Origin of the sequence: Natrarchaeobius oligotrophus, assembly GCF_003841465.1 — an archaeon.
Taxonomy (GTDB): Archaea; Halobacteriota; Halobacteria; order Halobacteriales; family Natrialbaceae; genus Natrarchaeobius; species Natrarchaeobius oligotrophus.
In genome coordinates this window covers 172,703-230,373 of the sequence record NZ_REFZ01000002.1, presented here as the reverse complement: position 1 = coordinate 230,373, position 57,671 = coordinate 172,703, and the positions used below count along the sequence as shown (strand labels likewise).

Below are 57,671 nucleotides of genomic sequence, written 5' to 3'. Positions count from 1 at the left end.
GCGAGCAAACCAGTACCAAATCATTATTATGAAACCGCTGTGTACTACGCCCCATGGCTGATAAAGTATCGCAACGATTCGAACGTGCTGCGTGGCGCGTAGAAGACGCGCTCATCGCAGCGAAGGAACTGTTACCGAAGGGTCTCTACCGGTCTCCGCCCCCCTGGATGGGATACATTTTCATCCTTCCGGGGCTGCTACTGGTGAGCTTTCTCTTCGTCGGCATGTTCATTCTCGGATTCTACAGCTTTTTGACCCACGATCCGTTCGAGTTCATCATCTACGAGTTCACGCTCGAAAACTGGGAGCGGCTGCTCGGAACGACCGGATACTACAACATCTTCGTCCGGACGATATTCATGGCGCTGTTGATCACGGCCATCTCGGTCGTGCTCGCGCTTCCGTACGCTTACCTCACGATCCGCGTTCGATCGTCGCTCGTACGAAAACTCCTGTTGGTTAGTCTGTTCGTTCCGTTCTTCACCGGCGTGATCGTGCGGGCGTACGGCTGGCTGATCATCCTCGGACGAAACGGGCTCGTCAACTCGTTCCTTGGCCTGTTTGGCATCGAACCCGTCCGATTCATCGGAACGCAACTCGGCGTCGTCATCGGACTGTTACAGATTATGATTCCGTTCGCAATCATCATGATCGCTCCGGCGATCCAGAACATCGATCGATCGCTCGAACGCGCAGCCAGCAATCTCGGCGCAAATCGGGTGAGCACGTTCCGACACATCATCATTCCGCTGTCGTTGCCCGGTATCGCCGGTGCGACCATCGTCGTGTTCACGATCACGTCCGCGACGTACGCGATCCCGGCGCTGATCGGCGGCGGTCAGGTCGACTTCGTGGCTAACCTCATCTACCGGACGCTGTTCGACATCGCTAACTGGCCGCTCGCTGCGACGTTCAGTATCACACTCGTGCTCGTCAGTTCGATCGTCGTCCTGTTCGTCTTCCAGGTGATCGGAACCGGAACACTCGGCGTCGATACGGGTGAGAACGATGAGTAACTCCACAAGCCGCATGAACCGGCTGTTCAGGTTCACGCGACAGCTCCCCGGTGAGTATCCGCTGTTGTCGATACTGATCGCCTTCCAGGTCGTGTTCCTGATGCTGCCGACGTTGATCGTCCTCGTGGTTTCGTTCCAGGCGGGCGATCTGGTCCGGTTCCCGCCGGACGACTTCTCGCTGCAGTGGTACGCACAGATCCCCGGCGAGGACCGGTTCATCTCGGCGTTCTATCGGAGCATCGCCGTCGCGCTGTTCTGTACGCTGTTGGCGATTCCGATCGGAATCCTCACCGGCCTCGGACTGATTCGCTACGACATTCGCTTCGAAAAGCCCCTGCAAATTTACTTCCTGCTTCCGTTTACCGTTCCACTCGTCGTCTCGGGCGTGATCCTGCTGATCATCCTCGGCGAACTCGGCTACATCGGCTCGCTCTGGACGGTCGGGCTCGCGTTGACCATCATCAACATCCCGTTCATGATCTGGAGCGTCACCTCCCGAGTCAACGCGCTCGATCCGGAGCTCGAGAACGCCGCGAAGAACCTGGGTGCCGACGAGATTCAGACGTTCATCAACGTCACGTTACCCTCGCTGATGCCGGGCGTCATCACGGGCTCGCTCATCATGTTCGTCCTCGGACTCAACGAGTTCATCGTGAGTCTGATCATCACCACGCCGGACATCGTGACGCTGCCCGTGTTGATCTACACCGCCATCCGATCGAACATCAGTCCGCTCATCGCGGCGATCGCGAGCGTCTACGTCTTCGTGGCGTTCGCCGCCGTGCTCGTCGCCGATCGACTGGTCGGCTTAGAACAGTTCCTCAAATCCTGACCCGCGCCCGATCCGAATCGGGTTACGGGTTTTCGGGGGTCGGCTCGTCCGCCGACGTGATTCGATTTTTCATGTTGAGATTGAGTTCGATGATGTTCGCCGTGCTCATCACCGTCTCGGGCAGTTCCTCGCGGAATCGCTTTCCTTTCAGTCGGGACGTCGGTCCGGAGACGCTGACCGCACCGAGGACGTTTCCGGCGTTGTCCCGGATCGGCGCGCCGACGGCACGAAGCCGTTCGATCTCCTCCTCGTCGTTGATCGCGTAGCCGCGCTCTCTGGTCTCCTCGAGATCCTCGAGAAGTTCGTCGCGGTCGACGATCGTGTTGTACGTCTTTCGCGGGAGCCCTCCCTGCTTGTCGATGATCGCTTCGACCCGCTCGGGCGGCAGAAACGCGAGAATCGCCTTTCCGCTCGCGGTGTCGTGGTGATAGCTCACCTTCTGAAGTTTCTCCGTATGGTACTCGTCCGCGACGGCGGGTTTATCGGTTACTTTCAACAGGTTGATCTGGTAACCGTGCTGTTCCGTCGCCAGGTGGGCCGTTTCTCCCGTCTCTTCTGCGAGTTTTTGAACCTCCGGTTTCGCCGTGGAAAACAGCGTGCTCTTGTTGCGGACGAAGATTCCGAACTGATGAAATTTGAGACTGAGGCGGTACTCGTTGTCGCAGTTGACGATCCACTCGTGTTCTTTGAGCGTCGTCAGATGATTGTAGACGGCGCTTCGTGAGAGATCGAGCGCTTGGGCTATCTCCGTCGCCTTCGCCCCGTCGTTCTCCATGAGGACGTTGAGCACCTCGAACGTCGTGCTCACCGTCTCGAGTGTTCGACCGTGGGGATCGGATGTAGTGTCGATAGCCATAGTACACGTGTGAACACGCACCGACGTAATTCTTTCTCCCGAGCACAGGGTCAGTACACTCTCACCGCCAGACGGAGATGGGACAGGGACGACTGTGTACGACCCACCGCTCAATCGGCGTACTGAATCGAACGTGGCCGGGTTTTGACGTCTGATCGCATTCCACGAGAAGTGCACATATCTACAACCGTGATGTCAACGCGGTCGAAACTGAATCTAGTAGGCAATCGGGTGTTATAGGGCTTACGCCGCCCGTAGTATCATCTTGATATTCCGTCTGAATGTATATTTACCAGTATGATGAAATTAGAAATTATATTTCGGGAACTGATTTGCTATTTATCGGAATGTACTGTAGTTAGATCGGATACTTTCGATTACTTTGTGATATTTGTCTATGTCTCTACCGTGCACAGCTGAGCTCCTCCAGAATGCGTAATACGGAATGAGATCGGGCAAATCGTGGACTATAGATCTCATCTCTCCGGATATCGAGTTCCACTAGAGAGACACAGTGGCAGTGTGGGGCGGAGACGTGAACCGCGAGGCCGCGGCCAACGTACACTACACCCGTCGCTGTGGCCGACGACTCTCGTCGACCGACAGTAGAGGACTCGAGTCGCCATTCGACTGCTGTGCGAGCCCGGGTCCGACCGGCGGTCGTTCGGTCGCTAATTACACCTGTACAACTGTAATTGATTGCGATCCCCGATCGTCGTTTCCTCCCGTCGGTCGAGACTGCTTGCGATGCGGTTGTCCTCCCGAGAGGGATAGAACCGTGTATCACGTCTTCTCCCGTTCGAACGGGATCGTGGACGGGAAGACGTCGTGTCCACCGATCGGACAGATTGTGACGAACGACTGGCACGTCATCTGTGCACGTCTCACAACTGGTCAACTCCATCACGATATCCGTCGGCGTGATTTTCGTCATTTCGTTCGAAACGACACTTGGGTCGGCAATTATGTGTTCCAGATAATAGACTAGAGTCTTTTGATTGCTAAATTACTATTCTCTTTCCCGAAATTGACAAAATCAGATCTTTTAGCCAATTCTAAACTTTTATTCTCTATTATCGCCAATAGCTACCTATTAAACGCCTATTTAGGGTATAATTATGTGAATATAACTATAGTATGTCTGAGCAACTGAATTCGATCGGAGTAACTCCGTCTGAGACGAAATTTCGTATCGATGACGTCTAATATCGGCGCTTTAGCCGGTCAAATTGGTGTCTGAATGTTCTCGGTCGATGCCATTCTGATTCGGAAACCTCACCGTAGCTATCCAAAATATTACATATTATATTAGATGATTCAGAAATAATAACAGTGTACTGAACAATAATTCCCGACTGCTGTTCCGACTCTACGGTCGTGTCACCTCGTTTCGTCTGATCGCGTCGCTCTCACGCGGAGAGACCGCTCGACTGATCGAGTATCGTCGGCTCTTACTCCAGCCGAGCGTTCTCGCACGCTTGGCACACGGCGAACAATAGCTTTACCAGCCGTGGGTCGTACTATCGCATAATGGCTGATTACGACGTCGCGATCGTCGGCGGTGGCTGTATCGGGTGTTCGACCGCCAAGCACCTCGCGGAACGGTCGGAGCTCGAGATCTGCTTGCTCGAGAAGGAGTACCACCTGGCAACCCATCAAAGCGGCCGCAACTCCGGCGTTCTCCATCCTGGATTCAACTATCCACCCGGATCGCTGAAAGCGCGCTTCAGCACGGAGGGGACGCGCCGGATGAAGGCGTACTTCGACGAACACGACCTCCCGCTCGAGCACACCGGCGTCCTCGTGGTCGCGACGACCGACCGCGAGGAGCGTCGACTCAGCGATCTCCAGGCGCAGGCGACCGAAAACGGCGTCGAGACGGAGATCGTGACCGGGGAGTCGGCCGTCAGGGAGTACGAACCGCACGCCCGCGGCCAGGCGGCGCTGTACTGTCCGGAGGCGGCGTCGGTCGACTCACAGCAGTACGTCTACCAGCTCGCCGCGGACGCGAAAGCGAGCGGCGTCGACTTCTACGTCGGCCACCGGGTGGACGGAATCGACTTCGACGGCGAACACGCCATCACGACGTCGAAGGGAACGGTGACCGCGTCGTACCTGATCAACGCCGCGGGCTTGCACGCGGATCGGATCGCCGCCGAGGTCGGCGTCGGACGCGGCTACCAGATCGTCCCGTTCCGCGGTGAGTACTACGAACTCGTTCCCGGCACGGAGGACGTCTGTCAGTCGATGATCTACCCCACGCCCGATCCGGATCTCCCGTTTCTCGGCGTTCACTACACCCGCCGGACCGACGGGAAGGTCATCGTCGGACCCAACGCCGTGCTGGCGTTCGGCCGCGAATCCTATCGCAACACCGAGGTGAACCTCCGGGATCTGGCCGAAACCCTCTCTTACGGCGGATTCTGGAAGCTCATGGCCTCGCGAGAGATGGCGAGCGTCGCGTGGGACGAACTCAACAAGTCCTACCGAAAGCAGCGATTCGTCGAGGCCGCTCGCCGACTCGTTCCGTCCGTCCGCGAGGAGGACTTCGCGCGGAGCTACGCCGGCGTTCGGGCGCAACTGCTCGACGCCGACGGGAACCTGATCAAAGATCCCATGCTCACCGACGGCCCGCGGTCGCTGCACGTGCTCAACGCCGTCTCTCCCGGCCTCACGTCCTCGCTTCCGTTCGGCGACCACGTCGCCGAGACGGCGCTCGAGGCGCTCGAGTGACCAGCCAACGCCGTCGACGCCCGTCGATGCTGGCTCACTCGAGGGCGTCGGCGAGGAGTTCGATCGGCGTCGGCGGCTGGTCGGCACCGCGCGAGCGGTTCTCGAGTTGGGTGCGACAGGAGGCTCCGGGTGCGACGACGCGCTCGCCGTCGCTGTCGTCGACCTGGTCGTAGAGGATCGACGCGATGGCGTCGCTCATCGAGGCGTGTTCGGCCTCGTAGCCGAAACTCCCTGCCATGCCACAACACCCCGAATCGAGCGGATCGACCTCGTACCCCGCGCGTCGCAACACGCTGACGGCGTGGTGATCCGTCAGCGTCGCCTTCTGGTGACAGTGACCGTGGTACGCGATCGGCTCGGGAGACGGCTCTTCGTCGAACTCGAGCGCCGCCTCGAGACCGGCGGCGTCGACGTACTCGCACGGTCCGTACGTGACTTCTGCGAGTCGGTCGGTCGCGTCGCCCGGAATCAGATCGCGATAATCGGACTGGAGCATCACCGCGTCCGAGGGCTCGGCGACGACGACGTCCCAGCCCACCTCGACGCGAGGCGCGAGGGTCGCCAGGTTCTCCTCGGCGGTATCGCGGGCCCGGTCGAGAAATCCCTTGGAGAACGCCGGCCGTCCGGTGTCGCCGAGGCCGTCCGGGACGGCGACGTGGACGTTGGCGGCTTCGAGCACCCGTACCGTCGCTTTCCCGACCGCTGGCGAGTTGTAGTTGGTGTACGTGTCCGGGTAGACGATCGCCTTCCGAACCGCGTCGTCTTCGTCGATCCGGGCACCGCCACGTGCCTCGAACCAGTCGCGAAACGTCACCCGGTGAAACGTCGGGAGCGGGCGGTCGGCGTCGACGCCGATCGTGGCCTCGAGCGCGCGGCGCGCGCCGGGAAGTTTCGGGAGTACGTTCGACAGCGGCGCGAGCCGCGACCCCCACCGCGAGAGCGTCGCAACGTTGGCAAACAGGTGGTCGCGGAGGCTGGCTCCGTTTTGCTCGTGATATTCGTGGGTGATTTCGGCTTTGAGTTTGGCCATGTCGACCTCGCTCGGGCAGTCGACGGCACAACCCTTGCAACCGATACAGAGGTCGAGCACTTCCTCGACGAACTCGTCGGAAACGGCCTCGCCCTGCTCCAGATCGCCGCTCATCGCCTGTCGAAGTGCGTTCGCCCGCCCTCGAGTCGCAGTGATCTCCTCGCGGCTCGCGCGGTAGGTCGGACACATCACGCCGCCGGTCGTCGACTGCTCGCCGCGACAGCCGCCACAGCCGTGACAGAGTTCGACCATCCCCTGGAAGCCGTTGTCGTTGGCCCACTCGAGTTCGGGTTCGAAGCCGGCGTCGAACTCGTAGTCGGGGTCGAACCGCAGGTGCTCTCGCAGGTCGGTCGGGTCGTCCTCGCGGAAGACGACCTGGCCAGGGTTGAGGATCCAGTCGGGATCGAACGCCGTCTTGAGTCCTTTGAACGTCTCCCAGAGCTCCTCGCCGTATAGTTTGCGGTTCCACTGGGTTCGCGCGCGGCCGTCGCCGTGTTCGCCCGACACCGAGCCGCCGAGGTCGATTACCAGGTCGGTCACCTCGTCAGCGATGCCGTGTAACTGCTCGAGGCCGACGTCGGTCTTCGTGTTGACGAGCGGCCGGACGTGGAGGACGCCGGGGCCGGCGTGGGCGTAGAAGCTGGCGTAGGTGTCGTAAGACTCGAGGATCGCCTCGAAGCGCTCGACGAACTCCGGCAGTTTCGCGGGCGGAACGGCGGTGTCCTCGATGAACGAGACGTGTTTCTCGTCGGTCGTCCGCGAGAGCAGGATCGGCAATCCGGACTTTCTGAGTTTCCAGAACGCGTTCCGTTCGTCTTCCGTGTTCGCCCAGAGTGCGTCGATCGCACGTTCCGTCGGTCGAGCTGTCGAACCGTGGACCGATCCGATACTCGAGTCGGCTGCCGGGGATTCGCGTTGGGTTAGCACCCCCGGACAGCGATCCGCGAGCAACGCCGACACCTGTACGTCGCCGTGGTCGCCGTCGTCGGCGTAGAACTCCACGAAGAGAACGGCGTTCGTCCCGTCGGGGAGACGCTCCGCGACGGGACCGAACTCCGCCGAGTCACGTGCCCGTTCGAGTAGGACGCCGTCGAGCACCTCCACGGCCGCCGGCTCGTACTCGAGGATGGGCTGGACGTCGCACATCGCGTCGTGGAGACTCCGGTAACACAGCAGGGATACCGCTTTGGTCTCCGGCACCGGTTCGAGCGACAGCGTCGCTTCGGTGACGATCGCGAGCGTGCCCTCGCTGCCGGCCAGCAGTCGGGCGAGGTTGACCGTCCCCGCCTCGCCGGTGTCCTCGCCGCCGGGAAGGGGGTCGCCGCGGGCTTCCGCGACCAATCGGTCGAGATTGTAACCGGAGACGTTTCGCTCGAGGTCGGGATAGGCCTCCTCGATCCGATCGCTCTCTTCCTCGAGGATGCGGCGAACTTCGGCGTAGATCCGATTCTCGAGGTCGCCGTCGGGATCCGCGCGCTCGTCGATCTCCGCGAGCGTCACCTCGCCGAACTCGGTGACGGTGCCGTCGGCGAGGACAACCTCCGCGGACTCGACGTAGGCGTCGGTCTTGCCGTACGCCAGCGAGTGCGAGCCGGTCGAATTGTTGCCGATCGCGCCGCCGATGGCGCTCTTGTCCCCCCAGGCCGGATCGGGTGCGAACTTGAGATCGTGGGGCGAGAGCGTCTCGTTGAGCGTCCCGAGGATCGTCCCCGGCTGGACCGTCGCCGTCCGACCGTCCGGGTCGACCTCGAGGACGTCGTTCATGTGCCGGGTGAAATCCAGCACGACGGCTCGGTTGACCGTCTGACCGGCCAGACTGGTCCCGCCACCGCGGGGGAGAACTGGCATGCCGCGTTCGGACGCGTACTCGAGGATCTCGCTCACGTCGGCCGTCGACTCCGGAAGCGCCACCGCGATCGGTAACACCTCGTACGCGCTCGCGTCGGTCGCGTACAGATGGCGTGAGTACGAGTCTGCGCGCACTTCGCAGTCGACGCGACGCTCGAGTTCGGTAATCGGTTCGGTCCAGTCAGTGCCGTTGCTCTCTTCGACGTCGTTCGTGCTGTACTGCTGCATTGATTGGCTCTCCCTCGGGTTGTCGCCCTACCAAACAGAGCCGCCGAGTATAAAAGTCCCGGAACCGACACGCCACGCATTTCGATCCCCCATCGATGATCGTCGGTGAGAAACGACCCCGGGGCCGAACCGGAGAACGATCGCGCGAAAGGGATGAGGGGACGAACTGCTTCTCACATCCCCCTCGAGTGGCGCTTCTCGACGGCGCTTTTGACCTTGCTCATCACTCCGCCGGGGAGGTAGATGACGAGCGCGACGAGTGCGACGCCGAAGATGAGGACGTGCAGATCCGGGAACTCGAGTCGAAGCCCCTCTTGCAGCGGAATCAGCAAGAGCGCGCCGATCACCGGTCCCCAGACGGTGCTGATGCCGCCGAGGATGACGATGAGGAGGATGGTGATCGTCAGGTCGATCGAGAAGAACGTGTCGGGAAAGAGGAACCCGAGCGAGAGCGCGTACACTGCGCCCGCGAGCGAGGTGATCACCGCGTGGATTACGAACGCGGGAAGCTTGTACCGTAGCGGGTTCACGCCGAGCGTGCGAAGCGCCTGCTCGTCCTCGCGGATCGCCATCAGCCGAAGTCCGAACTCCGAGGTCGCCGTCTCGTAGGCGATGATGGTGCTCGCGAGTGCGAGCACGCCGAAGAGCGCGTACACCTCGATCGAGGACAGTCTGACGATCGTCAGCCCGATCGAACCCTGCATGTACGTCGTCTCCGCGAGGAAACCGAGTCGCATTCCCTCGGCGACGAGCAGCGTCGCGATCGCGAAGTAGATGCCGGAGATTCGAAGCAGTATCACACCTAGCACGGCACCGACGACGACGGCGACGATCGCAACGCCGACGAGAGCGACCGGCCACGAGACGTCCAGGTAGACGACCTGTGCCCCGAGGGCGTACGCCCCGAGTCCGATGAACGCGTGCGGGCCGAACGTTCCGTACCCGGTGTAGCCGCTGATGTAGTTCCACGCCTGGGCCAGCGCGACGTACATGAAGATGAAGTACAGCGTCGTAACGACCAACCCGGACGCAAAGGGCTGGACGATCGCGGCGAGTACCGTCGCGGACGCGAGCAGCCCGTAGAACATCCGACGGTCGTCGATTTCGGCCGCGAATCGACCGATCAGTTCGGACGCGGTACCGACGCCGGCTTTACCCATGCAATCTCCCCTCCGGTTCCCCGAACAGTCCGTGGGGCCTGATCAGCAACAGGACGGCGATGCCGATGAACATCGTGAACAGCGCCTCCGTGCTGCCGAACTGAAACTGAACGAACGTCTGGTAGATACCGACGATGAACGCGGCGGCGACCGTTCCGCGGAGGCTGTTCATTCCGCCGAGCACGACGACGACGAACGCGATCAACAGCAGGTGCCGACCGCCGACGGGGCTGATGCTGTAGGTCAGGAAGTACGCCGTTCCGCCGATTCCGGCGAGTACGCCGCCCAGGCCGAACGTCAGTGCGCGAATTCGTCGCGAGTCGATTCCGCTCGCTTCCGCGAGATTCGGCGCCTGGCTCGTCGCTCGAATCGCTTGCCCCTGTCGGGACCAGTTCAGGAAGGCAAACAGCGCGCCGGCCGCGATCAACCCGATCGCGCCGGTCGCGATCCTGGTCATGGAAATGCTCACCTCACCGAACGTGACCGGTGCGGAGAGGTATTCCATCGTTTGCGACTGCGTTCCGAACTGCAGGCGAAACACCGACTCGAGAACCAGCAGGATTCCGAACGTCAGCAACAGCGTGTAGAGGTCGTCCTGGCCGATCACCTTCTCGAGCAGCGAGAGCTGGATGGCATAACAACCCGCGAAGACGACCGGGATAACGACGACGAGGCTCAGAATCGGATCGACGCCGAAACTGCCCGCGAGCCAGTAGGTTACGTACCCGCCAGCCATGATGAACCCCCCGTGGGCGAAGTTGATCACGTTCATCACTCCGAAGACCAGCGTAAGCCCCAGGCTGATCAGGAGGTAGATACTGGCCAGGAGCACGCCGTTTATGAGTAGCGTGATGAAGATATCACTCATAGATTCGGCTCAGTTCCACGGTTTGGGATGGATGAAATCGCCCGTCGCTTCGTCGTCGGGCCAGACGAGTTCGAGGCTGGAATCGCTGTGCCACTGCTCGAGGCTCCAGAACCCTTCCTGTACGCCCCGGTCGTCGAACGTGGTCGTTCCGATCACCGTGTCGAACTCGTCGTTTCGCAGGGACTCGTTGATGGATTCCGGATCCGGACCGGCGTTTTCGACCGCCTGTTCGAACGTCTGCAACACGCCGTATCCGTTCGCCGCGTTGACGTCGAGTTCGATCTCGTCGCTGCTTCGGACCTCCCGGAATCGATCCGGGAAGTCGTCGTTTTCGTGGGTATCGAACGTTTCGGCGTAACACGTCGGAACGCACAGCCCCTCCACGGTGTCGCCGAGTTGCTCTCCGACGCTCGGCAGGTTTGCCGTGTGGCTGCTGACGAACTCCGGTTCGTACCCCTGCGACGTCATCGAGCGAAGGACGTTGACGACGTCCTCCGGGTAGTTGGTGGTGATGATCGCGTCGGCGTCGCTCTCTTCTGCCTGGAGGATGAACGACGAGAAGTCGTCGATGTCGGTCGCGTGCACGTCTTCGTAGACGACGTCGATCCCGTGTTGGGGCGCGATATCCTCGACGAACCGATCGTGCATTATCCGCGCCCAGCCGAGGTCGACGACGAGCGCCGCGACTTCCGTGACCCCTTCGTTCTCGAGAACGTTGCCTTCCGCGCGGCGGTCGACCGGCGGTTCGAACATGTACATGGTGTCCGACTCCGCGTGAATTTCGTCGTTGTTCGACCCCGTGGTGACGAATGGGATGCCGGCCTGCTCGAGCGGACCTGCCATCGCACGAGCGAGCGGCGACGAGTACGCGCTGACCACGAAGTCGACTTCGTCGTCGACGTACTGGTTCGCGATGCGCGAGGCCTGGTCTTCCTGGCTATCGTTATCGTCGTACCTGAGCTCGACGTCGTGGCCGTCGATGCCGCCCTGTTCTTCGATTTTGTCCTCCCAGGTTTCGAACGCGGCCTGATACTGCGCCCCGTTTCCCGAGAAGTCTCCGGATAACGGAATCGACAGGCCGACCGTCAAGTCGGCGTCGTCGTCCGATCCCGTACACCCTGCGAGTCCCACCGCTGCGGTTCCGGCGGCGGCAGTTAACACTGTGCGTCGGCTCGTATAGTCCACTCTGGAATCGTTCACCATTGTCCAGTACTGGCTTCTGACTAATCCATTATATACGTACCGGACGAAATCGAAGTCGAACGGAGATAATCTATCGGCGTCTGTCGCGTAACGATGGCTGAGCGACCGAACGGCCGGTCGTCTCCGTTCGACGGCGTGTGCCGTTCGAACGAGGAACAGTTTTATGGTCTCGAGAGATAAACGCCACGTGTATGGGAATTCTAGAAGTAGAGGGACTCAAACGGTCCTTCGGTGGCGTTACCGCCGTCGACGGCCTCTCGATGAGCGTCGAGGAGGAATCGATCACCGGACTGATCGGGCCGAACGGCTCGGGAAAGTCCACGACGTTCAACCTCATCAGTGGAACGCTCGAATCGGACGGCGGCACCGTGGTGTTCGACGGTGAGGAGATCACTGACGAGAAGCCGTACACGATCGCACGACGGGGACTCGGACGTACGTTTCAGCAGGCCCGGGTGTTCGACGAGATGACCGTCTACGAAAACCTGCTCGTCGTCCAGACCGACGACGACAAGGACGCCCGGGCGAACGAGTTGCTCGGATTGATCGAAATGCACGACGAGCGAAACAGTTTCGCACAGGACCTTTCGGGCGGTCAGCAGGTGCTGTTGGGGATCGCACGGACGCTGATGCTCGATCCCGACCTCCTGTTGCTCGACGAGCCGTTTGCCGGCGTGAATCCGGGTCTCGTCGCCGACATCCGGCAACTCCTCGTCACGCTCGTCGAGGAGGAAGGAAAGACCGTCCTGATCATCGATCACGAAATGGACGAGCTGAGCAAGATCTGCGACGAAATCGTCGTCCTCGTCGACGGAAAGAAGCTGCTGAAAGGCGATCCGGAGGCCGTACGTGAAGACGAGGACGTTCAGCGTTCCTATCTGGGTGGTCTCCAATGAGTTTGCTCGAACTCGAGGACGTCACCACGGGCTACAACGACGTGTCTGTTTTGCACGACGTGACGCTCGCGGTCGATCGCAACGAAGCGGTCGGCGTCATCGGACCGAACGGTGCGGGCAAGTCCACGGTGTTCAAGACGATCATGGGGTATCTCGAGCCGTGGTCGGGGACGGTGCGGTACGGCGGAGAGGCCATCGACGACGCGAAACCCAGCGAACGGGTGAAACTCGGCATCGGGTACGTGCCCCAGCGCGAGAACGTGTTTCCGAAGATGACCGTCAGGGAAAATCTCCGGATGGGTGCGTACACGCTCGACTCGGAGACGTACGAGGGACGCATTCAGGAGCTTTTCGACCTCTTTCCGCGACTCGAAGAACGGGCCGACCAGAAGGTCCGAACCATGAGCGGCGGCGAACAGAAGATGGTCGCGATCGCCAGAGCGATGGTGACGAATCCCGATCTCGTCCTCTTCGACGAGCCGAGCGCGGGGCTCATGCCCAAGTACATCTCGGAGATCTTCGAGCGAATTGCCGACATTCAGCGCGAACGGGAGACGGCGTTTCTCATCATCGAACAAAACGTTCCCATCGTGCTCGAGCACACGGATCGGACGTACGCGCTCCGAAACGGCTCCGTCGTCGCCGATCGGGAGAGTTCGCAGTTCGTCGAACAGGACGACCTGGGGGAACTGTACCTCGGCGGATCGACGGGCGGCGACTAACTCACGACTCGACGCTATTCGAGAGGAACGCGCGGGCCGCGTCAGCGATCACCTGTCCGCCGGTGAGAACGTCGGACCATCGGACCGACTCGTTGGGGAAGTGCGCCTGATCGATCGTCCCCGCACCGAAGATGACCGACGGTATTCCCGCCTCGACGTAGAACCGCGAGTCGGAACTGTACGTCTGTCCCCGTGGTTCGGTATTGGACAGTCCGTTGTCGATCATCGCACCCTGGACCGCCCGGACGACTTCCTCGTCGGGGTCGATTTCGGACGGCTCGAACTGGATCGCCCGGCGTTCGAACTTCGGCGGGTGATCCCGAAGCCACTCGTTCTCGGAAACGACGTCGGCGAGGCGCTCCTCGAACTGTCGTTCTACCTCGTCGATCGTTTCGCCAGGTGCGACGCCGATTCGAACCTCCGACGTCAGTTCCGCCGGAACGTTCGACGTCCACGACCCGGCCTCTACCGTGCCGAAGTTGACCGGCCAGGCGATGGGCACCCCCTCGTACAGCGGGTGGTGAACGTTCTTGTGGCGCTCCGCCTCGAGCCGACGGAACGCGCCCCTGATCTCCTCGAACAGCGGGAGGACCGACTGTCCACGCCAGCGGGTCGCGGCGTGCGCCGACCGCCCTTGCAGACGCAGCTCCTTCATGAGCACGCCCTCGATCGCGGTCACGACGTTGAGTTCCGTCGGCTCGGCGACGATCGCGGCGTCGCGTTCGAACGGATACGGATTCGACAACATCGCCGCGGGCGCACCGATTCCGCCCTCTTCTTCGCCGGTAACGCTCTCGACGACGATCCGTCCGTCGACGTCCGAGAGCGTTTCGCGGAGGTACTCTGCGACGAAGAGACACGCCGCGAGGTTGCTCTTCATGTCGGCTGCGCCCCGAGCGACGAGTCGATCGCCGTCCCACGTCGGTTCGAACGGATCCGTTTCCCACGACGTCTCGTCGACCGGAACGACGTCGACGTGTCCGTTCAAAATCAGCGTTCTCCCGTTCGACGGATCGCCGAACTCGAGGACGCCGGCGACGCTCGGTCGATCCGCGGTCGGAATGTCCTCGGCGTCGGGGAACGTCGGTATGCTCGCCAGCTCGTCCGGATCGGCCGTCCACTCGTACGTTTCGAATCCCCGCTCCGAAAGCTGTTCGCGAAACCACTGCTGTGCCGCGAGTTCGTTCCCGCGAGTCGACTCGAACGCCAGAAAGGTATCGACGAACTGTCGAAGATCGTCTCCGTAGCGGTCCTCGAAGGTATCCATGTGAATCACGTTGAGCTTTCGAACCGCGCTACATATACCTTGGGGACGGATCGAGGGTGACGTCAGTCCGAGATCTGCACTCGACGCGTGGAACTGACTCCGTTCGCCGAACGGACGTCGAGTGCGATTCCCTCGAACAGGCTTCTCAGTGGGTCACGTACACCGCCTTCTCGTGGGTGTAGAAATCGATAGCCTGGCGGCCCTGCTCTTTGAACGTCTCGGAACTGGACTGCTTTTTCCCGCCGAAGGGCAGCTGTAGCTCGACGCCCGTCGACGTCTGGTTCACTTTGACGACCCCGACGTCGACGTCGGAGGCGAACGACTTCGCGTGATCGAGCCTGTTGGTACAGATCGACGCGGACAGTCCGTACTCGACGTCGTTCGCGACGGCTATCGCTTCTTCGTAGTCTGCGACCGAGAGCACCGAGAGGACGGGTCCGAAGATTTCCTCCTGGGCGACGGTCATCTCGGACGTGACGTCGGCCAGCACCGTCGGTTCGACGTAGTGTCCGCTGGCGAGTTCTGGGTCTTCGATCCGGCGACCGCCGGTGACGACGGTCGCACCCTGATCGCGACCTGCTTGCACGTACGCGAGGTCCTCCTCGAGGTTGTCCGCCGACGCTTTCGGACCCGTGTCGGTCGCGGGATCGAGCGGATCGCCGACCCGAAGCGCTTCGACGGCGTCGACGAGGGCCTCGAGGTATTCGTGGTATATCTCCTCGAAGACGATCGCCCGACTGGTCGCGGTGCACGCTTGTCCCGCGAGGCCGAACGCGCCCCCCACGGTCAGTTCGACCGCGAGTTCGAGGTCGGCGGAGGGATCGACGACGATCGGATTCTTTCCGCCCATCTCACACTGGACGCGTTTGCCCTCCCCGCTCGCCGTCCGCTGGACCGAGCTGCCGACCCCGGTGCTTCCCGTAAACGATATCGCGTCGACGGCGGGATGTTCGGTCAGAACCGATCCCACGTCGCTTCCCGATCCGGGCACGAAATTGAGTACGCCGTCGGGGAGACCGGCATCCGCGAGAGCGCGGGTGATCGCTGCTCCGGTCGCCGGCGTCGAGGACGCGGGTTTGAACGCGACCGCGTTGCCGCTCACCAGCGCGGGAGCGATCTTCCAGGCGGGGATCGCGAACGGAAAGTTCCACGGCGTGATCGCGGCGGCGACGCCAAGCGGTTCGCGCTCCGTGTACGCCAGCGTGTTCGAATCCGCGCTCGGACGCTTGACCCCGTCGTAATCACGGGCGATCTGCGAGTAGTAGTCGAAGAGATCGATGCCCCGCTGAACTTCTCCGCGCGCGGCCGAGATCGTCTTTCCCATCTCGCGGACGATCAACTCGGCGATCTCCTCCGTTCGATCGTCGACGATCGCGGCCGCTTCGCGGAGTACGTCGCCCCGCTCGTGGGGCGTCCGATCGGCCCACGATTCGCTCGCGGACGCGGCCGTTTCGACGGCCCGTTCGGCTTCGGCGCTCGTGGCTCTCGAGACGCGAGCGACGACTTCGTCGGGGCTGGCGGGATTTCGACTCTCGATCCGCGCATCCGATTCGGATTCGATCCACTCACCGTCGATGAACAGACGTACTTCTCTACCCATCGTGTTCTGGCTGTGGTCGGTCTGATACCGTGATAAATCTTTCTCACGAGTGTACGAGGGAGTAGCCGATCCGCGTAACTTCGGAACAGATTTGTAATATACGAATGCCAATATTACGGTGGTACGGGTGTAAATGCAGAATTCGGATGAATTCGCGCTCGGGAACCCGATCCGGAGCGAGCCGAAACCGTGGATATACGGAGGAAACGGCCCTATCGGCGGGGATAGTGGGATGGTGGGACGGCACCGCACACTGGTTTTGTATATTACGAATCCCGATTTCCCCGACGAGTGCTCGCTTCGCGATCGACGATCGAGCGGCCCGATCGGCGGGTGGCATAAGGTTTATATCACGGTTAGCCGAACGTTCGGTCATGGTGGAGACAGACGAGAGCCTTATGCCAGCGGTCTCGCGTTTCGTCGGCGACGAGACGCCGACGATCGTCGAAGGAACCGACGCCGTCCTCGTCGACGAAGACGGAAACGAGTACGTCGACTTCTTCGGACAACACGCGACTATGTCCCATGGGTACTCTCACCCGAAAATCGTGGACGCCGTCGTCGACCAGTTCGAAACCCTCAATTTCAGCGCCTACGACTTTCCCACCGAGCCGAGTCGGAAATTCGCTCGCCGGCTCGCCGAGTTTACGCCCGGCGAGTTAGAGCGGGCGTACTTCGTCAACTCGGGATCCGAAGCTGTCGAAGTCGCGCTCTCGCTCGCGCGTAAGAAGACCGGCAACCACGAGTTCCTCGCGCTCGGCGAGGCGTTTCACGGCCGTACGCTCGGCGCTCGTTCGCTCGTCGGCTGGCACGGCTACCGGAAGAATTTCGGCCCGTTCGTCCCCGACGTCACCCACGTTCCGTCGCACAACTGCGACGACTTCCCCGGCGACGTCGACCCCGAAGACGGAAGCGAGTACGCCGAACTGATCGAGTACGCGCTGAAGTATCAAGCCGGAGACGTCGCGGCGTTCATCGCCGAGCCGATGATGGGAACGGCCGGTAACATTCCGGCCCCCGAAGGCTACTTCGAGCGCGTCCGCGAGATTTGCGACGACCACGACATCCTCTTCATCGCGGACGAGGTCATCACCGGCTTCGGGCGAACCGGAGAGCGATTTGGGATCGAGCACTACGGCGTCGAACCGGACATCATGACGACGGCGAAATCGCTCGGCGGCGGCATGCCCATCGGCGCGACGATCGCCACCGCGGACGTCGCGGACGCCTTCGAGAGCATGGATTACTTCTCGACGTTCGGGGGGAACCCCGTCGCGACCGCCGCCGGGTTGGCGAGCGTCGAGGTGATCGAGGAGGAAGGTCTCGTCGACGCCGCCCGCGAGAAAGGCGAGTACTTCGTGGACCGCCTCCACTCGATTCAGGCCGACTATCCCGAGATCGGCGCCGTTCGCGGCAAGGGGCTGTTCATCGGAGTCGACCTCGTCGACTCGGCGGGAGCGCCCCTCCCCAAAGAACGGAGCATGGAGATCCGCCGCCAGGCGCTCGATCGCGGCGTGATCCTCCCCGCCGGACAGGGCTGGCGCGGGAACACGATCCGAATTTCGCCCCCGCTGACTATCTCGACGGACCAGATCGATCTCGGCATCGACGTCCTCTGTGAGTGTCTCGACGAAATCTGAGAGCGACCCGTTCACCACCGGAGCGACGGACGACTAGTAGTGAAAGTCGTTCGTCTCGATTTTGACTTCGATGATGTTGACGGCCTTTTTCAGCTTTTGCGGTAACTCCTCTCGGAAGTAGTCCTCGGCCATTCGACTCGTCGGCGCGGTCAGGCTGATCGCGCCGAGGACCTCCCCGTCGGCGTCCGTGATCGCGACGCCGACGGCCCGAATGCCGACGACCTCCTCCTCGTCGTTCCAGGCGACCCCGGTTTCCCGGATTCGGTCTAGCTCGTCGAACAACTCCTCCGGATCCGTGATCGTATTGGGCGTCTGTCGCTCGAGCCCTTTCGTTTCGATGATCTCCCACACTTCTTTGTCCGACATTCCCGCGAGGATCGCCTTTCCGGCCGAGATACAGTGCAGGTAACTTTTCGGTTCCTCGCGCCAGTGCGTGTGGTACTTCGTTCCGACCGCTTTCGTGCCGAACTCGTCGTAGAGGGTGATCACCTCCCCGTTGTGTTCGATGATGAGGTGGATGCACTCTCCGGTGTCGGTCGCGAGTTGTTCAACCTCTTTTTTCCCCGCTCTGAACAGCAGATTCTTGTTTCGGTAGTACTCGCCGTGGGTGAGCAGCGTCGGTCCCAGTCGATACTCTGACCCTCGCTGTTCGATGTATCCCTGGGCTTTCAGCGTGCTCAGGTAGGTGTGTACCGTTCCGGGGCTCATCTCGACGCGCTCCGCCAACTCCGTGACCGCGAGGCCGTCCGCGGCCCGGATGTGATCGATCATCTCGGTCGCGTTCTCGAGCGTTTGGAGGCGTCGTGGCGCGGACATATCGGCTACACCGTCTCGCAGCCACTTATCGTTACGCACTCGTCCGTGCCGACGCCGCGCCATCGTCTCCTTACGATGAAGCCGCGAGCGTCGCGATTCGATCGCTCGAATCAGCGAGCGGCGACTGCTGAAGGCCCGTCGAATGATATCGAACTCATATAAAAAACTCATATATGATATAATAATTATATTTCCCTCTTCTCTACTTCCCCCGCTGGTCCCGGTAACCGATTGCAGAATTCGTTCGACTCGGTGCATCAGGCTCAGTGCGTTGTATTGGATCGCTCCTCGCCGATCACGACCGCTCGAGACGTCTCACTGTGACTTTGCAACACACATTGGCTTAGAAAATACCACTACTATACCAACAACATCGAGGAGCTACCCATTAAAATTATGATTTTATATATTAGTGTTATCTCTGTACTGATCCGTGAAATATCGAAAATATACTATATCTGGCTCTTCCATATAATTATATGATTTCTGTTATAAATGCCGATCGACGATCGCGCGCCGTCTTTACATTCATACAGTCGTCTAATTTCGCGGTCGCTGTGCGCAACGAACTGCGTTTGTAATTGACAAACGGACGAATTTGAACGATCGCGGACCGAACTGTACTTCCCCTCTCTGTGGCTGTCGGGCCGTCTCCGCGACCGTTCTGTCGAGGAACGCGACACGTGTGTTTGTCACTAGCAAACCTGAGCGCGTGTGGGAAACGTGGCGAACGGTCAAACGATCCACGAACGCCTTCGTCGCGGTCAGTTCACTCCGAGTCGACCCCTTTCGTTCGACTCCTCGCTCACCGTTTGGTATTCACGAACGACCACGGCGACGTATCGCGGCTATTCTGCGCGGGAGTCCGCGAGAGCGGTGCTGTCCGACTGAACTCGTGATGTGCGACGTATCCAGTCGACGGATTCGACGGTCGCGCGAAAAGTGAATCGGCCGGCAGTCTACAGGTCTTCGGCGTTTCGCCAGACGTTCCAGGTGTCCGGGGACTTCGGCCACTGTCGAGCCGGTCGCCCGCCGTCCTCCGGTGCCTCTTCCATTTTCGCACTCAGTTCGATCGCGTACCCGTCGGGGTCGGGGAAGTACAGGAAGATGTTGTTCCCGGGACCGTGTCGACCCGGTCCGCGGTAGATCGGGTGGTTTCTGTTCTCGAGTTCCTCGGCGGCGGCTTTGATCGACGCGAAGTTCGGAACTTCGAACGCGATGTGGTAGATGGGTCCCGTCGTCGGCAGCATCGGCGGTCCGTCCTCGGGGAGGTCCTCCTCGAAGTCGTGGAGGTCGACCTCGAGTTCGCCCCGCTGTTCGAGGACGTCGAGTTCTTCGTCGGAGTACTGCGTGACGTTCATCTCGTGATGGTCGGCCGTCTCGGAGACGGCCGGCGTGCGCAGAAACGCCACCGAGTCGCCGATCCTGTCGGAGACTGCCATGTTCATCACGTCGGTGTAAAACTCGATCGTCCGCTCGAGATCCCGTACTTTGATCGCAACGTGGTCTAAGCCCATGTTATCAACGACCATGTACTACAGGCGTTACCGAGGGGTATTGAGTTTTCCGATCGGTTCCGCCTCTCGGAAGCCGGTGGCGCATCCGGGAGTCACGTCGACGTCGCGAGCAACGCGACGCCCGCGACGACCAGAACGGTGCCGGCGACGACCTGCGGCGTGAACGGCTCGCGCTCGCGCAGGAACGCGTAGGTCAACGCGAGAGCGAAAAGCGGCGTCGCGTTGAGAATCGGCGTCACGACGACGACCGTTCCCGATCGGAACGCGGCGTACAGACTGATCAGTCCGAGGCTCGAGGCGACGCCCGCGAGGACGAAGTACCGCAGATCGCTCCGCGGAATCGACAGCGCCGACCGGTGGTTCGGCGCGACGGCGAAAAACGCTGCCGCGACGAGCCACGACGTCGTGAGGTTGACCGCGGCCCCGACGGCGGGTTCGGGGACGAGTTCCATCCCGACGTTGCGCAGGAGCTGAACGCTACCGTAGATGACCGCCCCGGCGACCGGAAACAGCAGGTCGCGGTATCGAACGTCGGCGACGCCGTCGTCTCGACCCGCAGTCGCCAGGAGAATCCCGCCGAAGATCGCGGCGAGAGCCCCGACGCCGCCCTGGCGGGTCAGCGACTCCCCGAGCAGAACCATGGCGAGTACGACCGAGATCAGCGGGTTCGAGTTGCTGATCGGAAGCGTCAGGTTCACGCCGACGCGCTCGAGCCCGACGTAGTTACAGAGTCGGCCGAGCACGGGCGCGAACACGCCGGCGAGGATGAAGTAACGCCACGCCCAGAGATCGATCGTCACGTCGTACAGCGCGAGGCTGATCGTCCAGAGCACGACGACGTTGACGCTCACCGTCGCGAACATCGCGGCCATCGGCGTCGAACGCTCTACGCCGAACCTGACGAGGACCGAGGACGTCGCGAAGGCGGCGGCCGTTCCGAGCGCGAGGAGGATCTGAACCGGGAGTTCCATTCGAGTCGTGTACCGAATCGGTTGCTTCGAATCGCGTTTCCGATCGATTCGTCTGAGTCGTCTACGGGTGCCCGTGATCGCATCGAGCGCTCGCGGACGAGACGGTGACGTGGGGTCGAAGCGGTGAGGTTCGTCGAACCGGCTCGATTCCCGTCACGTCCCGATGTCGATCGACGTCTCGAGCCCGCGCAGCGTTTCGATCGCCGAGATGGCCGCGAGATAACTCGTCTTGGGATTCGTCGGCGACGGGACGTTCCGAACGGTGGTCTCGATCCGGCCCATCCCGCCCTCGGCCGTGATCTCGTGGACGTTGTTTTCCTCCTCGGGGTCCGCGACGATGCGCACCGCGGTTTCGTCCGGACCGATACCCGCGAGGCTGAGCGCGACCGCGACGTTGATGTTCGAGGGGAAGGCCGCCGCAGCTTCCGTCGCCGGACCGTCGAAGATCACGGTCGGTTCGTCGATATCCGCGAGATCGATCTCGTTGTCGACGACGTAGGGCGCGCCCTCGAGCCCGGCCGGCGGCTTCGTCGTCGTCAGGGCGACGGACTCGAGGTCGCCGGTGAGCGCGGCGGTTTTGACGGCGTCGAGTCCTGCGATCGCTCCCGACGGAGCGTACAGTCGCCCTTCGCTCGCGCGTGCGGCTTCGAACACCCCCTTGCGAAGGGCCGCGTCTGCGAGCGCCCCGACGCTCAGGATCATGCAGTCGCGGCCGCCAGAGAGCGCGTCGACGGCGATCTGCTCGACGGCCGTCTGTCCCGCCGCCTCGAGGACGAGATCCGCCTCGAGCAGGGCTGACGGATCGTCGGCCTCGTCGGGGGCCGATTCCTGGTCGAACAGCGCCTGAATCCGGTTGACGTTCTCCGGGTGTCGGTCGTACACGGCTGCGAGTTCGGCCGACAGCGTTCCGTCCGAAATCGCGCGTGCGATCTCGGTCGCAATCGTACCGCCGCCAAAGATACCGATCGATCGACTCATACGGCGTCTTCTCTGTGGCAGGCTAATAATTGTAGTGGGATCGGTCGAACGACCGCGCGTCCGATCGTCGTCACAACGACCTGTGCGTCAGACCGGCCGCGTCCGACGGCGACGGCCGCCGACGGAGAGCGCCGGAGTCGGTCGTGCGTCGCGTCGGCACGCAACTTATTTATGCTCTCGACGAAATCATCAACTGTACCATGGAAGCTGCTGGACTATTAGTGCCGATGTTCCGTCGGCAGATGGAACACTGTCAGGTGACCGACGACGAGGCTGTGGCGCTCGTTACCGACGTCAAGAGCAATCGCGAACACGTCGCCGCGAGCTTCGCCGCGGCACAGGACATCGGCGCAGAGGTCTTCGAAGTACAGATTCCGGAGTACGGTCGCAACTCTGTCGGAGCCGAAGTCTCCGCCGGACAGGGTGGCAGCCTTCGACTTCCCCGAGGCCCCGTCGAGGCCTGCAAGAGCGCCGACATGGTCTTCGATTTCACCCTCGAGGGATTCATCCACGTCCCCGAGCGGGGCGAGATCCGGGACGCCGGAACGCGAATTCTGCGCGTCGGTGCCCGCGAGCCGTTCGTGTTGCGCCGCCTGATGCCCTGGGAGCCCGAAGAGGCCGCCGCGGTCAAAGAGAAGGTGCAGGCCCACCGCGAGTTGCTCGAGTCCGCCGACGAGATGCGAATCACCTCGGAGTACGGCACCGACGTGACGATGGAGGTCGAACCCGACACCGCCTTCGACTCCTACGGCTTCGTCGACGAACCGGGCAAGTGGGACGTCTGGGGCCAGAACATGGTCTCGAACTACCCGACGAGCGTCAACGGAACGATCGTCATCGCCGCGGGCGACTACAACGTCGTCCCGTTCAACGACTACGTCGACTCGTCGATCGAGTGCGTCGTCGAGGACGGCTTCATCGAGGCGATCAACGGCGACGGTGGCGACGCCGAGTTGATGCGCGGCCACATGGAGAGCTACGACGACCGCGACGTCTTCGCGACGAGTCACTTCGGCTGGGGACTCAACGAAAACGGCACGTTCTACAACATGGCGATCAAGGATCGAAAACCCGACGAGACCGGCGTGAGCGCGAGCGAAGGCCGCGTCTGGGAGGGGAACATGCTCTGGAGTACGGGCCCGAACACCCACCAGGACCGGTACACGAACTGTCACTACGACATCGCCCAGAAGAACTGCAACGTCTACCTCGACGGCGAACCGGTCGTCGAAGAAGGCGAACTTGTCGACTGAGACGTCCTGCTACACCGATGTTTCGGTGCAACCGCCGGACGTGGTTGGATCGGGCCTGACGGACACCGGTCCGCGTGACCCGCGCGTTCACGTCGGATATCCCGCATCGGACCGATCGATTTTTCGGTTTACGCTCCGTCGAGTCCGTCGGTGACGAACTCGAGCGCCCGTCCCGAGACGGCTCCGATTCCCCGGACGTCTCGTCCGAGATTTGCGCGGACGATCGTCCCCGTCATCGGCCGGGAGTTCTCCTCGGATGCGAGTAGTACGTACGCCCCCGCGTAGTCGTCTGGGGTCGGAACGATTCCGGCGGGGTGAACCGACGGATCGAACTCCGATTCGTCGATGAGACCGCCCTCGTCGCGCTCGAGCGAGTCGATACCCGAGAGGTCCGTTGGGACGTACCCCGGCGCGACGCCGTTGACGCTGACCGTCGGCGAGAGTTCGAACGCGAGCTGACGGATGATACCGGCGACCGCGTGTTTCGACGGGACGTACAGCGAGCCGCCGCCGTCGGGTGCGAAGCTCGCACCCGAGGCGGTAAACACCATTCTCCCGTTCGTCTCCACCAGTTCGGGAAGCGCCGCTTTCGCGCCGAGGAGGTAGCCGAGGACGTTGATATCGAAGAGATCCCGAAAGCTCTTGGCGAGCGCCTCGTCGTCCTCGGGGAGCTCCGCGATCGTGACGTTGTCGTCGAAGACGCCGGCGTTGCCCACGAAGACGTCGAGCCGACCGAACGCGTCGACCGTTCGTTCGACCGCCGTCTCGTTGTCCGAGAGCCGTGTGACGTCACCCGCGATCGTAACCACGGAGTTCCCGAGTTCGTCCTCGAGATCGTCCAGCCCGTCGGCCGACACGTCGAGTACGCCGACGGACGCGCCCTCGTCGACGAATCGTCGGACGACGGCTCGTCCCAGTCCTGATGCGCCGCCGGTAACCAGTGCAACGCGATTATCGAGCCAACCCATGGGCGAGTCATCGCGGGTGGATCGGAAATATCTTCCTGTCGTCCGTTCTCGAGGCGGCCGTCAGGAACACGGCCGTCGAGCGAGGCGTTCGAACAGCTACCTCTAAGTAACGCGGCCGCCACGGTAGGAGTACGATGGTAACGGCTTCGAGGGACGGCGTTCGCGCGACGACGCGGACCGATCGCGCGGGATTCGGGTGGAGACGATGCCGGCGACGATAGACGTCTTCCTGTTTTCGATCGGTGCGGCCGTGCTGTGGGGCCTCAATCCCGTCTTCATGAAAAAGGGGCTTGAACGGGACGGCAACTCCATTCTCGCGTCGGTCGTCGCCGTCATCGTGAGTTTCTCGCTGTTCGTGACGATCGCGACCGTCGTCTACGGGCCGACGGAGTCGTACCTGGGTGTGTCGCGAACCGGGGCGGCGATCTTTCTGTTCGGCGGCGTGATCGGAAGTTCGCTCGGACGGATCGTCGTCTACGTCGGCGTCGATCGGGTGGGCGTCAGCGTCAACACGGCGATCTTGAACACGCGTCCACTGTTCGCCGGGTTGCTCGCGGTCGCGCTGTTGAACGAACCGATCACCGGCTGGCTCGGGCTGGGGATCGTCGTGATCGTCGCCGGCGTCGTGCTCGTCTCGCTGTCTCGGGGCGGCGACATCCGTGGGTGGTCGTGGTACGAACTCGGTTTCCCGCTGTTCGCCGCCATCGCCTACGGTGCGGGCAACGTCGTTCGCCGCTACGGCTTCACCGTAACCCAGACGGACGTCCTCTCGGCGTTCGTGTTGAACGAGTTCGCGGCGATGGGCGTTCTCGTCGGCTACGCGCTGGTCCGACACGGGCCGGGCGTTCTCGTGGCGTCCCGTCGCACGTACGCGCTCTTTGCCGTCGGCGGTCTCCTCTCGAGTCTCGCGCTTCTCTCGCTGTTCACCGCGCTCAGTCGCGGTCCGGTGATCGTCGTCGATCCCCTCGCCGGCACCTCGCCGCTGTTCGCCGCCCTCTTTACCGTGCTCTTTCTCAAGCGCGTCGAACGAGTGACCCGGGGCGTCGTCGTCGGTGCAGCCGTCATTATCCTCGGCGTCGTCTTCGTCGCGCTCGCCTAACCTGGTGTCGTGGCGACAGGACCCATAACTTAGATAACCCTGCGCACGATGAACACCTAGTATGGCACAGAACAGGACTGGGGACGCACGCGGTAGTCGCGCCCCCATCGAGTCGAAACTCGAGCGGATGGGTGACGCCCTCGAGCAGGGCGAGGCTCTCCTCGAGATACTTCACGACGATGACGTGTTCGAACGCGAACTCGAGCGCATTTTCGCGACGAACTGGGTGTACGTCGGCCACGAATCCGAGATACCCGAGGAGGGAGACTACCGCCAGCGGTACATCGGCAAGGATCCGTTCATCTTCGTCCGGGACGAAAACGGCGAGGTGCAGGTCCTCTGGGACAGTTGCCGACACCGGGGCGCGAAAGTGTGTCGCGCCGAAAAAGGGAACACGACTCACTTCCGTTGTCCGTACCACGGCTGGACGTACCGAAACACCGGCGAACTCATCGGCGTGCCGCGAAAGGGGGACGGATTCCCGGAACTCGACGTGGAGGAGAAAGGGCTCCACGCGGCGCCGAACGTCGACAGCTACAACGGGCTCGTGTTCGCGTCGCTCGACCCCGACGCGCCCGACCTCGAGACGTACCTCGGACCGTCGAAGTGGTACCTCGACCTGTACTTCGAGCTCGCGGACATGGAGGTCATCGGGGACCCCCATCGCTGGGAGATCGACACGGACTGGAAGACGCCCGCCGAGAACTTCTACGGCGACAACTACCACGTGCCGATGGGCCACAAGTCCGCGATCGACGTCGGCATCGGGAGCGAAACGGCCAAAGGCGAGAAGGAATCGGAGCTGTACGCCATCTCGGAGGTCGGAGGCCATGCGTTCAGCATCTACCAGATTCCCGACGAGGACTTCTTCTGGGGCCATCCCCCCGAAGTGATCGAGACGTTCCACCCCGATCGTCTCACCGACGACCAGTACCGCGTCGCCAGACAGTCGGGCGTCTCGCTCGGAACCATTTTCCCGAACCTCTCGTTCATCTACCTCGGCGGCTCCGACGATCCGGACAAAGACACCGTCGGAACGTTCTGTCTCCGTCAGTGGCAGCCCATCGAGCCGGGGAAGATGGAGGCCTGGAACTGGATCATGGTTCCGAAAGACGCCCCACAGGAGTACAAGGACCGGGTGTACGAGGTCGGCGTGGGTACGTTCAGCCTCTCGGGCAACTTCGAGGTCGACGACATCGGCATCTGGGACGGCATCCCGGAGGCGGCCGACAGCGTCTTCGCCGAACGGGTAAACGCCACCACCGTCTTCTCGATGGGACGAGGCGAAGGGACGGTTGCCGAAGTCGACGAGTCCTGGCCCGGCCCGGGAACGGTCTACCGGGAGGGCGGCATGACCGACGAAAACCAACTCGAGTTCTATCGAAAGTGGCACCGGACCATGACGGAGGATCGATAGCATGTGGGAACTCGAGGCCAACTCGCTGCGCGAATCCTGCGAGAACTTCCTCTACCGCGAGGCACAGTTACTGGACGACCGGGACCTGCTCGAGTGGCACGAGACGCTCATCACCGACGACGTCGAGTACCGGGTTCCGGTGCGGACGACCAAAGAGCGCTCCGCCGAGACGGAGTTCAGCGAGGAGTCGTTTCACATGATCGAAGACTGGGGCTCGCTCAAGGTGCGCGTCGAGCGCATGGAGAACGACTTCGCCTGGTCGGAGGATCCCCCGTCGCGAAACCGGCGGTTCGTCTCGAACGTCCGGGTCGCGGACGAAGATCCGGACGCGGGAGAGGTTTCCATCCGGAGTAACCTTCTCGTCCACCGACTTCGAGCCAACGACACGGAGCCGGACCTGCTCTCCGCGGAACGGCGGGATACGCTCAGGCGGGTGGACGGCTCCTGGCGACTCGCCGATCGCACCGTGTTGCTCGACCACACCGTCGTGGGAACGCCCTCGCTTTCGATCATCCTATGACCGACGGATACTACCCCACCGCGGACGTCGACCGCATCGACGTGGAGACCGACGGGACGCGCGTCGTGCTAACGAAAGTGCGGACGCCCACCGGCGCGCGGATCCAGGTCGAGCACGACGAGCTCGGTCGAACTTGTCTCGACGCGATCGAACTGGAGGCGCTGACGTGGCAGGACGCGGACTTCTTCGAGGAGTTGATCGACGACGAGTACGAGTTTCGGGAGGTCGATCCCGCTCCGAAGTCGGTCGCCGACCTGCAGATCACGAACGAGTACGCCATCGCCCGGCTCCGCCGGAGCGACGACGGCAAAAGCGTATGGCTCACCGCGCCGAAGATGGGGTACGGAACCGTCGTCGACGCTCGCGTTCTCGCCGCGTTGATCGACGAACCGAAGACGTTCTTTTCGGAGCTGCTGCGAACGCCGTACGGGCCGGACGACGACGACGACGTTCACGTCTTCTAGGTCGTCGACGGCCGATTCGAATCGCCGGTTTCGGACGGCGACGACACCTTTAATAGGACGGGATATCGTTCGAGTAGTATGACAACTGGAGGCGACGCCGTCGCGAGTGTCCTCGCCGAAAACGGCGTCTCGGAGGCGTACGTACTGCTGGGCAACCAGACGGTGACGATCGCGGACGGACTCGATCGGCGCGGAGCAGACGTGATCACCGCACGCCACGAGTACAACGCGGCCGTGATGGCCGACACCTACGGTCGACTCACCGGAGACCCCGGAATCGCCGTCACCGTCGCCGGACCGGGCGGCACGAACGCGCTGACCGGCGTCGCACAGGCCTACACCGCCGCCTCTCCGATGATCCTCATCAGCGCCGTGCTCCCGGAGGACGAGCACACGGAGGCGCTTCACGGCGTCGACGACCAGCACTTCCTCCGGAAAGCGTTCGAACCGGCCACGAAGTGGAGCACGCAGGTCCACGACGCCGATCGCCTCCCCGAGGTCGTCGCTCGGGCGTTCGACGTCGCGACCAGCGGCCGCCCCGGCCCGGTGTTCGTCGGCGTCGACGAGGACGTCCTGCAGAACGAAGTCGACGTTCCCGACGAGGCGTTCGAACACGAGTCCCACGACGAACCGGCGGTGTCGTCGGCCGCCGTCGACGACGCGCTCGAGCCGATCCGCGCGGCCGAGCAGCGCTGTCTGTACGTCGGAAAGGGCGTCCTGCGCGCGTTCGCGACCGACGAAGTCGTCGCGATCGCCGAGGCGCTCGACGCACCCGTCGTCTGCCCGCGACACTACCCCGATTCGTTCCCGAACGACCACCGGCTGTTCGCCGGCACCGTTGGCATGTCCGACCACCCGGCAGCGACGACCGCGCTGGCGAACGCCGACGCCGTTCTCTCGCTCGGCGTTCGAACGAACTCCCACGAGGCCGCGGTGCTGGGCGACCGGACGCCCGACGACGTCTCGATCGTCTACCTCGACGATCCGCCGTACGAGTTCCCGGCCTCGAGCGCCGCGGAGGTCGTCTCCGGCGACCTCGGTCCTGCCCTCGCGGACGCCGCCGCGGCGCTGGAGGGCAACGCCGGCGCGACCGACGCGGCCTACGCCCAGGCGGTTCGGGAGGAAGCCGACCGCGTCGCGGACGACGTCGAGGCCTACCTCGAGGAGGTTCGAGATCGGACGCCGATCCACCCGCTCGTGATCATGACGGCGCTTCGCGAGGTGGCCGACGACGACGTCCTGCTGACCGGCGACGCGGGGGCCGCCGGCGGCGCGTGGCCGAACGACGCCTTCGAGTACCGGGAGACGAACAGCTTCCAGCACTCTCGACTCTACGACTCGATGGGCTTTCCGGTCCCGGCCGGCAACGCGGCGAAGCTGGTCGATCCGGACCGACAGGTCGTCAACCTCATCGGCGACGGCGGCTTCCTGATGTGTAACATGGAACTCGCGACCGCCGTCGAGACCGGCACCGACGCGGTGACGGTCGTCTTCAACGACGGCAAGTACGGGATGATCTGGAACTACCAGCGCAAGGCCGGATACTCCGAGGTCGCGACCGACATTCCGACGGTCGACGTGGCGACGATGGCCGAATCGTTCGGCGTCCGCGGAATCCGCGTCACCGAACCGGACGAGGTTCGCCCGGCGCTCGAGGAGGCTCTCGAGGCCGACGAACACGTGGTGCTCGACGTCCGCATCGATCCGACCGCGGAGTACGTCTCGCGGCGGATCTGGTGAGGTCTCGGATGCTTTCATCCGGGTACGTTCGCGGTGACGAGAACTGTCGACCAGTCACGGGTTCGTTCGAACCAGTTACCCGTACGACGCGCGACCGTTATGCCTCACAGCCGCCGAGACGATCGGTTGTCGAGGGTCGTCATCGCTAGACCGAGTGAACGACGCGGTTGCAACCGAACGAACCGCCAAAAGGTCGTCGCGATCGTCGTTTTCGAGGTGTTCGCTACGATTAGTCCGGGAGATACGAGAGGTCCCAGAGGTGATCGATCGACACTTCCTCGTCGAGCCAGCCGATCTCGACCGCGAGCGAGTTGATCTCCTCGAGGCTCTCGGTCATCGGACTCACCGAGTACGTGTAGTAGGGTAAGTCGACGTACAGTTCGGTCGGCGTCTCGACGTAGCCGGCTTCGGCGATCATCTCGAGGGACGACTCGGGATCGTCGTTGAACTGTTCGACCGCCGTGGCGTAGTCGTCGAGGAACAACTCGACGACCTCGCCGTTGTTCTCGAGGAACTGCGTCGAGAACCACAGCTCCATCAGGTCGTGTTCGAACCCGGTCGCGTCGATGACGTCGAAAACCGGTTCGAGACCGGTTTCGTTGATTCCGGTGTGGTGGAACGGCTGGGGGAACATCGCCGTGTCGACCTCGCCGCCGTTGACGGCTTCGGGCATCGAGGGGAACGGCGTAACGACCACTTCGACGTCCGATCCGACCTCGAGGCCGGCCTGGAGTGCGGCCGACTGGGCCCACATGTCACAGGACGACCGGGGTGCACAGATGCCGATCCGGGTATCCTGGAGCGATTCCGCGTTGAGCCCGTCGATGTCGGAGTCCGGAGTGACCAGGAACTCCTCGGTGAACGTCTCTTCTCGCGACTGGGAAACGTTCGCGACGACGGTCATCGGCAGACCGCTTTCGGTCGCGAAGATCGTCGTAATCGCCGCCGCGGTTCCGGCCTGAAGTTCCCCCGCCTGAAACGCCTGGAGACGCTCGTCGTTCGCGCTGAACGGAATGAACTCCGCCTCGTACGCTTCGCCCCAGTGATCGAGTTCGTCCGAGATGATCTCCATCAACCAGAGGGGCTCTTCCGCGGCGATTCCGTGACCGAGCGTGATCGTCGGTACGTCGCCGTTCCCGTTGCCAGTACCGTTACCGTTGCCGTTTCCGGTGCCGTTACCGTTGCCGTTCGAATCGAGACAGCCGGCGAATCCGCCCGTCAGCGCGACACCAGAGGCCGCTATCGCTGCTCGCCGTGAAATACCACTCTCAGCACCACTCTCGGGACGTGTTGGCATAACGTATGTTATAAAATTGGCCCATAATAAGTGTTTCCCCGCGTCGATCCGGACGGGTTTCGATGTCCGCCAGCGGGGCGAAACTGACCGCCACCGCGCGTGTCGTTCGATTACGTGTCGGCCGGCGGCTCCATGAGTTCGACGTAGTTTCCGTCGGGATCCCGGAGGTAGGCGATCTGTGCGCCGTTCCCGACCGTCTGCGGTTCGTTGATGAACTCGACCTCGTCCTCGAGTGTCTCGTAGCGTTTCCAGACGTCGTCAACTTCGAGACAGAGGTGAGCAACGCCGACGTCGTGACCGTCCGCCTCGTCGTGGACGTTCTCGTTCGCCGGTTCATCGTAGGCGATTAACTCGATCGAAAAGCCGCCCGCGTCGAGAAACGCGATGTCGCCGTCGACGCCGTCGACGCCGACGATGTCGCTCTGTACGTCGCTGATCGGAAACCGACGGTCGACTTCGAGCCCGAGGGTTCCCTCGTAGAACGCGAGCGCGTCGTCCATGTCCGATACGTTCAGTCCGTAGTGTACCGCGCTACCAACCATAGGGTATCGACCGACGGTTGAAAACCCACTCACATAACAGTTGTGTCGTCGCAATCCACCCACCCGTACCTGACAACCGTCCAGGAGATATCCGCCGAGTAGTTAGATTTTTATTGGTCACCGGGCATGAGTACAGCAGGACCACATGACAGAAACGACTTCAACGGACAGTGATCGTACCCCGCGTTTCGGGCCCACTGGACGTGCGGCTGGCGTGGGTTCGAGAGTCCGAGATAGCCTCGTCAACTACGCGCCGGTGTTGGCGTTGTTCGTCGTCTGGCAACTCGGGGGTGCTGTGAACGTCTTGCCGTACTACCTACCAGCGCCGTCCGTGATCGTTCTCGAGATCGTCGAACTGGTACAGGAGGGGGTTCTCGTTCCGAACGCGTCCGCCTCGCTCCAGCTCGTTTACGTTGGATTTTTCGGCGGTGCGACGCTCGGCATCGCTTCGGGTCTCGTCAACGGGCGCGTCGACGTCCTCGGGAAAATGTTCGACCCGCTCATTTCGATCACGTATCCGATCCCTAAAATCGCGCTCTTTCCGATCTTTCTCATCTGGTTCGGGCTCGGATTCACGTCCAAGGTCATCGTCGTCTTTCTGGCGGCCTTCTATCCGACGTACATTTACACGTACGACGGGGCGAAAAATATCAACGGACTCTACATCTGGTCGGCGCGCAACTTCAACGCCTCCAGGCTGCTGATCTTTCTCAAGGTCATCCTGCCGAGCTGTCTTCCACAGATTCTCTCGGGCCTCCGCATCAGCTTGGCGCTCGCGTTCGTCGTCATCTTCTCCGTCGAACTCATCGCGGCCCAGATCGGACTCGGAAGCCTCATCGTTTCGGCCCAACAGGGGAACAATTTCGAGCTCATGTTCGCCGCGATCGCGGTGATCGGCGCGCTCGGATTCGTTCACGATCGAGCCTTGCTTGCCGTTCGAAACCGGATTCTCTCGTGGACACACGGGGGTGATGCGTGATGGCGTCGCGAACCACCACCACCGGAACCAGCATCGAACAGATCCTCTCGCGGTTCAAGGAGTCCTCTCGGATCCTCGGATTCGTTTCGGTACTGTTAGTGGTGGTCCTGTGGCAGTTCACCGCGATGTACGTCGACAACCCGCTGTTGCTCCCCGACGTCCCCGCCGTCGCCGAGCGGCTGTGGGAGATGTTCTTCGTCGACCGCTCGGTGTATCCGCACATCTGGGCGAGCCTCTATCGCGTCATGGTCGGCTTCGTTGCCGCCGTGCTGGTCGGCGTCCCGCTCGGCCTGATGATGGGTTCGTCCAGCAAGGTCGAGTATCTCCTCGAGCCGTACATCAGCTCGCTGTATCCGGTGCCGCGGATCGCGTTCTACCCACTGTTGCTGGTTATCCTCGGTTTCGGTCACTCCTCGAAAATCGCGATCATCTTCGTCGAGGCGTTGATTCCGATCATCCTGGGTGCGTACTACGGCGTCGGTGGCGTACAAGAACGGTACATCTGGTCCGCCCGGAACTTCGGTGCGTCTCAGTATCAACTGTTCAAGGAGGTGGTTCTGCCCGGCAGCCTGCCGTACATCTTCTCGGGAATCCGGATGGCGATGCCGATTGCGATCATCGTCACCGTCGTCACCGAAATGATCTCCGCGTCCCGGGGGATCGGCTACCTCATTATCTACTCACAGGCGTCGTTCGAACCCGAGACCGTGTTCGCGGCCGTCGTCGTAATCTCGCTTATCGGCGTGTTGTTCGATCGACTGCTCGCCGTGCTTCGTCAGCGACTCCTGTTCTGGGCGAACGACGTCAGCATGGACCTCTAACCGCCCGTCTTGGGGTTCGCTTCCGACACATTCAAGGGGTGTGAACCACCACCATACAGTATGGATTCCGACGGCCTCTCACCGACAGCCTGCTGTCTCCACTGTCCACACCGCAAGCCGGTCGCCGGCGGATGCAACCACACGATTCGACAGGCGTTGATCAAGCAGCTCGTCACCGACCAACGCGCCGTCTGTCCCGTCTATCAGCAAGAGCGCGCTCGAGCGATGAGCGAGCTCTCGCAGTCGCTTCACCGGTGACCGTCGGACAGAGCGTCGGGCGATGACCAGCGCATCGGTACTCGCCGCCTCCCGTCCGTACTGCCGTTGCCGAAATGACCGTATCGCGCGCGAAAAGACCGACAGTATCTTTGTCCTTCCCGTACAGCTACCGAACGTCACGATGCCAGTCATGCAACCGACGCCGGAGGACATCACCCTCCGCGGGATCAACTACGAAAGCGACGACGGTATCGAATTCGACGGATTCGAACTCACGAGCGACGTCCCTTCCTTCGACGGACGGGACGTCGGCGTCCTCTTTTTGCACGGACTCAGGGGGTTCGCCCTCGGCGCCGGCATCTCTCCCGTCGCCCACCCGCTGGCACGGGCCGGCGTCCGGTGTCTCACGATCAACAAGCGAAACAGCGGCAAAGGATACGTCACGTCCGACTTCGGCGAGATCGATCACGACGTCCGTGGGGGCGTCGAGTGGCTGCTCGAGCGTGGTTGTGACGACGTCGTCATCTGGGGTCGGAGTCTCGGCGCGACGGAGGCGGCGTACTATCAGGGAAAGCGAAACGACGACGACGTCGACGGGCTGGTTTTGGCCGCTCCTTTCGCGGACATTCGCGAGCGATCGACGCGGGGATACTTCGAAGCGGTTTCCGACGATCCGGACGAAGCCTACGAATCGTTCGTCGCCAGAGCGCGCGATCTCGTCGACGACGGACGCGGAACCGAGATCGTCGCGCTGCCGCGACCGGTGGGCGACGGGATCGAGTACATTCCGATGACTGCCGAGGCGTTCCTCTCGTATCGCTCCCCGGATAGCGCGTGCGCGACGATCGACTGGACGCCGGAGATCGACGTACCGAGCCTGCTGTTGCCCCACGCCTCGGACCGGAACGTGACCCCCGAAGAAGCGACCGAGATCGCCGAGACGTACCCCGATTCTACGACCGTCGACGTCCACCCCGTCGAAGCCGACCACTTCTTTACGGGAGCCGAATCGGAGGTCGCTGGCGTCACCGCCGACTTCCTGCGGAGCCTCTGAACGCCTCTTCTCGCACCACGACCGGGTCTCGTACGGTCTTTCGTATCGATGTACCGGAGCGACTGACGGACGGCTGGCGGCCAGTTCGAAAGCGACGGACAGCGGTCGGTATCACGGGACTGCGGGTCCGGAGACGCGTGTAATCGACGGATAGAACGCGCAATCGGCGGGTCGCGAGGAATAGACGGACGGCGGCTCACGAGAGGACGACGACGAAGACGCAACGATGTCCCCGGCTGAGACCGGCCGGGCGATCTCGAGTCAGGGTTGAGCGATCGAGACCTCTTCCTGGAGGGTCTGCCAGACCTCTTCTCGACGCTGTCGGAACGCTTCGGATTGTTTGAGCGACGAATCCCGCGGTCGTTCGAACTCCGTGAGATCCACCTCGAGTTTGATCGAGGCCGGTCGAGCGGTCAGGACGAGGACGCGGTCGCTCAGAAACAGCGCCTCGTCGATGCTGTGTGTCACGAACACGCAGGTCTGGCCGGTTCGCTGCCAGATGTCCAGCAGTTCGTCCTGCATCACTTCGCGGGTCTGTGCGTCGAGCGCGCCGAAGGGTTCGTCCATCAGGAGGACGTTCGGATTGCTCACGAGGACGCGGGCCATCGCCGCACGCTGTTGCATTCCGCCGGAGAGTTCGGAGGGATAGGCGTCTTCGAATCCCTCGAGTCCGATCATCGAGATGAACTCCTGGACCGATTCGCGGCGTTCGACCTCCGGAACGCCCTGAATTTTCAGTCCCCAGCCGATGTTGTCTTCGACCGTGAGCCAGGGGTAGAGGACGCTCTCCTGGAACACCATCCCTCTATTCGGTCCGGGCTCGGTTACGGACTCGCCGTCGACCGTGATCTCCCCGTTCGTCCGCTCGATAAAGCCGCCGATCATAAACAGGAGGGTACTCTTTCCACAGCCGGAGGGACCGAGGATGCTGACGAATTCGCCGGATTCGATCGTCGAGTTCACGCCATCGACCGCCACGACCTCGGAGTTGTACACCTTTTCGACGTCCCGTATCTCGATCTGACTCATAGTATTGCGGCGATGGTAATCCGTACTAACTCGATTCATATGATTCTATCTATCCGTACGGACGTCGGCCACGAGCGAACCGCGAGATCGTCGGTCGCCGACGGAGTACCATCAGGAGTTCCGGTTCATCTGGATGTTGATCTCGACGATGTTCGCCGCGTTCCTGACGATGTCCGGAATCTCTTCGGTGAACCGATCCCCCTGCAACCGACTCATGGGCCCACAGACGCCGATCGCAGCCACGACACTCCCGTCTGGCGCGTGAACGGGCGAAGCCACACAGCGCATCCCGCGCGTCGACTCACTTCGGCTGAACGCGACGCCCCGCTCGCGGATCTCCTCTAACTCGTCGAGGAGTTCGTCGATGTCGGTGATCGTATCTTCCGTCCGCGCTGGAAGTCCACGTTCGTCGACGATCTCTCGAACCTCGGATTCGGATAGGTGCGCCAGAATCGCTTTGCCCTGGGAAGTGCAGTGGAGATACTCCCGCTGGCCCGGCTGGATCGTCGTCTCGATAGCGTTATCGCCTTCCGCTTTATAGAGATAGACGCCGTACCCCTGCTCTTTGACGACGAGACGGGCGAGTTCTCCCGTTCGCGTCGCGATTTCGTCGACCGGATCCTGTGCGCACTGATAGACGAGATTCTGTCGTTTCGCGTACTCGCCGAGCTCGAGGAGTTGGAGCCCGAGTCGGTAGCGCCCGTTCTGTTCCGTCACTACGCCGTGTTGTTTGAGCGTGTTCAGATACGTGTGGGCGGACCCCTTGGACATTCCCACCGCGTCTGCGACCGTCGTGACTCCGGCTCCGGCGTTCCCCTGTTCCCGAAGCGCCTGAATGATCAGAAACGCCTTGTCGACGGACTTGATACGCCGTCGACCGTCGTCCGAGTTCGCGCTCATACCTGTTACTGTTCGCTCAGTCATAAATAAGTTTGGCAATAGCAAACGCGGTTGCGATACGATCAGATTGGGTGGCTTTTGAAGCGGCCGTCTCTCACCGATTATCACCACCGTCGATCGGAATTTGCCGATGGCAAACGCCGGGTCGGCAACGACCGTTTTCGTTTACATATGTATTATCGTAAATACGGATCGCCGTGTAGTCGGTGCTGATCGACGTGACGTCGGATCGTCACGCCGGGCGGCCGTGGCGCCGTCCTCTCGTCTGCGGGACTTGAATCGCTGATTAGTCTCGCCCCACATTTTGTATAGCGGTATATAATTTATACCTTCGGTTCCTTCGGACGCTCAACGCGTTGCACTCATGTTCAACGTTGACGACGCCACTCCGCGTCCCGAACGCGGGTGCGATGGTGCCGGCTTGGATAGAACGGGTCGTACTCCACCCACCGCGCCGATCGATTCGTCCGTGTCACCGACGGCGACCCGCGTATCCACGTCCGACGCGAATTGCTCGGGCCCCGGAAATTCCCGTTTCCCACGCGCGTCCCCCGGGGTAACCGTTCGAAAAGGGGATTCGTCGCGTCCGTCGATTCGATTTTCCGACTCGTCCAGCCACGAGCTCCGACGTCTCTCGAACACGTTTTTCCGCCCTGGAACTCCGAACTCGAGTCGGTGAAACTGGCCGTCATCTTCGAATCGTCCGTTCGAGCGGCCCGTGTGACCGTTTCGTCGCCGGTATCGAGCGTTTCCACCCCTCAAATCACTTTGTTAAATCACCATTTACTCAAGTAATTCGGTGTTACCCTCGTTTCGGCGTTTTCCGGTGGCTCGAGTCGTGGATAGCCCAGACTCGAATCGATAAACTATATATCGATATACTAAATTCCGGACAACGTTCGACGTCGCAGTGGTGTCACCCGTGAGATGCCTTAGAGTCCGGTGACGTTTCCGTGGTCGTCGACGGCCAGTCGTATTGCCGCCGGTTCGTTCGGTAATCCGGGCATCGTCAGTACGTCGCCGGTCAACGCGACGACGAATTCGGGTCCGCTCGCCGGGTACAGTTCGCGGACAGTGAGCGTCCACTCCGTCGAAACCCCCTGTTGATCGGGGTCGTCCGACAACGATGACGGAACTTTTGACAAAAAGACTGGTAGGTCCTCGAACCCGTGTCGGATTATTCGATATAGGTCGTCACGCGCACCGTCCGTGAACGTCACCCCGTCAGCCCCGTACACCCGCGCGTCGCAACGGACTCGACCTTCTCGTCAAGTGGCGAGTCGAGGTCGTACAGCGGCTCGAACGCCGGTGCTCCGGCATCGGCGGCTTTCCTCACCAGATACGCGAGCTCGGTTCCCCCCTCGGCTCCCCGGTGATAGACCTCCGAGATGGCAGCGTCGACGTCCAGTTCCCGACAGTGGTCGAGAATCGCACCGAATTCGGCGTCTGCGTCGTCCACGAACCGGTTGATCGCGACGATCGGTTCGAATCCAAACTTCCGTAAGACGTCGACGTGGTGATCGAGGTTGGGGAACCCGGCGCGAACCGTCTCGACGTCCTCGCCGTCTTCGTCGTGACCGTCCCCACCGTGGTATTTCAGCGCACGAACCGTCACGACCGGTACCACGGCGTCCGGGAACGATTCCCTCCCTCGCGACGACGTCGAAAAACTTCTCGGCCCCGAGGTCGCTTCCGAAGCCGGCCTCAGTTACGACGTAGTCGGAAAGCGAGAGGCCGACTCGATCGGCGACGAGCGTATTCGTACCGTGGGCGATGTTCGCGAACGGCCCCCGTGAACGAATGCGGGGCATCCGTCCAGGGTCTGGACGTGGTTCGGTCGAATCGCGTCCCGCAAGAGTGTGACGACGGCACCCGTCGCATCGAGATCAGCGACCGTTACCGGCTCTCCGTGACGATCGTACGCGACGATAACTCGAGAGACGCGTCGCTCGAGATCTCGCAGATCCTCGGCCATCCCGACGACCGCCATCAACTCGGAGGCCGCCGTGATGACGAACGACGATTCTCGCGTGATACCGTTCGCTTCGCCCCCCCGTCCGACGACGATCCGGCGAAGCGCTCGGTCGTTTACGTCCAGTGCTCTCGGCCAGACGACCTCACTGACGTCGATACTCAGCTCGTTTCCGCGATGGAGGTGGTTATCCAGCATCGCCGCGACGAGGTTGTGGTCGGCAGTGATCGACGGAAGGTCGCCGGTGAACTGGAGATTTACGTCCTCCATCGGTACCACCTGCGCGTAACCGCCGCCGGTCGCGCCGCCTTTGAGACCGAAGATCGGACCCAGCGAGGGTTCGCGAATCGCTACCAGACTCCGTTCGCCGATCGCTTCGAGCGCGCCGCCGAGCCCGATGGTCGTGACGGTCTTTCCCTCACCGGCGGGCGTCGGGGTCATCGCGGTTACGAGCACGAGCCGTCCGTCCGCACATCGGTTCGTTGACCGCTGGATCGCGTCGTGAGTCAGTTTGCCGGCGTACGTCCCGAACTGCTCGACGTCGTCGGGGGCGAATCCAAGGTCAGCCGCCACGCTCCGAATGGGGCGTTTCTCCGCCGAACGGGAGAGCTCCGCGTCGGGAGGTACGGCCGTCGGAAGCGGATCGATCGATCGCATACGGAACTGTCCACGACCGTTCGCTTGAATCGTTGCCCTCGTTCCTGGCGTCCGGAAATTCACAGACTGTTTTTTGCCTCCCGTGGTACCGTCCGCTCGTCGTGGGAATTGAATGGGATTGGTGCACTACTGATCGACAACCGAGTCGGTACCGAAACTGCCCCGTTTCGTCGACCGACGCGTTTTCTGTGGGTGTGTCGATCGATTTTCGAACGCGTCCAGGATCACGAGCGACTTAAGCGAGATGAGAACGTACCACACTCCATGGGATACCTGACCGTCAACTGGCAGTGCCGGCTGTACGGCCACGACTGGCACCACCCCTGGAACCACGAGGTCGTTGTCACGGCCGACGACGGTCCCGTCTACCCGTTTCGATGCGTCCGCTGTGCGGACGTACAGCTACTCGACCGCGAGGGCAACGGCTGGCGACTCGACGACGAGGACGGCCCCTCGATCCACGAGGACACGTTCGATCCCGACCGCGTACTCGCCGTCGACTCCCGACAGCGCTGATTACTCGAGCGACGGGCGTTCTGAGCCCGCGAATCGGTAGTGCGAGGCCGGCTGTCGGAGATCAGAACCGGCACAACCGAGTGTGTTCGCGGTGGTGCCGGGAAATCGTCACACCAGATCGTACGGAACCTGCGTCCACGAACCGATCACCACCAAATTCCGACAGCCTGGGAACGTCCGAAGGATTACTACCGCGTCGAGTCGTATCCGGACACGAGGGAGTACGCATGGTCGAACACTACGACAAGGTTCTGGCAGGTATCGCCGGAAGTCTTCTGGGTGGGGTTCTCTTGAGCTACGTGACCGCTGTGAGTCTCACCGGCGGACTCTTCGTCGGGACGCTCGTGGCGACCCTGTTCGTGTACGACGCGATGTTCCGGAACCCACCCATTCCACCGTCGGATCCGCGAGTCGTCGCGACGGCGATCGTCTGGCACGCGGTACTGTTCGGAATGGTGGTCGTCGCGTACTTCGGATAGCCGGTCACTCCGCGACCGATGGTATAGTGGGCCGTATCCGCGAGGAACTGACCACGAGAACGTCGATCCGAGCGACGGACCACAGTATCGTATTCCGCTCGGTCGTACTTCGGTGTCGCCTGCGGATGTCAGGACGAACCCGTCGGGATTGACGCGATCGGACGGCGGTTATCGGCGTGTGGAACCAGCGGCGAGTGAAACCGACGGTCGAGTGGAGGGGCGTACGTTTCCGGAGGACAAACAGTCGTTTCCATCACGTATTGGCTTTACTTTCTGGCTCGGTGTGGGGACGGTGATGGACGACGATGCGCGAACGTCTCGGCGAACGGTGTTACGAATCGGCGGAGCGGCCAGTCTCGCGATGCTCGCGGGGTGTCCGGACGAAGAAGCGGAAGAACCCGACGACGACGTGGGCGACGACGAAGCTGACGACGAGGAGTGGGCAGACGTCGACGAGTTCGTCTTCGAGGGACGAATCGAAGCGTGGACCGGGGTCGAACCCGCGATCATCGAGGACGAAGACAATCCGACGATCACGCTCATCGACGGTCAGGAGTACGATTTCACCTGGATCAACGCCGACGGGGTTCTCCACAACCTCGAGATCCGCGACGGCGACGACGAGATAATCAACGACTACCAGAGCGAGGATCTAGACGAGGAGGGCGAGGAAACCACGCTCGAAGGCGTCGTCGCATCCGAAGAGATGGCGGTCTACATCTGTACGTACCACGAACAAACCCAGGTTGGCGATATCACGGTCGAGACGGGCTGATCGATGAGTACGCGAACCGTGGCGTCAGCGTTTGCACACCGGTCAGTAACGGAACCGACCGACGAGAACCCGTCGCGTCGCTATTCTCCGCTTTCGTCGTCGACGGACTCGACATCGGTTCCCGTTTGGACCGGTTGTGATCCGCCTCCGGCCCGGGCCCCCTGAGCGTCACCCAAGCCGGCGCTGTTGACCACTTCGAACAGCGTTCCCAGTTCTGGTCGGCCGCACGTTCGGGCAACTGATCACGAAGTTGTTGAAAAGCCGATGGCAGCGCCTGCGATGCCCCGAGGTCGACGATAATCCGCGAATGGTATCCGGCCTCCGGCACGTCGGTCCGGTCTCCCTTGCGGTCGCTGCTTCGCGGGATGAACTTCCGACAGTCGAATCGCTGTCCGCGTTCGTCCACGACACCGGTCACGTCACGCTTGATTTCCACGGAACGCGAGGTCGCACGGTCCTCGGCCACGCTCGTCGGAATCGACTCACCAAGTCTCACGAGCGTCGCTCGGTCTGTTCGCACGGTTCGACCGGTGTCCGTAGTTCGAGGCGGTGCTGTATCTCTCCGGTGACTTCGTCGACGTTGATCGCACTAACGCGGTCGTCGAACAGGGACGTCAGGCTACGGGGTACTGGTTTCGCTCAGGACCGTCTCCCTCCGGAACGGTCTCGAGAAGCGCCTCGTTTCGTCGACGGTGGCCCCGGGCCGACTTGTTAGCCGGTTGGTCGCGGACGAACAGGGCGCGCATCTTCCGCGAAAGCGCCGTCGGCATCAGGCTACCGTGTCTGCGAACCAGTCGGCTGCGACGTCGGCGACCTCCTCGAGTTCACCCTCGCCCTCGAAGAGGTGTCCGGCCCCCTCGACGACGTGGAGGTCGTTCGCACAGGAGAGCTGCGTCCGTGCCTCGCGGTTGAGTTCGAGCACCTGCGTGTCCGCGCCGCCGACGACGAACAACGTGGGCGCTCGAACCTCCTCGAGCACTGCGGACGCCATGTCCACGCGTCCGCCGCGTGAGACCACGGCGTCGACGTCGGTCTCGAGTCGGGCGGCCGCTCGCAGCGCCGCCGCAGCGCCGGTACTCGAACCGAAGTAGCCGATCCCAGCATCTCCCGTCCCGTCGCGAGACCACAGCCACTCGGTGACCGCGACGAGACGATCCGTGAGCAACGGAATGTCGAATCGGTTCCCACGGTCTCGGTCTTCGACTTCGGTGAGGAGGTCAAACAACAGCGTCCCGAGCCCGCGGCTGCGGATGACGTCAGCAACGTAGTTGTTCCTCGGGCTCTTGCGGCTCGAGCCGCTGCCGTGAGCGAAGACGACGACACCAGGAGTTCCCGGAGGTACCTCGAGGGCCCCCTCCAGTTCGACGTCATCGACAGGGATGGAGACGAACGCGTCGGTATCGTTGGTCATAGGTGAACCGACGTCGGCGGTGAACTTGATGCACGTGGGTGGGCGGATCGGACGGTCCACTCGTTTTTTGACGTCTCGTCACGTGGAGACGGTCGGAACGATGGCTGGGGTTCGACAGTTCGCGGACAGAACCGACGCGGGAAAGCGACTCGGCCAGGCCCTTCGTGAGCGCGGGATCGACGCCGATATCGTCCTCGCCGTCCCGCGCGGCGGACTCCCGTTGGGACGTGCCGTCGCGGACGCGCTCGAGGCACCGCTCGACGTCGTCGTCGCGAAGAAGATCGGTGCGCCGGGAAATCCGGAGTACGCCGTCGGCGCCGTGGCGAGCGACGGAAGCGCCTGGCGGAACGAACGAGCGATCAACGGGACGCGAACCGACGAGGGGTACTTCCAGGAACGGCGTGAGATCGAAGCGGAGAACGCCCACCGGAAGGCTGAACGCTACCGCGTCGGCCGACCGGCACCCGATCTTGGCGGGAAAACTGTGGTCGTCGTCGACGACGGGGTGGCGACCGGCTCGACTCTGAGGGCGTGTCTTTCGAAACTCGAGCGATCCGACGCCGAGCGAATCGTCCTGGCCGTTCCGGTCGGTCCGCCGGATACGATCGCCGACCTCGAAGCGCAGGTCGACGAGGTGGTCTGTCTCGAGACGCCCGCCGCATTCAGGGGTGTCGGTCAGTTCTACGCGGACTTCGGGCAGGTATCCGACGACGAGGCAATGAGCTACCTGGAGCCGTGAAGGGATCGGAGACGGGAGCGAAACGAGCTTCGGCCGAACCCGACGCCCCGGAAGTCGGAGTCGTCCCCCGAGCGTTCTCCACTGGCCGCGAACGACCCTGCAGGACCTCCCACGGGCGGTACAGCTCGAACGATCGATCCGATAGCAGTCATCCACGAATATCGGAGACGCCGTTTCGAACGAGCGCGTCGAGTACACACTCGATACGCCAGTCTCGAAACGGCGGTGCGCCCGTCGGTTCTGACGTCATCGGCGTCGTCGATTCGCTCGATCGCGAGCCGGTCGGCGGCGTCACCGGGGCCACTGATCGGATCGCTGGCAGCTTCTTCGAAGACGGCAGGTCGACAGTGTGGGCGACCGAACCGTCCATCGCGTCCGCGAGTCGGTCGCGAAGGCGAGTGCGTTCGTCGACGTTTCAGTACCGTCGATTGCCACGGAACGTCTCACGCGACGTCGTTCTCCGCGGGTCGAGTTAACCGATTACTCGACGTTCGACGCCACCATCGACGAAAACGAATCGAACGACCTCGACGTCGAAGCGGGGAACGAATGCGCTGGAACCATTAACCCCCTCGAGGACGTATCGCCAGGTATGGAATACGACCACATCGAGGTTCGCGTCCGCGAGCGCGAGGGGAGACGAATGTACGAACTCGACGGCTACTTTCGCCCACACCCCGAGTCGAAACCGCCCGAATATCGGCGCCAGCCCATCGTCGATCTGACCGAAGATCAGGCTCGGGCGCTGTACGACGACCTCGAGGAGCATCTCTCGGAATGACCTACTCGAGTACGGTTACGTCGAACGTGTCGTCCCACCGGTAGCGACGATCGCCCCAGACGAAGGTGGGCCTGACGATCCCGGCGATGCCGAAGAGGGGTGCGAGGACGAGCGACGGAACCGCGAACAGCCACGTTCGTCGATCGACGCCGAGCGTACGATACTGAGCCCGTGCGAGATACGTCACACCCGCGGCGACGAACAGGGGCCGGCGACCGTCGCGGCCGTGACGGCCACGAAGCGCCCGAGAATCGCGATCGTCCGTCGAGGGGTGAACCGATAGAAGATCGTGACGAATCGCGTGATCCGTTCGTAAGTGATGCGAGGACCACCCGGGACGCGTACCACGCTGACGAGTTCCCGAGAAGCGACGACCTCGTCGGTGTACTCGGCGAGCAGCGCGTCGTCCGAGACCGTGCTTCGAAGGTTCGTCACGTAGTCCTCGAGGTCGATTTCGCGTCGGTCGAAGGTGACCCCACACCCCAGGTAATCCAGTTCGTCCGACCGATCACGAACGACGCGAGAACGACGCAAAGTGGCTCTAACAGTTTGAACGGGTAGTCGTCGCTGAGAAAGACTGGAATCGCCGTCGCCGTCCCGCGTTCCTCGCCGAGTCGCTTGAGCGTCTCCAGCCAGTCGTCGTCGCGTTCGACATCGTCGTCGGTCAACACGATCCGATCCTGAGACGCACGCTCCAGCGCAAACGCCACGGCGTTTGCCTTGCCGGAACAGCCCTCCGACTCCCCGGCGATGAGCAACCGGGCTTCCTCGGGAAGCTCTTCACTCGCGATGGGATCGTCCTCGCTGTCGCAGACCATCAGGACTTCGTTTTCGGGCTCGAGCTATCGCGCCAGACGGTCGCACGACGCTGTCCACTCGAACGTCGGCAAGCTGACACTCGCCATCGAGATTCCGTACGTCACCGCGGCGCTAATAATCCGGTGGAGTTCGAACGGATGGAGTGAGGGTTTCGTCCCACTGATTTGCTTCGTCGAGTCCGACGTCGTGGACGCACTCGGGTCGACCTCCTCGAACGACTGGTGATCTCGTCCAAACTGAGACACCTCGTAGGGCGACTGACGATCCCGTCCGATATATTCCATACCTGCTATCAATTAGTCTGTCTCGTACCGTTTCGCCGGTCCCGGGGAATAACAAGAGCTTTCCCGTACAGGTACGGGTGTATATACGCGTATTTACGGTAGTACACTCGTAATTACTCGACGAAGATAACGAAATATTGGCGCTGAAACGGAGATATTACGGGCTGAAAACAGGTGTGGCGAACGTGACGACGGAGAGTTGCGTCGCCGCGGACTCGCGGCCGGTGTAGGCCACGCCGTCGCGGACGTCTTCGGCGGGGCTCTTCGACCCCAGCGCGGGATTCGGTGCGGCGGTGTACCCGAGACGCGTCGCTCGCGATCGAGACGGCAGTGGTGTTCCAGTCGTCGGAACCGCCTCGCGACGAACGCCGAACAACCCGTTCGCTTCGTGCCCTCGCCGCTGTATACGGATCTCCGCCCGCTATCGAGAGACGCGAGTCGGATCGGGTCCCCGAGCGACGGCAGGTTCAGTGACGCCACAGAGCGAGATCGGTCCGCCGATACCACGCCGCATGGTCGCCGGTTCCCGCTCGTTCTCGCGCGCACGAGACGGCCACAGAAACGCCAGCAGGTTGCGGAACGCACGGTGTGCGCGTCTCGACGCGTCGGCGAAAACCGCGCGAGCGACGTCAGTGGGTTACTGTCCCCGCCGCCTCGGTGATTTCCGATTCGACGGCGACGTATCGCGCGAGATCCAGCATCTGGGTCGAAAAGCCGTACTCGTTGTCGTACCAGGCAAGCAGTTTGACGATGTCGTTCGCGACGACCATCGTGGACTCGAGGTCGACGTAGGAGGCAAACGGCAGTCCGACGATGTCACGCGAGACGATTTCGTCGTCCGTATAGCCGAGAACGCCGGCGAGACGATCGTCGGCCGCGGTACGGATGGCGTCGAGGAGTTCGTCTCGCTCGACGTCGGCCGCTACGTTGACGGTGATGTCGGTGATCGATCCGTTGGGGACCGGAACGCGCATCGCCATCCCGTCGAGTTTCCCCTCGAGTCCGGGGAGAATCTCCGTCGTGGCGAGCGCAGCGCCGGTCGTCGTCGGAACGATGTTCTCGGCGGCCGCACGACCGCGTCGACGTTTGTCCATCGGCCCGTCGACCAGTCCCTGACTGCCGGTGTAAGCGTGGACGGTCATGAGCACGCCAGAAACGATGCCGAACTCGTCGTCGAGGACCTGTAAGACCGGCGCGACCGAGTTCGTGGTACACGAGGCATTCGAGAGAACGTCCTGTCCGTCGTACTTCTCGTGATTGACGCCGTAGACGAACATCGGAACCGCTTTTTCGCCTTTCGGCGGGGCCGAGATGATCACCTTGTCGGCACCGGCCTCAAGGTGATTTGCGGCCTCGTCGTGGGTACGGAACAGGCCGGTCGCCTCGAACGCGACGTCGACGTCGAGTTCCGCCCAGGGTAACTCGGCCGGCTCGCGCTCGGAGAGCAACAGCACGTCCTCGCCGTCGACCGAGAGGACGTTTCCCTCGCGGGAGACGCCCGGACGTCGGCCGTGGACCGAATCGTACCGGAACAGGTACTCCATGTCGTCGTCGTCCATCACGTCGTTGACTGCGACGACGTCGACGTCGTCGTTGGCCAGCGACGCGCGAAGGATGCTCCGGCCGACGCGTCCGAACCCGTTGAGTCCGATTCGAACCGTGTCTCCCCGTTTCGATCCGCCATCTACGTTCTCTCTCATACTCGAGCGGGCCACGGCTGGTGATAAATTTGTTTCCCCGACCCGGGGAGAGCGTGTAGACGGTCCATTCGATAGGTGGCGTCGCCGCACGGGTGCGTTATCCGACGTCACCGTATCGGATGGACCGAGGCGCAGACTGCCACGTTCTTCGGATCGGACGGGCGGTCGTCCGTCGCATTCGGTGCTTCTACGTACCGACACATCCGGCGAGGAGTACGTCGATCAGTGTCGACGACGGTGGTCGGAACCCATAAACGTGACTCACATTCCCACGAGACAGGTGTTGTCACCGGCTTGTAACTCGAGGTTCCCCGTGGTATCACACGTGTCCCACGAACCACTCCCCTGCAATCTGAAAGCCCAGGATCGACCGACCGGATGCGATCCGCCGGCGATCGTGGAGGTGGTCTCGGACGACGAGGCTAGAGAGCTGTTCCTGGCGTGTGACGAACCGAAAACGGCGAAAGAGATCGCAACCGAGTGCGACGTCCCGATCAGCACCGTGTATCGAAAGCTCGACCAGCTGACCAAAGCCGGAATGCTAACACCGGCTGAGGATCCGTCTACGACGGCGACACGGTACACGAAGTCGATGGACTGCATCTCCATCACGTACGACGATCCAATCCAGATCGAGTGCGTCAAGAGCGGGCTGACCTTGTCCTGTGAAGTCTAATCCGCGGACGAGGTCGGTCGCGAGTCGCGACTGGTCGCCGTCGACGTGTGGGTTCCCAGGCGCCGAGTCGATCAGCGAATTTTCGCGACGGCGGCCACGCACGCCGCCTGCATCGTGATGGGGACCGCGGCGAGACTGTCTCGGAACGCACCTGTTCGAGGACACGACCGAACGCGCCGTCCGCTTCGCTGACGTCCCTGTGATCGGCGTCAGCGCACCCCGCACCGAGACGGCGATCCTCGAGGATCGTGATTATCGGACCGTCGACGCGTCTGGCCGGTCGTTCACGAGTGGACCGGAATCGACTGACAGCGGACCCGGATGACGCGGTTGAGCGATACGGGTGTGGCTCAGTACCGATCGAAGAACCGATCCTGAACTTTCACGAAGACGGCCATCAGCAGCGCGAAAACAACCGTAGCGACGCCGATCTGGGCCCAGTGAACGAGCGCGAGCGGTTCGACGTCGAACAGCAGGTGCCCCGTCGACGTGTAGAGTACGAGTAGCTGCAGCGTGATCGCGACGGCGACGGCTAGTACGAGCCACCGATTCGAAAGAATTCCAAGCCCGTATCGGTACCGGATCGCCTGAATTCGAACGATCTCGAAGACGACGAACCCGGTGAACACCATCGTCTGAGCGAGGTCGCGTCCCACCTCGTAGTCGGGACTCCATCCGAGTAGCGTACCGGTCACGTCGTAGCCCGGAATCAGTTCGCCGAAGTAGTTGAGGGTGAACAGGGGAAGTAGACAGATCGTCATGAATATCGCGATACCGACGATCGACGTGACGATCCGCTCGGTGATGACGCCCTCGTCCGGTGGCCGGGGATCGCGCTCCATGACGTCCTCAGCGGCCGGGTCGACGCCCATCGTGAGCGCAGGGATGCCGTCGGTGACGACGTTGATCCAGAGGACCTGGATCGGCGTAATCACGAGCCCGAGACCGGCGAGCGTCCCGGTGAAGATCATCGTCACCTCGCCCCCGTTGCCCGACAGCAGGTAGTTGACGAACTTGCGAACGTTGTCGAAAATGCGCCGTCCTCCCTCGACGGCGTCCCGGATCGTCGCGAAGTTGTCGTCGAGCAGGACGATGTCCGATGCCTGCTCGGTGACGTCAGTCCCGCGGATTCCCATGGCGATGCCGACGTCGGCGTTTTTCACGGCTGGCGCGTCGTTGACCCCGTCGCCGGTCATCGCCACCGTGTGCCCCTTGCCCTGGAGCGTCTGAAGGATTCGCGTCTTGTGATCCGGCGAAGTGCGTGCGAAGATGTCGACGCCGTCGACGACGTCCCGAAGCTCGTCGTCGCTCATTTCCTCGAGTTCGGGGCCCGTGATCACCGTCGTCGAGCTGAGCCCGACTTGCTCGCCGACGGCGCGAGCGGTGACGGCGTTGTCACCGGTGATCATCACGACGTTGATGCCGGCATCGAGACAGCCCTCGAGCGCGTTCGGGACCTCGGGACGAGGCGGATCGAGCATTCCCTGCAGGCCGAGAAAGACCATCTCTTGCTCTAGGTCTTCGTCGGGATCGCGCGTCTGCAAGTCGGGGACGTCGGGCCGGTAGGCAAACCCCATCACGCGGAGTGCGTCCTCGCCGAACTCCTCGGTTCGTCTTTCGATCTCTCGCCGTCGGTCGGCCGTCAGTTCGACGACTTCTCCGTCGACGAGTTCCCGGTCGCACCGCTCGAGAACGGTCTCGGGTGCGCCTTTCATGTAAGCGGTCGTTCCCCCATCGGGAGTTCCGTGGACGGTCGTCATCCGCTTGCGCGCGGAGGTGAACTCGACCTCATCGAGACGCGGGTACTCGTCGGCCAGTTCGCGGTGGTCGAACCCGGCCTTCTGTGCGGCGACGAACAGGGCAATTTCGGTGGGGTCTCCGAGGTAGGCTCGGTCCCGTTCCCCGGATCCGTCTTCCGTCGGTTCGGTGTCGTCGTCACGCTCGCGGGTACCCAGGTCGACGTTGTTACAGAGCATCCCGCAGCGCAAGATCTCGGCGACCCGGTCGACGTCGACGGGCTCGCCGTCACGACGAAACTCGCCGTCGACGTCGAATCCCGTGCCCGTCACCTCGTACGTCTCGCGGTTGGCGACGATCCGTTGAACCGTCATCTCCTCTTCGGTGAGCGTCCCCGTCTTGTCCGTACAGACGACGTCGACCGATCCAAGAGCTTCGACGATCGGCAGTCTCCGTACGAGTGCGTTCTTCTCGGCCATCCGGCGGGCTCCGAGCGCGAGCGAGAGCGTGACGACCGCCGGGAGACCCTCCGGAACCGCCGAGACGGCGACGCCGACCGCCGTCAGAAAGACTTGCAATGGCGGCGTATCGCCGATCACCAGCTCTGTGATCGCGATGATCGAAACGATGCCGATCACGCCAAGCGCGATGAGTTTTCCGAGGCGATCCATCTCCGCCTGAAACGGGGTATCGCGCTCTTCGGCTCCTTCGAGCGCCGTCGCGATCTGGCCGATCTCCGTTTCGGGACCCGTCTCGACGACGACCGCCGCTCCCGAACCGCGTTCGACGACGGTGTCCTTGTACAGGGTGTTCTCGCGTTCGGCCAGCGACGTCCCCTCGTCGACCACACCGACTTCCTTCGAAACGCCGACGCTCTCGCCGGTCAGCGCCGCCTCGTCGACGCGTAGATTCGATTCCTCGATCAGTCGGGCGTCGGCGGGAACGATATCACCCGATTCGACGAAGATCACGTCGCCCGGAACCACCTTTCTGGCGTCGATCTCGGTCTTTTGGCCGCCGCGGCGAACGAGCGCGTACGTCGTCGACATCTCCTTGAGCGCCTGGATACTCTGTTCGGCGCGATAGTCCTGCAGAAAACCGAAGACGGTGATGAAAATCACTACGCCGGCGATGACCGCCGCGTCGATCGTGTGACCGACCGCCGCCATCACGGCGGCGGCAACCACGAGCACCCAGATCAGCGCCGTTTTGTACTGCTCGACGAGGATCTGTAGCGGCGTGATCCCCTCTCCCGCTTCGATTTCGTTCGCACCCTCCCGCTCGAGGCGGCGGCGCGCTTCCGCCGGATCCAGTCCCCGGTCGGTGGTCTCGAGGGCCGCGTAGACGTCCTCGAGGGGCCGGGAGTGCCAGTCGGCAGTCGGCGCAGCTTCGGTTCGTTCGTCGTGTGTTGATCGTGACACGCGTATGTAGTCGCTATCGGTAGCGTAGTCTCAATTTCGACGTGTTTCGAGAGCGTGACTGGGCGGACGACGGCTATCTTGACGCTCGTGCTTTGCGATCACTCCGCCAACGCCACCGACCGCCGGCGGTAGTGTCGAAAGCGCTGTGAACGATCATCTGTCACGGTGTACGACGATCTGTCCCTTAATTCCCCCAGTGATCGACGTCGTCACCGACCGCGATCGGGGCCTGCGCGTCGTCGGGGGCATCGGTACAACCGACCGAGCGACGAGTACGTGACGACGGCGAATCCGGCGACGCTCGAGTGCGACGGCGGGTCCTACCGGGTGAGGAGTCTGATGGCTGACCACGACGACCTCCAGTCCGTGACGGTACCGACCTCGTCGGGATCATCACCGCCGACGACCTGTGCGAACTCATCGCCGACGCAGTCGACACGACGAAAGCTGCGTGCGGACGCGGTTCGTGCACAGCGACCGGAGCACTGCTCCAATCGCGGCTGGTCTACGGTTGTGTCCCGCGACGACGGTACGCAACTGATCCCGCCCGTCGAAGGCCACGGTACGGTCGTTCGGACCGTCTCGAGAACGATCCCCTCGAGCGTCGCTTCCCGCTACTGTTTTGCTCACGTGGTGTGAGTCCACGGACGAATGCAACTCGACGCCGTCACTATCGACATCGGGACGACACGCCCGCTCGTGCTGTTACACTCCGTCGACGCGGCCGAGATGGGCGCACATCCGCTCGATAGGGTCAGGATCGAAGACGGGACCGAATCGATGACGGGCATCGTCAAGCGGACTGACGAACTGGTCGACCGGGGAACGATCGGCGTGACGGAACCGCTTCGCCACGTCCGCGGTACCGTCGACGTCACGCTGGCCGGACAGCCGCGGTCGGTTCGGTACGTCCGCAAGAAGCTGGACGACGTCGAACTCGACGCGGACGAGCTCGAGACGATCGTCAGGGACGTTCACGAGAACCGCCTCTCCGACGTCGAACTCGGGGCCTACGTCTCGGCAATTTACGCGAACGGCCTCTCGCTCGAAGAGACCGAGCATCTAACGCAAGCGATGACCGAGGTCGGACAGCAGCTGACGTGGAAGGGTCCGGTCGTCGCGGACAAACACTCGATCGGCGGCGTGGCCGGCGACTCCGTCACGCCGATCGTCGTCTCGATCGTCGCGGAGACCGGTCTGACGATGCCGAAGACCTCCTCCCGTGCGGTGACCTCGCCGGCGGGTACGGCGGACGTGATGGAGGTGTTCTGTGACGTCGAGTTCTCGATCGACGAAATCGAAGCCATCGTCGCCGAGACGAACGGCTGTCTCGTCTGGGGCGGCGGCGTCGACCTCTCACCCGTCGACGACGAGATTATTCGCGCCGAGAATCCGCTCTCGATCGACCCGCCGGGCCAGCTCATCGCGTCGGTGCTCTCGAAAAAACGCAGCGCCGGCTCGACGCACGTCGTCATCGACGTCCCGTACGGAGAAGGTGCGAAAGTCGAGAGCCTCGTCGACGCGCGAAAGCTAGCTGACGACGTCAAACGCGTCGGTGACCACCTCGACGTGGACGTCACCTGTGCGATCACTCACGGAACCGCCCCGACCGGCCGCGGCGTCGGACCCGTCCTCGAGGCCCGGGACGTCCTCGCGGTGTTAGAAGGCGACGGCCCGGAGCCGCTCCGGCTCAAATCGATCCGACTCGCGGAGATGTTGCTCGACCACTGCGGCGTCGACGCGTCGGCTGCCGACGTCCTCGATTCGGGTCGAGCCCTCGAGCGATTCCGACGGATCGTCGCCGCCCAGAACGGCGATTCGGAGGTCGAATCCGACGATCTCGAGCCGGGGGAGGAGACGACGACCGTCCGAGCGGACCGGTCGGGAATCGCGACACGCATCGACAACAGGCAACTCAGCGACGTCGCGCGCCGGGCGGGTGCTCCGCTCGATGCGCGTGCCGGTCTCGTGATCCACCGGGAAGCCGGTGAGGCGGTCGTGGCCGGCGATTCGCTGTACACGATTCACGCCGAGGCGGCGGCCAAACTCGAGGAGGCGAACGCGCTCGCCGATCGGCTCGAGCCGATTCGCGTCCGCAGCAAAGCCGACGCGCTCGTCGAGCGTCGGTGAGGTCCGATCGAAGGGAACGCTCGAGGTACCCGTATCCGCTCTCGAGGGGCACCGGTCGAACCGCCGGCTACGGCTCCTCGTCGCCGTTGGCGACCGCCAACTCGAGGACGAAGCTCGAAGCGGAGACGATATCGCCGATTCCGACCGTTCCCGCGGGTTCGTCGACGACGCGGTTGGGACAGGCGGCGACCGTCGGGGTGTAGAGGACGCCGTCGTCGGCCGTCTCGCCGACGTGATCCGCGAGGAGGCCGATCGCCGCTTTCCCGTTCTCGGAGGGCTCGTACTCGAGTCCCGTCTCGAGGTCGTCGGGGGAGGTGACGTCGCCGAGCGCCGCCTTCGTCGCGGCGTTGACGGCGGCGAACTCCAGTCCGCGCTCGACCGCCGTCGGGGGGAGATACGAGTCCATCACCGCGAGGTGGTACTCCATCGCGTGTAACCGGATGCAGTCGACGCCGAGTTCCTCACGCAGCGCCGAGAGCATGCGAAAGTGGGCGAGAATTTCGTCGGGTTCGAACGCGGTCTCCTCGCTCGGTGGCGAGTCGACGACGCCGAGTCCAGCGTCCTCGTGGAGGATGGTGAGCTCGTGAGTGTCCGCGCCGACGACGTTCGCCTCCGGCAGGATCCACTCGTAGATGCTCTCTCGCAGGTCGTCGTCGTGGGTCACGGCGTACTCGACGTGTACCATGAGGTCGCTCCCGCCCCCGGATCGGAGTCGACGAATGACGTCTCGAGCGTGCCGATGTGCCTGCTCGTAGTCCTCCTCGACGTGGTCGGGCGTGAGGTTGTGATAACCGGCGAGCAACGCCCCGTCGACGACGTCGCCGATCTGGTCGACGTGTGCGTCGAGGTCGCCGGCGACGAGGTCGAACTCCGGCGGTCTCGAGGCCGCGATGAACCGGGTGTCTTCGATCGCTCGAACGTCGAAGAGTTCGTCGCCAACCCTGAACTCGAACACCCAGTTGATCTTGGTTCGTTCGGCGTTGACCGCCTCGTCCAGCGGGACGAACTCCACTTCGCCGTCTTCGACCATCGGGTACGTCACCGCGTCGGGGTGGTCGAACATCGAAAGCTGCCTGTCCGAGATCAGGTAGGTGTACGTGATCGGCGCGGCCCCGAGCGAGGAGACGAGATTGGTCATGATTCCCGTCTGGCCGCCCATCTGCTGGCTGTCCGGGGGCAACTCGGTCTCGAGCGTCGCCGCGAACTCGTCGGTCATCGCGACTTCGTCGCCGCGGCCGGCCGCCATCGTGTGCGTGATCGCCGTCGCGAGGTCGCGTTTCGACGCGAGCGGACTGGGCGGGTGGCGGTCGCCGGGATCGGGCGGTCGCTCGAGAAACGACTCGAGGTCCTCGTCGACCCGGACGATCGCGTCCACGTTCGCGTTGTACGCGACGAACACGGGCAGTCCGTCGAGTGCCCGTACGTCAGCCTCCAGCTGGGAGTGATCGCCTGCCATGACACGGGGTGCTCCCAGCGCCAGCGAGTTAATGCTGTGCGTGCCACGATCGAACCTCCCCGATACGCGGGAGTGCGTTCTGGACCCGTACGTTCTGTGACTTCGGGAAACCGTCCGTTCTGTGACGTCTGGGACTCGTACGTTCTGTGATCCCCGCCGACTTATTACCGTCCACGTGGTCTGCACGACAGATCGATGGAAGAAAATACATTCGTTCGGTGGCTGGAGGACGTCAGCAGCGCCGATACGGGATCTGTCGGCGGAAAGAGCGCGAACCTCGGGGAACTCGCCGATCTCGACGTGCCGGTGATACCGGGCTTTACGACGACGGCCGGCGCGTACGATTTCTACGTCGAGCGGACCGGCACCCGCGAGGCGATCGAGTCCGAACTCACCGGGCTGGACGCCGACGACGTCTCGGATCTGCAGCGACGCGGACAGCGAGTACGAAGCCTGATTGCGGACGCGGAGATGCCCGCGGACCTCGAGTCCGCGATCGTCCAGCGGTACGAGGAGCTGGGAAGCCGGCTGGAGATCGACGACCCCGAGGTCGCCGTCAGGAGTTCCGCGACCGCCGAGGATCTGCCGGACGCCTCTTTCGCGGGCCAACAGGAGACGTTCCTGAACGTCGCCGGGCCGACGGAACTGCTCGAGTCGATCAAACACTGTTTCGCCTCGCTGTTCACCGACCGCGCGATCGCCTACCGCGAGAACAACGACTTCGACCACCTCGCGGTGAAACTCGCCTGCACCGTCCAGAAGATGGGGCGTGCGGATATTGCGTCCTCGGGGGTGTTGTTCACCCTCGATCCCGACACCGGCTTCGACGACGTCGTCGTCATCGAGGCGGCCTACGGCTTCGGCGAGCCCGTCGTTCAGGGCGTGGTCGATCCGGACAGGTACGTCGTCTTCGAACCCACGAACGGAATCGTCGAGAAGGAACTCGGCGGAAAGACCCAGCGGATGGTTCGGCGCAACGGGGGCACGAAACTCGAGCCGGTCCCCGAAGACGCCCGGGCGGAGTTCGCGCTCTCGGACGACCGGATCCGGGAGCTCGCGACGTACGCGAGTCGCATCGAAGACCACTTCGGCGTCCCCCAGGACGTCGAGTGGCTCGTCGACGGCGAACTCGAGGAGCTGTTCGTCGTCCAGGCCAGGCCGGAGACGGTCCACGGGGCGGCCGACGGGAACGTCATCCGAACGTACAGCCTCGCGGAGTCCGCCGACGAGCTCCGTGAGGGGATCGCGATTGGAAACGCCGTCGCGACCGGCCCCGTCCGGGTTCTCGACGATCACCGGGAGATGGATCGGGTCGAGGAGGGCGACGTCCTCGTCACGGAGATGACCGACCCGGACTGGGTTCCCGTGATGAAGCGAGCGAGCGCGATCGTAACCGACCGGGGCGGCAAGACCTCCCACGCGGCGATCGTCTCCCGGGAACTCGGGATTCCCGCGATCGTTCGCACCGGCGACGCCACCGAGACGCTGGCGAACGGCACCGCCGTGACGGTCGACTGTTCGACCGACGTCGGGCGGGTCTTCGAGGGCGAACTCGAGTACGAGGTCACCGAAGAGGCGATCGACGACCTCCCGGAGACCGACACCGACGTGAAGCTGATCCTCGGCGATCCCGCGCGGGCGTTCTCGCTCGCGAACCTGCCGGTCGACGGCGTCGGGTTGGCGCGCGAGGAGTTCATTGTGACTTCCCACGTCGGCTATCACCCCCTGGAGCTGCTCGAGCGTGGCGAGGAGGAGCGATTCATCGACGCGTTGCGGACAGGCATCGCGAAGATCGGAGCCGCCTTCTACCCGAACGAGGTCGTCTTTCGGCTCAGCGACTTCAAGACCGACGAGTACCGCAACCTCGAGGGCGGTTGGAAGTACGAGCCGGCGGAGGCGAACCCGATGATCGGCTGGCGCGGCGCCTCCCGCTACTACGACGAGGAGTTTCGCGAGGCGTTCCGACTCGAGTGCGAGGCGCTCCGGCGCGTTCGCGAGGACGTCGGACTGGACAACGTCGTCGTGATGGTTCCGTTCTGTCGCACGCCCGAAGAGGGAGAACGCGTTCTCGAGTTGATGGCCGAGTACGGGCTCTCTCGCGAGGAGGTGGACGTCTGGGTGATGGCGGAGCTCCCCTCGAACATCGTGCTTGCAGATCGCTTTGCCGAACTGTTCGACGGCTTCTCGATCGGGTCGAACGATCTCACGCAGTTGACCCTCGGCGTCGACCGCAACTCGGAGCAACTCGCGCCCCTGTTCGACGAGACCGACGAATCGGTCACGCGGTCGATCGGCTCGTTGATCGAGGAGGCCCACAGCCACGGTCGGCCGGTCGGCATCTGCGGCGACGCGCCGTCGACGATCCCGGAGTACGTCGAGTTCTTGCTCGACGCCGGGATCGATTCGATCTCGGTGTCACCCGACGTCGCGGTCGAGACGCTGCTCACCGTCGCCGAACTCGAGGAGGCGTGATTCGCGACTCGTCGCGATTCTGGGGCGATGAAAGATTTACCACCGGTGGCGTGGGAGCTCACGTCCGGGATCCTCCCTGATCCGTATGAACACGAACCGGATAGCGATTCACGTGAGCCGCGGCGGAAGAAACGATCTCGACCAGTCGGAGGCGGTCTGAGCGGATGGACGCTATCGTCCTCGCCGGTGGGTACGCCACGCGACTGTGGCCGATCACGAGACACCGGCCGAAGATGTTCCTCCCGCTCGGGGAGAGCACCGTCATCGACCGCATCTACGCCGAACTCGAGATCGAAGAGCGAATCGACGACGTGTACGTCAGCACCAACGAGCGCTTCGCCTCGGACTTCGAGGCGGCGCTCGCGGAACGCGGCTACGAGAAACCGCGCCTCTCGATCGAACGGACGCGCGAGGAAGACGAGAAGTTCGGCGTCGTCGCCGCGCTGGCTCAGCTGATCGACCGCGAGGGGATCGACGACGATCTCCTGGTGATCGCCGGCGACAACGTCTTCGATTTCGAGCTCGCGAGCTTTCTCGACTACTACGACAGAATCGACGCGCCGACGATCGCCGCATACGACGTCGGTTCCACCGAGCGAGCGACCGGATACGGCGTCGTCGACCTCGAGGACGACCGCGTAGTCGGCTTCCAGGAAAAGCCCGACGAGCCGGCCGGCACGCGCGTCTCGATCGGCTGTTACGCGTTTCCGCGCGAGACGCTCTCGCTCTTTCCCACCTACCTCGAGGCGGGGAACGACCCCGACGAGCCGGGCTGGTTCGTCCAGTGGCTCCAGTCGCGGGAGCCGACGTACGCGTACACGTTCGACGGGACCTGGTTCGACGTCGGTACCCGCGAGAGCTACCTCGACGCAGTCGCCTGGAAACTCGGGGGCGAGTCGCGCGTCGACGAGACGGCGACCCTCGAGAACGCGACGGTCGGCGAGAACGTCCACGTGCTGTCGGACGCGACACTCGTCGACGCCACGGTCGAACGGGCGGTGGTCTTCCCGGACGTGACGCTCGAGGCGACGACCGTGCGCCGATCGATCGTCGACGAGGGCGCGTCGCTCGGCGGAATCGACCTTTACGATGCAATGATCGGCGCGTACACGCAGATTCCGAGCGATTCCCAGCCCTGATAGCGGTGCGCGTCGCGGGACCCG

At 62.7% G+C, this 57,671-nt stretch carries 49 protein-coding genes and 1 pseudogene; 25 read left to right on the top strand and 25 right to left on the bottom strand.

Annotated elements, in window-relative coordinates; all coding sequences use genetic code 11:
• The first annotated feature begins 53 nt into the window (after positions 1 to 53).
• Complete coding sequence (locus EA472_RS03860) at positions 54 to 1,016, top strand: ABC transporter permease (RefSeq protein WP_124190191.1); 963 nt, start codon at positions 54 to 56, stop codon at positions 1,014 to 1,016.
• On the top strand, positions 1,009 to 1,848 hold the full coding sequence (locus EA472_RS03855) for an ABC transporter permease (RefSeq protein ID WP_207891118.1): 840 nt from the start codon (positions 1,009 to 1,011) through the stop codon (positions 1,846 to 1,848). Before EA472_RS03860 ends, EA472_RS03855 begins: the two co-directional genes overlap by 8 nt.
• Before the next feature lie 22 nt (positions 1,849 to 1,870).
• Here EA472_RS03855 and EA472_RS03850 read toward each other — a convergent pair whose 3' ends face one another.
• Positions 1,871 to 2,704 (bottom strand): IclR family transcriptional regulator, encoded by an 834-nt coding sequence (locus tag EA472_RS03850; protein ID WP_124190190.1) that lies wholly within the window; start codon positions 2,702 to 2,704, stop codon positions 1,871 to 1,873.
• A gap of 1,530 nt (positions 2,705 to 4,234) precedes the next feature.
• Between EA472_RS03850 and lhgO the strand changes: the two genes are divergently transcribed.
• The gene (gene lhgO / locus EA472_RS03845; protein ID WP_124190189.1) at positions 4,235 to 5,437 is read left to right on the top strand and encodes an L-2-hydroxyglutarate oxidase; all 1,203 of its coding nucleotides are present in this window, start codon (positions 4,235 to 4,237) and stop codon (positions 5,435 to 5,437) included.
• 34 nt (positions 5,438 to 5,471) lie between these two features.
• Here the strand turns inward: lhgO and EA472_RS03840 are convergent, their stop codons facing one another.
• The 4 genes from EA472_RS03840 to EA472_RS03825 all read right to left on the bottom strand — a co-directional run bounded on the left by EA472_RS03840 (position 5,472) and on the right by EA472_RS03825 (position 11,702).
• On the bottom strand, positions 5,472 to 8,543 hold the full coding sequence (locus EA472_RS03840) for an FAD-binding and (Fe-S)-binding domain-containing protein (RefSeq protein ID WP_124190188.1): 3,072 nt from the start codon (positions 8,541 to 8,543) through the stop codon (positions 5,472 to 5,474).
• Between the two features lie 173 nt (positions 8,544 to 8,716).
• Positions 8,717 to 9,703 (bottom strand): branched-chain amino acid ABC transporter permease, encoded by a 987-nt coding sequence (locus EA472_RS03835; RefSeq protein ID WP_124190187.1) that lies wholly within the window; start codon positions 9,701 to 9,703, stop codon positions 8,717 to 8,719.
• Positions 9,696 to 10,571: a branched-chain amino acid ABC transporter permease gene (locus tag EA472_RS03830; protein ID WP_124190186.1), complete on the bottom strand. Its 876-nt coding sequence runs from the start codon at positions 10,569 to 10,571 to the stop codon at positions 9,696 to 9,698. The genes EA472_RS03835 and EA472_RS03830 overlap by 8 nt, the downstream gene beginning before the upstream one ends.
• Before the next feature lie 9 nt (positions 10,572 to 10,580).
• Entirely contained in the window at positions 10,581 to 11,702 is a 1,122-nt protein-coding gene (locus EA472_RS03825; RefSeq protein WP_165874816.1) for an ABC transporter substrate-binding protein, read from the bottom strand.
• Positions 11,703 to 11,965: 263 nt separating this feature from the next.
• Here EA472_RS03825 and EA472_RS03820 point away from each other — a divergent pair, with 263 nt between their 5' ends.
• Together EA472_RS03820 and EA472_RS03815 are read left to right on the top strand one after the other, a co-directional pair.
• Positions 11,966 to 12,670 carry an ABC transporter ATP-binding protein gene (locus EA472_RS03820; protein ID WP_124190184.1) on the top strand — a complete coding sequence of 235 codons (705 nt, stop codon included), beginning with the start codon at positions 11,966 to 11,968 and terminating at the stop codon, positions 12,668 to 12,670.
• Positions 12,667 to 13,392 (top strand): ABC transporter ATP-binding protein, encoded by a 726-nt coding sequence (locus EA472_RS03815; protein WP_124190183.1) that lies wholly within the window; start codon positions 12,667 to 12,669, stop codon positions 13,390 to 13,392. Before EA472_RS03820 ends, EA472_RS03815 begins: the two co-directional genes overlap by 4 nt.
• 1 nt (position 13,393) lies before the next feature.
• Here the strand turns inward: EA472_RS03815 and EA472_RS03810 are convergent, their stop codons facing one another.
• Both EA472_RS03810 and EA472_RS03805 read right to left on the bottom strand, forming a co-directional pair.
• Positions 13,394 to 14,659, bottom strand: coding sequence for a M20/M25/M40 family metallo-hydrolase (locus EA472_RS03810; RefSeq protein ID WP_124190182.1), 1,266 nt, complete (start codon positions 14,657 to 14,659; stop codon positions 13,394 to 13,396).
• Positions 14,660 to 14,804: 145 nt separating this feature from the next.
• The gene (locus tag EA472_RS03805) at positions 14,805 to 16,259 is read right to left on the bottom strand and encodes an aldehyde dehydrogenase family protein (RefSeq protein WP_124190181.1); all 1,455 of its coding nucleotides are present in this window, start codon (positions 16,257 to 16,259) and stop codon (positions 14,805 to 14,807) included.
• Positions 16,260 to 16,633: 374 nt separating this feature from the next.
• On the opposite strand from EA472_RS03805, the gene EA472_RS03800 reads away from it, so the two are divergent.
• Positions 16,634 to 17,899 carry an aspartate aminotransferase family protein gene (locus EA472_RS03800; protein ID WP_165874815.1) on the top strand — a complete coding sequence of 422 codons (1,266 nt, stop codon included), beginning with the start codon at positions 16,634 to 16,636 and terminating at the stop codon, positions 17,897 to 17,899.
• 33 nt (positions 17,900 to 17,932) lie between these two features.
• On the opposite strand, the gene EA472_RS03795 is transcribed toward EA472_RS03800, so the two are convergent.
• The 4 genes from EA472_RS03795 to EA472_RS03780 form a co-directional block, all read right to left on the bottom strand.
• The gene (locus tag EA472_RS03795; protein ID WP_165874814.1) at positions 17,933 to 18,715 is read right to left on the bottom strand and encodes an IclR family transcriptional regulator; all 783 of its coding nucleotides are present in this window, start codon (positions 18,713 to 18,715) and stop codon (positions 17,933 to 17,935) included.
• A gap of 959 nt (positions 18,716 to 19,674) precedes the next feature.
• Positions 19,675 to 20,247, bottom strand: a complete 573-nt coding sequence (locus EA472_RS03790; protein ID WP_124190178.1) for a VOC family protein — start codon at positions 20,245 to 20,247, stop codon at positions 19,675 to 19,677.
• 77 nt (positions 20,248 to 20,324) lie between these two features.
• Positions 20,325 to 21,203: a DMT family transporter gene (locus EA472_RS03785; RefSeq protein WP_124190177.1), complete on the bottom strand. Its 879-nt coding sequence runs from the start codon at positions 21,201 to 21,203 to the stop codon at positions 20,325 to 20,327.
• A 153-nt stretch (positions 21,204 to 21,356) separates the two neighbouring features.
• Positions 21,357 to 22,181 (bottom strand): aspartate dehydrogenase, encoded by an 825-nt coding sequence (locus EA472_RS03780; protein WP_124190176.1) that lies wholly within the window; start codon positions 22,179 to 22,181, stop codon positions 21,357 to 21,359.
• Positions 22,182 to 22,381: 200 nt separating this feature from the next.
• Between EA472_RS03780 and EA472_RS03775 the strand changes: the two genes are divergently transcribed.
• Positions 22,382 to 23,434: a hypothetical protein gene (locus EA472_RS03775; protein WP_243637774.1), complete on the top strand. Its 1,053-nt coding sequence runs from the start codon at positions 22,382 to 22,384 to the stop codon at positions 23,432 to 23,434.
• Between the two features lie 128 nt (positions 23,435 to 23,562).
• Here the strand turns inward: EA472_RS03775 and EA472_RS03770 are convergent, their stop codons facing one another.
• Positions 23,563 to 24,402 (bottom strand): SDR family NAD(P)-dependent oxidoreductase, encoded by an 840-nt coding sequence (locus EA472_RS03770; RefSeq protein WP_124190175.1) that lies wholly within the window; start codon positions 24,400 to 24,402, stop codon positions 23,563 to 23,565.
• A 205-nt stretch (positions 24,403 to 24,607) separates the two neighbouring features.
• On the opposite strand from EA472_RS03770, the gene EA472_RS03765 reads away from it, so the two are divergent.
• The 5 genes from EA472_RS03765 (at position 24,608) to EA472_RS03745 (ending at position 29,642) form a co-directional block, all read left to right on the top strand.
• Positions 24,608 to 25,501 (top strand): DMT family transporter, encoded by an 894-nt coding sequence (locus tag EA472_RS03765; protein ID WP_124190174.1) that lies wholly within the window; start codon positions 24,608 to 24,610, stop codon positions 25,499 to 25,501.
• Positions 25,502 to 25,562: 61 nt separating this feature from the next.
• Positions 25,563 to 26,918 carry an aromatic ring-hydroxylating oxygenase subunit alpha gene (locus EA472_RS03760; protein ID WP_243637773.1) on the top strand — a complete coding sequence of 452 codons (1,356 nt, stop codon included), beginning with the start codon at positions 25,563 to 25,565 and terminating at the stop codon, positions 26,916 to 26,918.
• Between the two features lies 1 nt (position 26,919).
• Entirely contained in the window at positions 26,920 to 27,438 is a 519-nt protein-coding gene (locus EA472_RS03755; protein WP_124190173.1) for an aromatic-ring-hydroxylating dioxygenase subunit beta, read from the top strand.
• Positions 27,435 to 27,902, top strand: a complete 468-nt coding sequence (locus tag EA472_RS03750; protein ID WP_124190172.1) for a hypothetical protein — start codon at positions 27,435 to 27,437, stop codon at positions 27,900 to 27,902. Before EA472_RS03755 ends, EA472_RS03750 begins: the two co-directional genes overlap by 4 nt.
• Before the next feature lie 78 nt (positions 27,903 to 27,980).
• On the top strand, positions 27,981 to 29,642 hold the full coding sequence (locus EA472_RS03745; RefSeq protein WP_124190171.1) for a thiamine pyrophosphate-binding protein: 1,662 nt from the start codon (positions 27,981 to 27,983) through the stop codon (positions 29,640 to 29,642).
• Between the two features lie 229 nt (positions 29,643 to 29,871).
• Here the strand turns inward: EA472_RS03745 and EA472_RS03740 are convergent, their stop codons facing one another.
• On the bottom strand, positions 29,872 to 30,939 hold the full coding sequence (locus tag EA472_RS03740; protein ID WP_124190170.1) for an ABC transporter substrate-binding protein: 1,068 nt from the start codon (positions 30,937 to 30,939) through the stop codon (positions 29,872 to 29,874).
• 110 nt (positions 30,940 to 31,049) lie between these two features.
• Positions 31,050 to 31,481: a VOC family protein gene (locus EA472_RS03735; protein ID WP_124190169.1), complete on the bottom strand. Its 432-nt coding sequence runs from the start codon at positions 31,479 to 31,481 to the stop codon at positions 31,050 to 31,052.
• A gap of 214 nt (positions 31,482 to 31,695) precedes the next feature.
• On the opposite strand from EA472_RS03735, the gene EA472_RS03730 reads away from it, so the two are divergent.
• The 4 genes from EA472_RS03730 to EA472_RS03715 all read left to right on the top strand — a co-directional run bounded on the left by EA472_RS03730 (position 31,696) and on the right by EA472_RS03715 (position 34,554).
• On the top strand, positions 31,696 to 32,460 hold the full coding sequence (locus EA472_RS03730) for an ABC transporter permease (RefSeq protein WP_165874813.1): 765 nt from the start codon (positions 31,696 to 31,698) through the stop codon (positions 32,458 to 32,460).
• A complete protein-coding gene (locus tag EA472_RS03725; protein WP_124190167.1) occupies positions 32,460 to 33,281 on the top strand; it encodes an ABC transporter permease in 822 nt (273 codons plus the stop codon). The genes EA472_RS03730 and EA472_RS03725 overlap by 1 nt, the downstream gene beginning before the upstream one ends.
• A gap of 60 nt (positions 33,282 to 33,341) precedes the next feature.
• Positions 33,342 to 33,539: a hypothetical protein gene (locus tag EA472_RS03720; RefSeq protein ID WP_124190166.1), complete on the top strand. Its 198-nt coding sequence runs from the start codon at positions 33,342 to 33,344 to the stop codon at positions 33,537 to 33,539.
• A gap of 142 nt (positions 33,540 to 33,681) precedes the next feature.
• Positions 33,682 to 34,554, top strand: a complete 873-nt coding sequence (locus EA472_RS03715) for an alpha/beta hydrolase family protein (RefSeq protein ID WP_243637772.1) — start codon at positions 33,682 to 33,684, stop codon at positions 34,552 to 34,554.
• Positions 34,555 to 34,815: 261 nt separating this feature from the next.
• Here the strand turns inward: EA472_RS03715 and EA472_RS03710 are convergent, their stop codons facing one another.
• The 3 genes and pseudogenes from EA472_RS03710 to EA472_RS03700 form a co-directional block, all read right to left on the bottom strand.
• The gene (locus tag EA472_RS03710) at positions 34,816 to 35,583 is read right to left on the bottom strand and encodes an ABC transporter ATP-binding protein (RefSeq protein WP_124190165.1); all 768 of its coding nucleotides are present in this window, start codon (positions 35,581 to 35,583) and stop codon (positions 34,816 to 34,818) included.
• 111 nt (positions 35,584 to 35,694) lie between these two features.
• Positions 35,695 to 36,483: an IclR family transcriptional regulator gene (locus EA472_RS03705; protein ID WP_243637771.1), complete on the bottom strand. Its 789-nt coding sequence runs from the start codon at positions 36,481 to 36,483 to the stop codon at positions 35,695 to 35,697.
• Positions 36,484 to 37,415: 932 nt separating this feature from the next.
• A pseudogene (locus tag EA472_RS03700) lies at positions 37,416 to 39,112 on the bottom strand (formate--tetrahydrofolate ligase).
• A gap of 264 nt (positions 39,113 to 39,376) precedes the next feature.
• Between EA472_RS03700 and EA472_RS03695 the strand changes: the two are divergent.
• From EA472_RS03695 to EA472_RS03685, 3 genes are all read left to right on the top strand, one after another.
• The gene (locus EA472_RS03695; RefSeq protein ID WP_124190163.1) at positions 39,377 to 39,628 is read left to right on the top strand and encodes a hypothetical protein; all 252 of its coding nucleotides are present in this window, start codon (positions 39,377 to 39,379) and stop codon (positions 39,626 to 39,628) included.
• 227 nt (positions 39,629 to 39,855) lie between these two features.
• Positions 39,856 to 40,107: a hypothetical protein gene (locus EA472_RS03690; RefSeq protein ID WP_124190162.1), complete on the top strand. Its 252-nt coding sequence runs from the start codon at positions 39,856 to 39,858 to the stop codon at positions 40,105 to 40,107.
• Between the two features lie 295 nt (positions 40,108 to 40,402).
• A complete protein-coding gene (locus EA472_RS03685) occupies positions 40,403 to 40,882 on the top strand; it encodes a PKD domain-containing protein (RefSeq protein WP_124190161.1) in 480 nt (159 codons plus the stop codon).
• Positions 40,883 to 41,496: 614 nt separating this feature from the next.
• Here EA472_RS03685 and EA472_RS22355 read toward each other — a convergent pair.
• Positions 41,497 to 41,652, bottom strand: coding sequence for a hypothetical protein (locus tag EA472_RS22355; protein WP_165874812.1), 156 nt, complete (start codon positions 41,650 to 41,652; stop codon positions 41,497 to 41,499).
• Positions 41,652 to 42,293 (bottom strand): dienelactone hydrolase family protein, encoded by a 642-nt coding sequence (locus tag EA472_RS03675; protein ID WP_124190160.1) that lies wholly within the window; start codon positions 42,291 to 42,293, stop codon positions 41,652 to 41,654. Before EA472_RS03675 ends, EA472_RS22355 begins: the two co-directional genes overlap by 1 nt.
• A gap of 100 nt (positions 42,294 to 42,393) precedes the next feature.
• Here EA472_RS03675 and EA472_RS03670 point away from each other — a divergent pair, with 100 nt between their 5' ends.
• Together EA472_RS03670 and EA472_RS03665 are read left to right on the top strand one after the other, a co-directional pair.
• Positions 42,394 to 43,032, top strand: a complete 639-nt coding sequence (locus tag EA472_RS03670) for a phosphoribosyltransferase (protein WP_124190159.1) — start codon at positions 42,394 to 42,396, stop codon at positions 43,030 to 43,032.
• Between the two features lie 592 nt (positions 43,033 to 43,624).
• A complete protein-coding gene (locus EA472_RS03665; protein WP_124190158.1) occupies positions 43,625 to 43,813 on the top strand; it encodes a hypothetical protein in 189 nt (62 codons plus the stop codon).
• A gap of 1 nt (position 43,814) precedes the next feature.
• Here EA472_RS03665 and EA472_RS22925 read toward each other — a convergent pair whose 3' ends face one another.
• The 4 genes from EA472_RS22925 to gap form a co-directional block, all read right to left on the bottom strand.
• Positions 43,815 to 44,000, bottom strand: coding sequence for a hypothetical protein (locus EA472_RS22925; protein WP_243637770.1), 186 nt, complete (start codon positions 43,998 to 44,000; stop codon positions 43,815 to 43,817).
• Positions 43,997 to 44,248 carry a hypothetical protein gene (locus EA472_RS22920; protein ID WP_243637769.1) on the bottom strand — a complete coding sequence of 84 codons (252 nt, stop codon included), beginning with the start codon at positions 44,246 to 44,248 and terminating at the stop codon, positions 43,997 to 43,999. The genes EA472_RS22925 and EA472_RS22920 overlap by 4 nt, the downstream gene beginning before the upstream one ends.
• Complete coding sequence (locus EA472_RS22915) at positions 44,245 to 44,631, bottom strand: glycosyltransferase (protein ID WP_243637768.1); 387 nt, start codon at positions 44,629 to 44,631, stop codon at positions 44,245 to 44,247. Before EA472_RS22915 ends, EA472_RS22920 begins: the two co-directional genes overlap by 4 nt.
• A gap of 914 nt (positions 44,632 to 45,545) precedes the next feature.
• Positions 45,546 to 46,616, bottom strand: a complete 1,071-nt coding sequence (gene gap, locus EA472_RS03655; protein ID WP_124190157.1) for a type I glyceraldehyde-3-phosphate dehydrogenase — start codon at positions 46,614 to 46,616, stop codon at positions 45,546 to 45,548.
• 325 nt (positions 46,617 to 46,941) lie between these two features.
• Between gap and EA472_RS22910 the strand changes: the two genes are divergently transcribed.
• The gene (locus EA472_RS22910; RefSeq protein WP_243637767.1) at positions 46,942 to 47,292 is read left to right on the top strand and encodes a winged helix-turn-helix domain-containing protein; all 351 of its coding nucleotides are present in this window, start codon (positions 46,942 to 46,944) and stop codon (positions 47,290 to 47,292) included.
• A gap of 350 nt (positions 47,293 to 47,642) precedes the next feature.
• Here the strand turns inward: EA472_RS22910 and EA472_RS03645 are convergent, their stop codons facing one another.
• On the bottom strand, positions 47,643 to 50,450 hold the full coding sequence (locus tag EA472_RS03645) for a cation-translocating P-type ATPase (protein ID WP_124190155.1): 2,808 nt from the start codon (positions 50,448 to 50,450) through the stop codon (positions 47,643 to 47,645).
• Positions 50,451 to 51,101: 651 nt separating this feature from the next.
• Here EA472_RS03645 and EA472_RS03640 point away from each other — a divergent pair.
• Positions 51,102 to 52,580, top strand: a complete 1,479-nt coding sequence (locus EA472_RS03640; protein WP_124190154.1) for an AMP phosphorylase — start codon at positions 51,102 to 51,104, stop codon at positions 52,578 to 52,580.
• A 67-nt stretch (positions 52,581 to 52,647) separates the two neighbouring features.
• Here the strand turns inward: EA472_RS03640 and EA472_RS03635 are convergent, their stop codons facing one another.
• The gene (locus tag EA472_RS03635; RefSeq protein ID WP_124190153.1) at positions 52,648 to 54,036 is read right to left on the bottom strand and encodes an ADP-dependent glucokinase/phosphofructokinase; all 1,389 of its coding nucleotides are present in this window, start codon (positions 54,034 to 54,036) and stop codon (positions 52,648 to 52,650) included.
• Positions 54,037 to 54,231: 195 nt separating this feature from the next.
• Between EA472_RS03635 and ppsA the strand changes: the two genes are divergently transcribed.
• Positions 54,232 to 56,508 carry a pyruvate, water dikinase gene (gene ppsA / locus EA472_RS03630; protein ID WP_124190152.1) on the top strand — a complete coding sequence of 759 codons (2,277 nt, stop codon included), beginning with the start codon at positions 54,232 to 54,234 and terminating at the stop codon, positions 56,506 to 56,508.
• Positions 56,509 to 56,672: 164 nt separating this feature from the next.
• On the top strand, positions 56,673 to 57,647 hold the full coding sequence (locus EA472_RS03625) for a sugar phosphate nucleotidyltransferase (protein WP_124190151.1): 975 nt from the start codon (positions 56,673 to 56,675) through the stop codon (positions 57,645 to 57,647).
• The last annotated feature ends 24 nt before the right edge of the window (positions 57,648 to 57,671 follow it).

Coding starts and splice junctions, on each gene's coding strand:
- EA472_RS03860 (WP_124190191.1), top strand. CDS start 54: ATGGCTGATAAAGTATCGCAACGATTCGAACGTGCTGCGTGGCGCGTA.
- EA472_RS03855 (WP_207891118.1), top strand. CDS start 1,009: ATGAGTAACTCCACAAGCCGCATGAACCGGCTGTTCAGGTTCACGCGA.
- EA472_RS03850 (WP_124190190.1), bottom strand. CDS start 2,704: ATGGCTATCGACACTACATCCGATCCCCACGGTCGAACACTCGAGACG.
- lhgO (WP_124190189.1), top strand. CDS start 4,235: ATGGCTGATTACGACGTCGCGATCGTCGGCGGTGGCTGTATCGGGTGT.
- EA472_RS03840 (WP_124190188.1), bottom strand. CDS start 8,543: ATGCAGCAGTACAGCACGAACGACGTCGAAGAGAGCAACGGCACTGAC.
- EA472_RS03835 (WP_124190187.1), bottom strand. CDS start 9,703: ATGGGTAAAGCCGGCGTCGGTACCGCGTCCGAACTGATCGGTCGATTC.
- EA472_RS03830 (WP_124190186.1), bottom strand. CDS start 10,571: ATGAGTGATATCTTCATCACGCTACTCATAAACGGCGTGCTCCTGGCC.
- EA472_RS03820 (WP_124190184.1), top strand. CDS start 11,966: ATGGGAATTCTAGAAGTAGAGGGACTCAAACGGTCCTTCGGTGGCGTT.
- EA472_RS03815 (WP_124190183.1), top strand. CDS start 12,667: ATGAGTTTGCTCGAACTCGAGGACGTCACCACGGGCTACAACGACGTG.
- EA472_RS03810 (WP_124190182.1), bottom strand. CDS start 14,659: ATGGATACCTTCGAGGACCGCTACGGAGACGATCTTCGACAGTTCGTC.
- EA472_RS03805 (WP_124190181.1), bottom strand. CDS start 16,259: ATGGGTAGAGAAGTACGTCTGTTCATCGACGGTGAGTGGATCGAATCC.
- EA472_RS03800 (WP_165874815.1), top strand. CDS start 16,634: ATGGTGGAGACAGACGAGAGCCTTATGCCAGCGGTCTCGCGTTTCGTC.
- EA472_RS03795 (WP_165874814.1), bottom strand. CDS start 18,715: ATGTCCGCGCCACGACGCCTCCAAACGCTCGAGAACGCGACCGAGATG.
- EA472_RS03790 (WP_124190178.1), bottom strand. CDS start 20,247: ATGGTCGTTGATAACATGGGCTTAGACCACGTTGCGATCAAAGTACGG.
- EA472_RS03785 (WP_124190177.1), bottom strand. CDS start 21,203: ATGGAACTCCCGGTTCAGATCCTCCTCGCGCTCGGAACGGCCGCCGCC.
- EA472_RS03780 (WP_124190176.1), bottom strand. CDS start 22,181: ATGAGTCGATCGATCGGTATCTTTGGCGGCGGTACGATTGCGACCGAG.
- EA472_RS03775 (WP_243637774.1), top strand. CDS start 22,382: ATGGAAGCTGCTGGACTATTAGTGCCGATGTTCCGTCGGCAGATGGAA.
- EA472_RS03770 (WP_124190175.1), bottom strand. CDS start 24,402: ATGGGTTGGCTCGATAATCGCGTTGCACTGGTTACCGGCGGCGCATCA.
- EA472_RS03765 (WP_124190174.1), top strand. CDS start 24,608: ATGCCGGCGACGATAGACGTCTTCCTGTTTTCGATCGGTGCGGCCGTG.
- EA472_RS03760 (WP_243637773.1), top strand. CDS start 25,563: ATGGCACAGAACAGGACTGGGGACGCACGCGGTAGTCGCGCCCCCATC.
- EA472_RS03755 (WP_124190173.1), top strand. CDS start 26,920: ATGTGGGAACTCGAGGCCAACTCGCTGCGCGAATCCTGCGAGAACTTC.
- EA472_RS03750 (WP_124190172.1), top strand. CDS start 27,435: ATGACCGACGGATACTACCCCACCGCGGACGTCGACCGCATCGACGTG.
- EA472_RS03745 (WP_124190171.1), top strand. CDS start 27,981: ATGACAACTGGAGGCGACGCCGTCGCGAGTGTCCTCGCCGAAAACGGC.
- EA472_RS03740 (WP_124190170.1), bottom strand. CDS start 30,939: ATGCCAACACGTCCCGAGAGTGGTGCTGAGAGTGGTATTTCACGGCGA.
- EA472_RS03735 (WP_124190169.1), bottom strand. CDS start 31,481: ATGGTTGGTAGCGCGGTACACTACGGACTGAACGTATCGGACATGGAC.
- EA472_RS03725 (WP_124190167.1), top strand. CDS start 32,460: ATGGCGTCGCGAACCACCACCACCGGAACCAGCATCGAACAGATCCTC.
- EA472_RS03720 (WP_124190166.1), top strand. CDS start 33,342: ATGGATTCCGACGGCCTCTCACCGACAGCCTGCTGTCTCCACTGTCCA.
- EA472_RS03715 (WP_243637772.1), top strand. CDS start 33,682: ATGCCAGTCATGCAACCGACGCCGGAGGACATCACCCTCCGCGGGATC.
- EA472_RS03710 (WP_124190165.1), bottom strand. CDS start 35,583: ATGAGTCAGATCGAGATACGGGACGTCGAAAAGGTGTACAACTCCGAG.
- EA472_RS03705 (WP_243637771.1), bottom strand. CDS start 36,483: ATGAGCGCGAACTCGGACGACGGTCGACGGCGTATCAAGTCCGTCGAC.
- EA472_RS03695 (WP_124190163.1), top strand. CDS start 39,377: ATGGGATACCTGACCGTCAACTGGCAGTGCCGGCTGTACGGCCACGAC.
- EA472_RS03690 (WP_124190162.1), top strand. CDS start 39,856: ATGGTCGAACACTACGACAAGGTTCTGGCAGGTATCGCCGGAAGTCTT.
- EA472_RS03685 (WP_124190161.1), top strand. CDS start 40,403: ATGGACGACGATGCGCGAACGTCTCGGCGAACGGTGTTACGAATCGGC.
- EA472_RS22355 (WP_165874812.1), bottom strand. CDS start 41,652: ATGCCGACGGCGCTTTCGCGGAAGATGCGCGCCCTGTTCGTCCGCGAC.
- EA472_RS03675 (WP_124190160.1), bottom strand. CDS start 42,293: ATGACCAACGATACCGACGCGTTCGTCTCCATCCCTGTCGATGACGTC.
- EA472_RS03670 (WP_124190159.1), top strand. CDS start 42,394: ATGGCTGGGGTTCGACAGTTCGCGGACAGAACCGACGCGGGAAAGCGA.
- EA472_RS03665 (WP_124190158.1), top strand. CDS start 43,625: ATGGAATACGACCACATCGAGGTTCGCGTCCGCGAGCGCGAGGGGAGA.
- EA472_RS22915 (WP_243637768.1), bottom strand. CDS start 44,631: ATGGTCTGCGACAGCGAGGACGATCCCATCGCGAGTGAAGAGCTTCCC.
- gap (WP_124190157.1), bottom strand. CDS start 46,616: ATGAGAGAGAACGTAGATGGCGGATCGAAACGGGGAGACACGGTTCGA.
- EA472_RS03640 (WP_124190154.1), top strand. CDS start 51,102: ATGCAACTCGACGCCGTCACTATCGACATCGGGACGACACGCCCGCTC.
- EA472_RS03635 (WP_124190153.1), bottom strand. CDS start 54,036: ATGGCAGGCGATCACTCCCAGCTGGAGGCTGACGTACGGGCACTCGAC.
- ppsA (WP_124190152.1), top strand. CDS start 54,232: ATGGAAGAAAATACATTCGTTCGGTGGCTGGAGGACGTCAGCAGCGCC.
- EA472_RS03625 (WP_124190151.1), top strand. CDS start 56,673: ATGGACGCTATCGTCCTCGCCGGTGGGTACGCCACGCGACTGTGGCCG.